The 53,758-nt window shown below is 66.4% G+C and carries 55 protein-coding genes, 2 tRNA genes and 1 pseudogene (2 of these 58 running past the window's edge); 34 read left to right on the top strand and 24 right to left on the bottom strand.

Going from position 1 to position 53,758, the window contains the following annotated elements:
• On the top strand, window positions 1-17 hold the final stretch of the coding sequence (locus tag ACWIQA_RS05875; RefSeq protein ID WP_448582136.1) for a DUF2490 domain-containing protein. Its footprint begins 676 nt before the window's first position; the window shows 17 of its 693 coding nt (coding positions 677-693); its start codon lies off the left edge, out of view; it ends in the stop codon at window positions 15-17.
• On the opposite strand, the gene ACWIQA_RS05870 is transcribed toward ACWIQA_RS05875, so the two are convergent.
• The 13 genes from ACWIQA_RS05870 to ACWIQA_RS05810 all read right to left on the bottom strand — a co-directional run.
• Window positions 1-624 carry the 5' portion of a DUF4230 domain-containing protein gene (locus ACWIQA_RS05870; RefSeq protein ID WP_448582135.1) on the bottom strand. Its footprint begins 36 nt before the window's first position, so 624 of the gene's 660 nt are visible here — the first part of the coding sequence; it begins with the start codon at window positions 622-624; its stop codon lies off the left edge, out of view. The two genes, ACWIQA_RS05875 and ACWIQA_RS05870, sit on opposite strands and share 53 nt — an antisense overlap.
• A complete protein-coding gene (locus ACWIQA_RS05865) occupies window positions 621-1,502 on the bottom strand; it encodes an MBL fold metallo-hydrolase (protein ID WP_448582134.1) in 882 nt (293 codons plus the stop codon). The genes ACWIQA_RS05870 and ACWIQA_RS05865 overlap by 4 nt, the downstream gene beginning before the upstream one ends.
• Before the next feature lie 247 nt (window positions 1,503-1,749).
• Entirely contained in the window at window positions 1,750-2,184 is a 435-nt protein-coding gene (locus tag ACWIQA_RS05860; protein WP_448582133.1) for a TIGR01244 family sulfur transferase, read from the bottom strand.
• The gene (gene thrS, locus ACWIQA_RS05855) at window positions 2,181-4,187 is read right to left on the bottom strand and encodes a threonine--tRNA ligase (protein ID WP_448582132.1); all 2,007 of its coding nucleotides are present in this window, start codon (window positions 4,185-4,187) and stop codon (window positions 2,181-2,183) included. The genes ACWIQA_RS05860 and thrS overlap by 4 nt, the downstream gene beginning before the upstream one ends.
• Before the next feature lie 210 nt (window positions 4,188-4,397).
• On the bottom strand, window positions 4,398-6,356 hold the full coding sequence (ftsH, locus tag ACWIQA_RS05850; RefSeq protein WP_448582131.1) for an ATP-dependent zinc metalloprotease FtsH: 1,959 nt from the start codon (window positions 6,354-6,356) through the stop codon (window positions 4,398-4,400).
• A 327-nt stretch (window positions 6,357-6,683) separates the two neighbouring features.
• Window positions 6,684-8,216: an acyl-CoA carboxylase subunit beta gene (locus ACWIQA_RS05845; protein ID WP_448582130.1), complete on the bottom strand. Its 1,533-nt coding sequence runs from the start codon at window positions 8,214-8,216 to the stop codon at window positions 6,684-6,686.
• Between the two features lie 47 nt (window positions 8,217-8,263).
• Window positions 8,264-8,965: an ATP12 family chaperone protein gene (locus tag ACWIQA_RS05840; protein WP_448582129.1), complete on the bottom strand. Its 702-nt coding sequence runs from the start codon at window positions 8,963-8,965 to the stop codon at window positions 8,264-8,266.
• On the bottom strand, window positions 8,965-9,159 hold the full coding sequence (locus ACWIQA_RS05835) for a hypothetical protein (RefSeq protein WP_448582128.1): 195 nt from the start codon (window positions 9,157-9,159) through the stop codon (window positions 8,965-8,967). The genes ACWIQA_RS05840 and ACWIQA_RS05835 overlap by 1 nt, the downstream gene beginning before the upstream one ends.
• Window positions 9,152-9,805, bottom strand: a complete 654-nt coding sequence (locus tag ACWIQA_RS05830; RefSeq protein WP_448582127.1) for an HAD-IA family hydrolase — start codon at window positions 9,803-9,805, stop codon at window positions 9,152-9,154. Before ACWIQA_RS05830 ends, ACWIQA_RS05835 begins: the two co-directional genes overlap by 8 nt.
• Window positions 9,805-10,758: a pseudouridine synthase gene (locus ACWIQA_RS05825; RefSeq protein WP_448582126.1), complete on the bottom strand. Its 954-nt coding sequence runs from the start codon at window positions 10,756-10,758 to the stop codon at window positions 9,805-9,807. The genes ACWIQA_RS05830 and ACWIQA_RS05825 overlap by 1 nt, the downstream gene beginning before the upstream one ends.
• Window positions 10,755-11,117 (bottom strand): CrcB family protein, encoded by a 363-nt coding sequence (locus ACWIQA_RS05820; RefSeq protein WP_448582125.1) that lies wholly within the window; start codon window positions 11,115-11,117, stop codon window positions 10,755-10,757. Before ACWIQA_RS05820 ends, ACWIQA_RS05825 begins: the two co-directional genes overlap by 4 nt.
• Window positions 11,118-11,174: 57 nt before the next feature.
• Window positions 11,175-12,020, bottom strand: a complete 846-nt coding sequence (locus ACWIQA_RS05815; protein ID WP_448582124.1) for a hypothetical protein — start codon at window positions 12,018-12,020, stop codon at window positions 11,175-11,177.
• A 122-nt stretch (window positions 12,021-12,142) separates the two neighbouring features.
• Window positions 12,143-12,436, bottom strand: coding sequence for a BolA family protein (locus ACWIQA_RS05810; protein WP_448582123.1), 294 nt, complete (start codon window positions 12,434-12,436; stop codon window positions 12,143-12,145).
• Between the two features lie 26 nt (window positions 12,437-12,462).
• Between ACWIQA_RS05810 and ACWIQA_RS05805 the strand changes: the two genes are divergently transcribed.
• Window positions 12,463-13,065 (top strand): DnaJ domain-containing protein, encoded by a 603-nt coding sequence (locus ACWIQA_RS05805; RefSeq protein WP_448582122.1) that lies wholly within the window; start codon window positions 12,463-12,465, stop codon window positions 13,063-13,065.
• Here the strand turns inward: ACWIQA_RS05805 and ACWIQA_RS05800 are convergent.
• Complete coding sequence (locus ACWIQA_RS05800) at window positions 13,052-14,257, bottom strand: dipeptidase (protein WP_448582121.1); 1,206 nt, start codon at window positions 14,255-14,257, stop codon at window positions 13,052-13,054. The two genes, ACWIQA_RS05805 and ACWIQA_RS05800, sit on opposite strands and share 14 nt — an antisense overlap.
• A gap of 103 nt (window positions 14,258-14,360) precedes the next feature.
• On the opposite strand from ACWIQA_RS05800, the gene ACWIQA_RS05795 reads away from it, so the two are divergent.
• Window positions 14,361-15,878: an acetyl-CoA acetyltransferase gene (locus ACWIQA_RS05795; protein ID WP_448582120.1), complete on the top strand. Its 1,518-nt coding sequence runs from the start codon at window positions 14,361-14,363 to the stop codon at window positions 15,876-15,878.
• A gap of 99 nt (window positions 15,879-15,977) precedes the next feature.
• On the opposite strand, the gene ACWIQA_RS05790 is transcribed toward ACWIQA_RS05795, so the two are convergent.
• Genes ACWIQA_RS05790 through lipB form a run of 4 tightly spaced genes read right to left on the bottom strand, consistent with a single transcriptional unit; the run spans window position 15,978 to window position 17,983 of the window.
• The gene (locus tag ACWIQA_RS05790; protein ID WP_448582119.1) at window positions 15,978-16,565 is read right to left on the bottom strand and encodes a hypothetical protein; all 588 of its coding nucleotides are present in this window, start codon (window positions 16,563-16,565) and stop codon (window positions 15,978-15,980) included.
• Entirely contained in the window at window positions 16,565-16,867 is a 303-nt protein-coding gene (locus ACWIQA_RS05785; RefSeq protein ID WP_448582118.1) for an SCP2 sterol-binding domain-containing protein, read from the bottom strand. The genes ACWIQA_RS05790 and ACWIQA_RS05785 overlap by 1 nt, the downstream gene beginning before the upstream one ends.
• Before the next feature lie 31 nt (window positions 16,868-16,898).
• On the bottom strand, window positions 16,899-17,228 hold the full coding sequence (locus ACWIQA_RS05780) for a hypothetical protein (protein WP_448582117.1): 330 nt from the start codon (window positions 17,226-17,228) through the stop codon (window positions 16,899-16,901).
• A 53-nt stretch (window positions 17,229-17,281) separates the two neighbouring features.
• On the bottom strand, window positions 17,282-17,983 hold the full coding sequence (lipB, locus tag ACWIQA_RS05775; RefSeq protein WP_448582116.1) for a lipoyl(octanoyl) transferase LipB: 702 nt from the start codon (window positions 17,981-17,983) through the stop codon (window positions 17,282-17,284).
• 140 nt (window positions 17,984-18,123) lie between these two features.
• Between lipB and ACWIQA_RS05770 the strand changes: the two genes are divergently transcribed.
• From ACWIQA_RS05770 to ACWIQA_RS05745, 6 genes are all read left to right on the top strand, one after another.
• Complete coding sequence (locus ACWIQA_RS05770; RefSeq protein ID WP_448582115.1) at window positions 18,124-18,996, top strand: D-alanyl-D-alanine carboxypeptidase family protein; 873 nt, start codon at window positions 18,124-18,126, stop codon at window positions 18,994-18,996.
• Between the two features lie 72 nt (window positions 18,997-19,068).
• On the top strand, window positions 19,069-20,142 hold the full coding sequence (locus tag ACWIQA_RS05765) for an ABC transporter substrate-binding protein (protein WP_448582114.1): 1,074 nt from the start codon (window positions 19,069-19,071) through the stop codon (window positions 20,140-20,142).
• Between the two features lie 26 nt (window positions 20,143-20,168).
• Window positions 20,169-21,026: an ABC transporter permease gene (locus ACWIQA_RS05760; RefSeq protein ID WP_448582113.1), complete on the top strand. Its 858-nt coding sequence runs from the start codon at window positions 20,169-20,171 to the stop codon at window positions 21,024-21,026.
• Complete coding sequence (locus ACWIQA_RS05755; RefSeq protein ID WP_448582112.1) at window positions 21,023-21,856, top strand: ABC transporter permease; 834 nt, start codon at window positions 21,023-21,025, stop codon at window positions 21,854-21,856. The genes ACWIQA_RS05760 and ACWIQA_RS05755 overlap by 4 nt, the downstream gene beginning before the upstream one ends.
• A complete protein-coding gene (locus tag ACWIQA_RS05750) occupies window positions 21,853-22,980 on the top strand; it encodes an ABC transporter ATP-binding protein (RefSeq protein ID WP_448582111.1) in 1,128 nt (375 codons plus the stop codon). Before ACWIQA_RS05755 ends, ACWIQA_RS05750 begins: the two co-directional genes overlap by 4 nt.
• Window positions 22,977-23,849 carry an alpha/beta fold hydrolase gene (locus ACWIQA_RS05745; RefSeq protein ID WP_448582110.1) on the top strand — a complete coding sequence of 291 codons (873 nt, stop codon included), beginning with the start codon at window positions 22,977-22,979 and terminating at the stop codon, window positions 23,847-23,849. The genes ACWIQA_RS05750 and ACWIQA_RS05745 overlap by 4 nt, the downstream gene beginning before the upstream one ends.
• On the opposite strand, the gene ACWIQA_RS05740 is transcribed toward ACWIQA_RS05745, so the two are convergent.
• Window positions 23,846-24,610: a hypothetical protein gene (locus ACWIQA_RS05740; protein ID WP_448582109.1), complete on the bottom strand. Its 765-nt coding sequence runs from the start codon at window positions 24,608-24,610 to the stop codon at window positions 23,846-23,848. The genes ACWIQA_RS05745 and ACWIQA_RS05740 overlap by 4 nt on opposite strands.
• A 16-nt stretch (window positions 24,611-24,626) precedes the next feature.
• Between ACWIQA_RS05740 and ACWIQA_RS05735 the strand changes: the two genes are divergently transcribed.
• The 5 genes from ACWIQA_RS05735 to ACWIQA_RS05715 all read left to right on the top strand — a co-directional run bounded on the left by ACWIQA_RS05735 (window position 24,627) and on the right by ACWIQA_RS05715 (window position 27,011).
• Window positions 24,627-25,376, top strand: a complete 750-nt coding sequence (locus tag ACWIQA_RS05735; protein WP_448582108.1) for a ComF family protein — start codon at window positions 24,627-24,629, stop codon at window positions 25,374-25,376.
• Between the two features lie 27 nt (window positions 25,377-25,403).
• On the top strand, window positions 25,404-25,667 hold the full coding sequence (gene grxC / locus ACWIQA_RS05730) for a glutaredoxin 3 (protein ID WP_448582107.1): 264 nt from the start codon (window positions 25,404-25,406) through the stop codon (window positions 25,665-25,667).
• Window positions 25,668-25,669: 2 nt separating this feature from the next.
• Window positions 25,670-26,491 carry a carbon-nitrogen hydrolase family protein gene (locus tag ACWIQA_RS05725; protein ID WP_448582145.1) on the top strand — a complete coding sequence of 274 codons (822 nt, stop codon included), beginning with the start codon at window positions 25,670-25,672 and terminating at the stop codon, window positions 26,489-26,491.
• The gene (locus tag ACWIQA_RS05720; RefSeq protein ID WP_448582106.1) at window positions 26,488-26,883 is read left to right on the top strand and encodes a DUF1178 family protein; all 396 of its coding nucleotides are present in this window, start codon (window positions 26,488-26,490) and stop codon (window positions 26,881-26,883) included. The genes ACWIQA_RS05725 and ACWIQA_RS05720 overlap by 4 nt, the downstream gene beginning before the upstream one ends.
• A 51-nt stretch (window positions 26,884-26,934) precedes the next feature.
• Window positions 26,935-27,011: transfer RNA gene (locus tag ACWIQA_RS05715), tRNA-Arg, on the top strand.
• Window positions 27,012-27,035: 24 nt separating this feature from the next.
• Here the strand turns inward: ACWIQA_RS05715 and ACWIQA_RS05710 are convergent.
• Both ACWIQA_RS05710 and ACWIQA_RS05705 read right to left on the bottom strand, forming a co-directional pair.
• The gene (locus ACWIQA_RS05710; RefSeq protein ID WP_448582105.1) at window positions 27,036-28,208 is read right to left on the bottom strand and encodes a thiolase family protein; all 1,173 of its coding nucleotides are present in this window, start codon (window positions 28,206-28,208) and stop codon (window positions 27,036-27,038) included.
• A gap of 12 nt (window positions 28,209-28,220) precedes the next feature.
• Window positions 28,221-29,654: an ABC transporter substrate-binding protein gene (locus tag ACWIQA_RS05705; RefSeq protein ID WP_448582104.1), complete on the bottom strand. Its 1,434-nt coding sequence runs from the start codon at window positions 29,652-29,654 to the stop codon at window positions 28,221-28,223.
• Window positions 29,655-29,867: 213 nt separating this feature from the next.
• Here ACWIQA_RS05705 and ACWIQA_RS05700 point away from each other — a divergent pair, with 213 nt between their 5' ends.
• The 19 genes and pseudogenes from ACWIQA_RS05700 to ftsZ all read left to right on the top strand — a co-directional run bounded on the left by ACWIQA_RS05700 (window position 29,868) and on the right by ftsZ (window position 50,547).
• A complete protein-coding gene (locus tag ACWIQA_RS05700) occupies window positions 29,868-30,902 on the top strand; it encodes a cysteine synthase A (RefSeq protein WP_448582103.1) in 1,035 nt (344 codons plus the stop codon).
• 18 nt (window positions 30,903-30,920) lie between these two features.
• Entirely contained in the window at window positions 30,921-31,208 is a 288-nt protein-coding gene (locus ACWIQA_RS05695) for a hypothetical protein (protein ID WP_448582102.1), read from the top strand.
• Between the two features lie 46 nt (window positions 31,209-31,254).
• Window positions 31,255-32,085 carry a hypothetical protein gene (locus tag ACWIQA_RS05690; protein WP_448582101.1) on the top strand — a complete coding sequence of 277 codons (831 nt, stop codon included), beginning with the start codon at window positions 31,255-31,257 and terminating at the stop codon, window positions 32,083-32,085.
• 191 nt (window positions 32,086-32,276) lie between these two features.
• Window positions 32,277-32,744, top strand: coding sequence for a division/cell wall cluster transcriptional repressor MraZ (locus ACWIQA_RS05685; protein ID WP_448582100.1), 468 nt, complete (start codon window positions 32,277-32,279; stop codon window positions 32,742-32,744).
• Window position 32,745: 1 nt separating this feature from the next.
• The gene (rsmH, locus tag ACWIQA_RS05680; protein ID WP_448582099.1) at window positions 32,746-33,687 is read left to right on the top strand and encodes a 16S rRNA (cytosine(1402)-N(4))-methyltransferase RsmH; all 942 of its coding nucleotides are present in this window, start codon (window positions 32,746-32,748) and stop codon (window positions 33,685-33,687) included.
• A 113-nt stretch (window positions 33,688-33,800) separates the two neighbouring features.
• Window positions 33,801-34,337, top strand: a complete 537-nt coding sequence (locus ACWIQA_RS05675; RefSeq protein ID WP_448582098.1) for a hypothetical protein — start codon at window positions 33,801-33,803, stop codon at window positions 34,335-34,337.
• A complete protein-coding gene (locus tag ACWIQA_RS05670; protein ID WP_448582097.1) occupies window positions 34,337-36,067 on the top strand; it encodes a peptidoglycan D,D-transpeptidase FtsI family protein in 1,731 nt (576 codons plus the stop codon). Before ACWIQA_RS05675 ends, ACWIQA_RS05670 begins: the two co-directional genes overlap by 1 nt.
• Window positions 36,064-37,506: a UDP-N-acetylmuramoyl-L-alanyl-D-glutamate--2,6-diaminopimelate ligase gene (locus tag ACWIQA_RS05665; RefSeq protein WP_448582096.1), complete on the top strand. Its 1,443-nt coding sequence runs from the start codon at window positions 36,064-36,066 to the stop codon at window positions 37,504-37,506. Before ACWIQA_RS05670 ends, ACWIQA_RS05665 begins: the two co-directional genes overlap by 4 nt.
• Window positions 37,503-38,864: a UDP-N-acetylmuramoyl-tripeptide--D-alanyl-D-alanine ligase gene (locus tag ACWIQA_RS05660; protein ID WP_448582095.1), complete on the top strand. Its 1,362-nt coding sequence runs from the start codon at window positions 37,503-37,505 to the stop codon at window positions 38,862-38,864. The genes ACWIQA_RS05665 and ACWIQA_RS05660 overlap by 4 nt, the downstream gene beginning before the upstream one ends.
• The gene (gene mraY, locus ACWIQA_RS05655; RefSeq protein ID WP_448582094.1) at window positions 38,861-39,934 is read left to right on the top strand and encodes a phospho-N-acetylmuramoyl-pentapeptide-transferase; all 1,074 of its coding nucleotides are present in this window, start codon (window positions 38,861-38,863) and stop codon (window positions 39,932-39,934) included. The genes ACWIQA_RS05660 and mraY overlap by 4 nt, the downstream gene beginning before the upstream one ends.
• Window positions 39,931-41,253, top strand: a complete 1,323-nt coding sequence (gene murD, locus ACWIQA_RS05650; RefSeq protein WP_448582093.1) for a UDP-N-acetylmuramoyl-L-alanine--D-glutamate ligase — start codon at window positions 39,931-39,933, stop codon at window positions 41,251-41,253. Before mraY ends, murD begins: the two co-directional genes overlap by 4 nt.
• Window positions 41,246-42,412, top strand: a complete 1,167-nt coding sequence (locus tag ACWIQA_RS05645) for an FtsW/RodA/SpoVE family cell cycle protein (protein ID WP_448582092.1) — start codon at window positions 41,246-41,248, stop codon at window positions 42,410-42,412. Before murD ends, ACWIQA_RS05645 begins: the two co-directional genes overlap by 8 nt.
• Window positions 42,409-43,506 (top strand): undecaprenyldiphospho-muramoylpentapeptide beta-N-acetylglucosaminyltransferase, encoded by a 1,098-nt coding sequence (gene murG, locus ACWIQA_RS05640; protein WP_448582091.1) that lies wholly within the window; start codon window positions 42,409-42,411, stop codon window positions 43,504-43,506. The genes ACWIQA_RS05645 and murG overlap by 4 nt, the downstream gene beginning before the upstream one ends.
• The gene (gene murC, locus ACWIQA_RS05635) at window positions 43,503-44,966 is read left to right on the top strand and encodes a UDP-N-acetylmuramate--L-alanine ligase (RefSeq protein WP_448582090.1); all 1,464 of its coding nucleotides are present in this window, start codon (window positions 43,503-43,505) and stop codon (window positions 44,964-44,966) included. Before murG ends, murC begins: the two co-directional genes overlap by 4 nt.
• A pseudogene (gene murB, locus ACWIQA_RS05630) lies at window positions 44,963-45,845 on the top strand (UDP-N-acetylmuramate dehydrogenase). The gene murC and the pseudogene murB overlap by 4 nt, the downstream one beginning before the upstream one ends.
• Window positions 45,836-46,792, top strand: a complete 957-nt coding sequence (locus ACWIQA_RS05625) for a D-alanine--D-alanine ligase (protein ID WP_448582089.1) — start codon at window positions 45,836-45,838, stop codon at window positions 46,790-46,792. Before murB ends, ACWIQA_RS05625 begins: the two are co-directional and overlap by 10 nt.
• Window positions 46,789-47,646: a cell division protein FtsQ/DivIB gene (locus ACWIQA_RS05620; RefSeq protein WP_448582088.1), complete on the top strand. Its 858-nt coding sequence runs from the start codon at window positions 46,789-46,791 to the stop codon at window positions 47,644-47,646. The genes ACWIQA_RS05625 and ACWIQA_RS05620 overlap by 4 nt, the downstream gene beginning before the upstream one ends.
• The gene (gene ftsA, locus ACWIQA_RS05615; protein WP_448582087.1) at window positions 47,646-48,953 is read left to right on the top strand and encodes a cell division protein FtsA; all 1,308 of its coding nucleotides are present in this window, start codon (window positions 47,646-47,648) and stop codon (window positions 48,951-48,953) included. Before ACWIQA_RS05620 ends, ftsA begins: the two co-directional genes overlap by 1 nt.
• A gap of 19 nt (window positions 48,954-48,972) precedes the next feature.
• Window positions 48,973-50,547 (top strand): cell division protein FtsZ, encoded by a 1,575-nt coding sequence (ftsZ, locus tag ACWIQA_RS05610; RefSeq protein ID WP_448582086.1) that lies wholly within the window; start codon window positions 48,973-48,975, stop codon window positions 50,545-50,547.
• A 22-nt stretch (window positions 50,548-50,569) separates the two neighbouring features.
• Here the strand turns inward: ftsZ and ACWIQA_RS05605 are convergent, their stop codons facing one another.
• The 3 genes from ACWIQA_RS05605 to queF are packed head-to-tail and all read right to left on the bottom strand — an operon-like array spanning window position 50,570 to window position 53,396.
• Window positions 50,570-51,736, bottom strand: coding sequence for a deoxyguanosinetriphosphate triphosphohydrolase (locus ACWIQA_RS05605; RefSeq protein ID WP_448582085.1), 1,167 nt, complete (start codon window positions 51,734-51,736; stop codon window positions 50,570-50,572).
• A 40-nt stretch (window positions 51,737-51,776) separates the two neighbouring features.
• Complete coding sequence (locus ACWIQA_RS05600) at window positions 51,777-52,907, bottom strand: CaiB/BaiF CoA transferase family protein (protein ID WP_448582084.1); 1,131 nt, start codon at window positions 52,905-52,907, stop codon at window positions 51,777-51,779.
• A 36-nt stretch (window positions 52,908-52,943) separates the two neighbouring features.
• Window positions 52,944-53,396, bottom strand: a complete 453-nt coding sequence (queF, locus tag ACWIQA_RS05595; protein WP_448582083.1) for a preQ(1) synthase — start codon at window positions 53,394-53,396, stop codon at window positions 52,944-52,946.
• Between the two features lie 66 nt (window positions 53,397-53,462).
• Between queF and ACWIQA_RS05590 the strand changes: the two genes are divergently transcribed.
• Window positions 53,463-53,538 (top strand) — tRNA-Thr (locus ACWIQA_RS05590).
• The last annotated feature ends 220 nt before the right edge of the window (window positions 53,539-53,758 follow it).

The raw sequence follows: 53,758 nt of genomic DNA, 5'->3' as shown, positions 1-53,758 counted from the left end.
CACCACCTCGACCTTGACACTGCCGAGCCCGGCGGCTTCGAGCGGGCGGGCGAACAGCCAGGCCACCATGTCGTCCGCCGCCTGGTCGGCAAGTCGCATCAGCTCGGGACTGCGCCCTTCCTTGCGAAGCATGGGCACCACGGCTGCAAGCGTCCGCTCCTCGACATCTTCGGCCCCATGGGTGAAGGGCACGAGGAGACCACGGGAATCGAATACCTGTCGCGCCTCGAGATCGGCCACGGGCGGCATCGGCATCACTGGCGGCCGCCGCACGGTCAAGGTCGCGGTCGCCGGGTCGAAGGTCAGGTCCGACGTGGACAGCCGCGCCAAGTCGACCGCATAATGCACCCGGCCGGGAACGATCAGGGTGCGCTCCGCTGTTGTCCCTGGCACTTCAAGCCCGACAAGCGTCGCCGTCGTGGTCGCCGTTGTCGTCACAAGCAGCTGGGCGGAGAAGACGACGAGCTTTCCCTCGCGGCGGACGCTTTCAAGCGTCGCCAGGGAAACTGCAGTTGCATCGGGAGAGGCGCCGACAGCGTGCGCCAGCCAGCGGCGCGACTGGGGAAAAGCAAGACCAGCAAGCACAAGCGCGAGCCCGACGACAAGGCCCAAAACGAATTTCATGCCTTCAACTTCCACCTCTCCTCGGCGCGCGCGACCAGGCCCCGCGCTTCAAGATCGAGGAGGTGCGCCAGCACCGAGCGCCCGGCCGCCCCCCACAGCCGCCGGTCGATGGTGGCATACATCTGCGCAACCATTGCTTCTATCGCCTGCGGTCCGGCCTCGAGAAGCGCGAGGATCTGGCCCTCGCGCTGGCGGCGGTGGCCGATCAGATGCCTGACCCAGCGCTGGGGCTCGTCAACGGGGGCACCATGGGTCGGGTAGTATCGCTGGTCGGCACGCTCCAGAAGCTTGGCGAGGCTCGCCATATAGGCCGCCATGTCGCCATCGGGTGGCGCCACAACCGTCGTTGACCAGCCCATCACATGGTCGCCGGTAAAGAGCACCCCCTCCTCCTCCAGCGCAAAGCAAAGGTGGTTCGACGTGTGGCCGGGAGTTGCAACTGCCCGCAGCGTCCAGCCCGGGCCTTCAACCGCCTCGCCGTCTTCAAGCACCCGGTCGGGCGCATAGCTCAAGTCAAAGCCAGCATCCGCCCGCGGCCCGTCGTCGGCGAGCGCCAGGGGCGCACAACCAAGGACAGGCGCACCAGACGCGGCTTTCAGCGGCACTGCGCCTGGTGAATGGTCCATGTGTGTATGGGTGATGAGGATCGCTGCGATGGTCTCGCCGCGGGTCGCCTCCAGGATCGAAGCCAAGTGCGCCGGGTCAGCCGGACCGGGGTCGACGACCGCCACCTCCCCGTGCCCCACAATGTAGGTGCCGGTGCCAGTGAAGGTGAAGGGCGAAGGGTTGCGCGCCAGCACCCGGCGCACCAGCGGCGACAGTGTTTCGACCGCGCCATAGGGCGCTTCTGCCACCAGCCGCTCGAACTCCGGGTTCACCTGGCGCTAGAGCCGGTTGCAGCGCTCGCCCGCCGCCGGCGGCGCCCGCCCGCAGCCTGTCGCAAACACATCAGCAGCATCACACCACCCGGCCGCGCAGCTGCCAGACGCCGCCGGCGGGATGCACGCAGCAACGGCGCCCAGACAAGAATGCGTACTGCCGCCTCACAGCCATCATGCTGGCAGGGGCGGGTGCCATGGCGCGCTGTGGCAGGCCTTCCGGCACGCGCGACCACCGCCTCCGCCATCAAGCGGACGGCGCAAGCCGTGCCATCAGCGGCAGGACCGGCCGGGCGTCATAGCCCGCCGCCGCTGCGGCCGCGAGGATCGTGTCAGGCTCCCGCCCCGCCGCCGCCTCGGCGAGTGCCCACAGCAGGGTGGAGCGCGTGCCCGAGCGGCAATAGCCGAGAACGGGCCGGTCGGCGCCGCTCAGCACGGCCCGCAGAGTCTCGACCTGTTCGGCGGAAAAGCCGGAATGGTCGACTGGGATTGCCGTGTAGCCAAGCCCGGCAGCACGGGCTGCGGCCTCGACTGTGGCGCCAGCAAGCTCGGGCCCCACTTCGGAATCGGGCCGGTTGTTGACGATATGGCCAAAGCCGGCAGCGGCAATTTCGGCCATGTCCGCAGGGCTGATCTGCGGCGAGGCAGCGAACCGGTCGGACAGGCGCCGGATGTCGGTCATGCCGCGCGCTTCAAGTCAGGGGGCGTCGCTTCCGCTGCCAGCGCTGCCACCACGGCATCGAGCAGCAAAGTCTCCTGCTTCTCCTCACCCAGCCGCCGCACCACAACCGTTCCCGCTTCAGCCTCGCGCCGGCCGACAACCAGCATCGCCGGCACCTTCAAGAGGCTGTGTTCCCTGACCTTCAAGTTGATCTTCTCGTTGCGCATGTCGGTCTCGACGCGCAAGCCCGCTCTCTCCAGCCGCGCGGCGACTTCCCGGGCCCATCCGTCCGCATCGGACACGATGGTTGCCACCACCACCTGCACGGGCGCAAGCCACATCGGAAAACGCCCAGCATATTCCTCGATGAGGATACCGATGAACCGCTCATAGGCGCCGAAAATCGCGCGATGCAGCATGACCGGCCGGTGCCGCTCGCCATCCTCTCCGACATAGAAGGCATCGAGTCGCTCGGGCAGCACTCGGTCAGACTGGATGGTGCCCACCTGCCAGGTCCGGCCGATCGCATCGGTCAGATGCCATTCGAGCTTGGGCGCGTAGAAGGCGCCTTCGCCTGGCAGTTCCTCGAAGCCATGGTCGGGTGTCGCGAGCCCGGCCGCCACCACGGCGTCGCGCAGCTCCCCCTCGGCCCGGTCCCAGTCGGCATCGCTGCCGAAGCGCGCTTGCGGGCGCAGCGCCAGCTTGATGGCATAGCGGAAGCCGAAATCCCGGTAGACGCGGTCGGCGAGCGCGCAGAAGGCGCGCACCTCGTCCACCACCTGGTCCTCGCGGCAGAAGATATGGGCATCATCCTGGGTAAATTGCCGCACCCGCAACAGACCATGCAGCGCGCCATGGGCTTCGTTGCGGTGGCAGCAGCCATTCTCGTAAAGCCTGAGCGGCAAGTCGCGCCAGCTCTTGATGCCCTGCCGAAAGACGAGGACATGGGCCGGGCAGTTCATCGGCTTCAAGGCCATCCAGCCGCCCTCGCCAGTGATGACCGGGCCCTCGTCTGCCGTGTTTGGCACTTCATCGGGGATCACGAACATGTTCTCGCGATACTTGCCCCAGTGACCGGACTGTTCCCACTGGCGCGCATCCATCAGCTGCGGAGTCTTGATCTCGGCATAGCCTGCGGCCCGGATGGCGCGGCGCATATAGTCCTCGAGCACCCGGTAGATGACATAGCCCTTGGGGTGCCAGAAGACCGAGCCATGGGCTTCCTCCTGGAGATGAAACAGGCCCAACTCGCGCCCAAGCTTGCGGTGGTCGCGCTTCGCTGCCTCCTCCAGCCGGTGGAGATGCGCTTCCAGCTGCTTCTTGTTGAGCCAACCGGTCCCGTAGATTCGGGAGAGTTGCGGCTTCGTTGGATCCCCTCGCCAATAGGCGCCTGACACCCGCGTCAGCTTGAAGGCCTCGGGGTCGAGCCGCCCGGTGGACGGCAGGTGCGGGCCCCGGCACATGTCCATCCAGTCGTCCCCCGACCAGTAGACCGAAATCTCCTCACCCTCGGGCAGGCTCGCCGCCCACTCGGCTTTGAAATGCTCACCTTCGGCCTGCCATTTGGCAATCAGCGCTGCCCGGTCCCACACTTCACGCCGCAAGGGCTTGTCGGCCGCGATGATTGCCCGCATCGCCGCCTCGATCGCCGGCAAGTCCGCTTCCGTGAACGGCCCCCGGCCAGGTGCAGGCGCGAAATCATAGTAGAAGCCATCCTCGGTCACTGGCCCGAAGGTGATCTGCGTGCCCGGGTAGAGCGTCTGCACCGCTTCGGCAAGCACATGGGCATAGTCATGCCGCACGAGCGCGAGCGCGGCCGCTTCATCCTTCGCAGTCACCAGCTCAAGTGCGACATCGCGCTCGATGGGGCGCTCGAGATCGATGAGGGCGCCATCAATACGTGCCGCCAATGCCGCCTTCGCAAGGCCCGGACCAATCGCCCGGGCGACATCGCCCGCAGTCGCACCGCGCGGCATCTCACGCGCGGAACCATCAGGAAGCAAGATGCGGACATGCGCCGACACGAAAGGGATCTCCAAGCCCGAGCGCCCTAGCGGCCCTTGCCTGCCCCCTGCAACCCTGCCCGAGCAGCTCCATACGCCCGGCAAGAAAGGATGAAACGCAAGCCACCTCAGGCCATCTTAGGCTGCAACACGCGGATCAGAGCCTCATCTTGCCACACATGAGCCCCCAAGCCAGCGGCACGGCCCGCGGCACAGGGCGAGCAGCATCACCTAGGCAGCCGGGCGGGGTTCGGGGTCGCCGCCAAGACCGGCTGATGGGCGCTTGCCCGCACGCGGGATCCCGGCGACGCCACCGCTTACCACCACCGGCTTCGCCTTGGCAGGATCAAACCTCTCGACGGGCTCGCCAGCCACCACCTTCTTGATCTCCTCACCCGTCAGCGTCTCCCACTCGAGGAGCGCATTGGCAAGCGCATGCAACTCGTCGATATTCTCGGTCAAAATTTTGCGCGCCCGCTCATAGCCTTCGGTTACCAGCCGCTTGATTTCGGAGTCGATGAGCTCGGCGGTCTTTTCCGAGACATTCTGTTGGCGAGTGACCGAGTGGCCGAGGAAGACTTCCTCCTGGTTCTCGGTGTACTTCAGCGGCCCAAGCTTGTCCGACATGCCCCATTGCGTGACCATTGCGCGGGCGAGATCGGTTGCCATCTGGATGTCACCAGCTGCCCCGCTCGTCACCTTGTCTTCGCCAAAGATAAGCTCCTCGGCCACCCGCCCCCCCATGGCAACCGAAAGATTGGCATACATCTTGTCCCGCGCGAAGGAGTAGCTGTCGCGCTCGGGCAGCCGCATCACCATACCAAGCGCCCGGCCGCGGGGAATGATGGTCGCCTTGTGGATCGGGTCAGACGCCGGCTCGTGCAGCGAGACGATGGCATGGCCCGCCTCATGATAGGCAGTCAGCTTCTTCTCCTCCTCCGTCATCACCATCGACTTGCGCTCGACGCCCATCATCACCTTGTCCTTGGCGTCCTCGAACTCGGCCATGGCCACCAGCCGCTTGCCCCGCCGTGCTGCAAGAAGCGCGGCTTCATTGACAAGATTGGCAAGGTCTGCGCCCGAGAAGCCCGGCGTGCCCCGGGCGATCACGCGAGCATTCACATCCGGCGCGAGCGGCACCTTGCGCATATGCACCTGGAGGATTTTCTCCCGGCCCTCGATATCGGGGCGGCCGACGACGATCTGGCGGTCAAACCGCCCGGGGCGCAGCAGCGCCGGATCAAGCACGTCCGGGCGGTTGGTCGCTGCCACGATGATGATCCCCTCATTGGCCTCAAACCCGTCCATCTCGACGAGCAGCTGGTTGAGCGTCTGTTCGCGCTCGTCATTGCCGCCGCCAAGCCCTGCGCCGCGGTGCCTGCCGACAGCGTCGATCTCGTCAATAAAGATGATGCAGGGCGCGTTCTTCTTGGCCTGCTCGAACATGTCGCGCACCCGGCTCGCACCCACGCCTACGAACATCTCAACGAAGTCCGAGCCCGATATGGTGAAGAAGGGAACATTCGCTTCGCCCGCGATGGCACGCGCCAAGAGCGTCTTTCCCGTGCCCGGCGGCCCGACAAGAAGCGCCCCCTTCGGAATCTTGCCGCCAAGGCGATGAAACTTCGAGGGATCCTTCAGAAAATCGACAATCTCCTGCAGCTCCTCGCGCGCCTCATCAATGCCTGCCACATCATCGAAGGTCACCCGGCCATGCTTCTCGGTCAGGAGGCGCGCGCGCGACTTGCCAAAGCCCATGGCGCCGCGGCCCTGGCCGTTCTGCATCTGCCGCATGAAGAAGATCCAGATGCCGATCATCAGCAGGAAGGGAAGTGCGCCCACCACGATCTGCTGGAGGAGGCTCGGCCGCTCCTCCGGCACGGAGTCGAACCGAACATTCTTCTGCCGCAGCCGCTCGATGAGCTGCATGTCACCCGGATTATGGGTGCGGAAACTGGTCTCGTTGGTAAGCGAGCCAGTGATCTGGCGGCCGGAGATGGCGACTTCGCGCACCTGGCCCTCATCAATCTTCTTCAGAAACTCGGAATAGGCGATTTCCTGACCGCCCCGGTCGGAGCGCGAAGGTCCCTGGACCACCTGCACAACGAGCACGAGGGCAAACAGGATCCCCGCCCACATGAGCAGGTTCTTCATCATCGGCGAGGGGGGCTTGCGATTGCTGTCAGACATGAAAACCGCCTTTCGCGAGCAAATGTAGGGGCCGCACGCCGGAGCCGCAATCGGACTCTTCCGTTCACGGTCATCGCTGCGGCCGATTGCCCGCAGCCGGCGTTGCATGCCCTGTCCTGATGCCCAGTCCTGATGCCCTGTCCTGCGGCCGCGGGCAAAGCCCGCGAGTCCGCCCGGACCATCCCCAGAACGAAGGGGTTGCGCGGCAAGGCCGCGCCGTCGGTCCGGTTCGCGTTCGCGGGCCAAGTCCGCGAAGCGGTCGCGCCCGGCCGGCCGGGCCTTCGGCGTCTCGGCGACCAGCTTGCGCTGGCGCCGTGCGCCTTCGGCCTACAGCGGAATATTGTCGTGCTTTTTCCAAGGGTTCTCGAGGCTCTTGGTGCGGAGCTTGCGCAAGCCAATGGCAATTCGCCGGCGGGTCGTCCGGGGCATGATGACTTCGTCAATGAAGCCCTTGCTGGCCGCCACGAAGGGGTTGGCAAAGCGTGCCTCATATTCGGCTGTGCGCCGGGCAATCGCCTCCGGGTCGCCCGCTTCGCCCCGGAAGATGATCTCGACCGCTCCCTTCGCCCCCATGACGGCGATTTCCGCGGTCGGCCAGGCATAGTTGAGGTCGCCGCGCAGATGCTTGGAGGCCATCACGTCATAGGCCCCGCCATAGGCTTTTCTGGTAATCACGGTAATCTTCGGCACGGTCGCTTCCGCATAGGCGAAGAGCAGCTTTGCCCCATTCTTGATGATGCCGTTATGCTCTTGCGCCACGCCAGGGAGAAAGCCGGGCACATCGACAAAGGTAATGATAGGGATATTGAAGGCATCGCAGAAGCGGACGAACCGTCCGGCCTTCTTGGAAGCGGCGATGTCGAGGCAGCCGGCCAGAACCATTGGCTGGTTGGCGACGAACCCAACCGTGTGCCCCTCGATCCGGCCGAAGCCCACCAGGATGTTCCCGGCATGGTTCGGCTGGAGCTCGAAGAACTCCCCGTCATCTGCGACCTTCCGGATGAGTTCATGCATGTCGTAGGGCTTTGTCGCCGAAGACGGCACGAGAGTGTCGAGCGAAGGCTCCTCACGGTCATGGGGGTCGGCGGAGGGCCTTGCCGGCGGCGCCTGCCGGTTGTTGAGCGGCAGATAGTCGAAGAAGTCACGCGTGCGGATGAGAGCGTCGACGTCATCTTCCATGGCAAGGTCAGCGACGCCCGATTTCGTCGAATGGGTGATGGCACCTCCGAGCTCCTCCTGGGTCACCACTTCGTTCGTCACCGTCTTGACCACATCGGGCCCGGTCACGAACATGTAGGAACTGTCCTTCACCATGAAGATGAAGTCGGTCATCGCTGGTGAATAGACCGCCCCGCCCGCGCAAGGGCCCATGATGAGCGAGATCTGCGGGATGACGCCCGAGGCGAGGACATTGCGCTGGAACACCTCGGCATAGCCGGCAAGGCTTGCCACACCTTCTTGGATGCGGGCCCCGCCACTGTCATTGAGGCCGATGACAGGCGCCCCCACCTTCATCGCCATGTCCATGATCTTGCAGATCTTCTGCGCATGCCGCTCAGACAGCGAGCCACCGAAGACGGTGAAATCTTGGGAGAAGACGAACACCAGCCGGCCGTTGATCGTGCCCGAGCCAGTCACCACGCCGTCGCCGGGGATGACCGTCTCGGCCATGCCGAAGTCGGTGCAATTATGCTCGACATACATGTCGAGCTCCTCAAAGCTCCCCTCATCGAGTAGGATCTCGAGCCGCTCCCGGGCCGTCAGCCGGCCCTTGGCGTGCTGCGCTTCGATCCGCTTCTCGCCTCCGCCCAGCCGCGCTGCTTCCCGCCGCCGCTCCAGCTCTTCCAGCACCTTCAGCATGCCACTCTCCCGGGTTTGCGCCTGCGAAGCCGCGCCCGGCCCCGCCGTCAACCCCTCCTGTCACTTGCGAGCGCCAGGAACTTGGCTGCGGCACGGAACGCCATCGCCCGGTTGTCTCGCGCTGCCGTCGCTTCGGCATCCTCACCCCACCGCTCGGCCTGCCATGCGAAATCGATCTCAGCAGCCGCGAACGCTCTTTCCGCATCGATGAGGCCGGCCGCCAGTGCCAGTCCCAGCACCACTGAGCCTGACAGCGTCACAACCGGCGACAGCGCCGCCAGCTGGAATGGCGAGAAGGCCGCCAGAAGCACCTCGAGCCGAGCAAGCGTCTCTGCCGGTTGCGCCACCGGCAGCACTCCGGTCGTCCGCCGGAAGACGAGGTCATGCGCTCGCTCCACCGCCTTCAAGGCCGGCTCCCAGGCCGCCACCTGCCGCCCCACCAGCTCCGCTGGCGCCTCGGCACGGTAGCAGGTGAGATCGCTCGCCCCGTAGGCGGCCAATCCCGCCGCAAACTGCGCTGGATCCGGAGCCACCACGTCAATCGCGGCATTGGCAAGCCCAGTCAGGAGCATGGTGCGCGGGTCAACGGTTGCTGCCACTTCCGCCCACTCCGCCGCGATCGCCTCGGCGAGCGCTGCCGTTGGCACCGCAAGAAGGGCGCGCTTTGGCGTCCGGACTGGCCGGCCATCCAGAAGCACGCCATGGCCGCCTTCGACCGGCGCCGCCACGGCCTTGTGCCAGAAGCGCATCACCGGAAAAGCCGGGGTGCGAAGGTCACGAGCCCTGCCCCTGCTAGCATCAGGGCCAGACCGGCAAAGGGGCTCGCGCTGTCAAGCGGCGTCGTCCCAACGACCCAGAGCCCGAGAACTGCGATGCCGACGCCCGCAAGCCGTGCCAGCGTGAGTTGCCACAGCCGCACTTCGGCCGGATCGCGCTCAGCCATCGAGCAGGAAAGAAAGCTCAGCTGCATCGCGGGCAACGGCGAGCGCGCCAGCCGCCTTCAGCTCGGCGGCCTCATGATAGCCCCAACCCACGCCGAACGCCCGGACTCCGGCTGCCACCCCCATCCCCATATCGAACACCGTGTCGCCGATCATGGTCGCCTGCTCAGCGCTGACCCCGGCGTCGGCAAGGCAGGCTCGAAGCATCGCCGGATTGGGCTTGGACGGATGCCGGTCGGCCGTGTGGAGTGTCACAAACCGGTCGGCGATACCATGGTGGCCAAGGCACAGCGCAAGCCCCCGGTCGCTCTTGCCGGTGGCTACGCCCAAAAGCCAACCCCGGCCCCGAAGGGAGTCGAGCAGCTCCTTCACGCCCTCGAACATCGGCTCCGGGTCGAGACGATGGTCGGCGCGCAGCCGCTGGAAGGCAAGCTTGTAGTCGGCGGCCAAGCGCAGGTGAAGATCAGCATCCGCTTCAGGCAGCAGCGCCTGCATTGCGTCCACCAGCGAAAGCCCAACCACCCGCCGCACTGCCGGAGGATCGGGGTCGGGCAGGCCGAAGGCAGCAAAGGTCGCATGCATCGCCCGGACGATATTGGCGGACGAATCGACAAGCGTTCCGTCGCAGTCGAAGACGGCAAGCCGCATCAGGAGCCCCCGTCAGGCGCCAGCCCGAGAAGCGCGAGGCTGGCCAAAAAATGTTCGGGCGGCTCGGCGGTCACGTCAAGCTTGCCCCCGCCGGGCAAATCGATCACGAGGCGCCGGGCGTGGAGATGGAGCTTGCGCGAGACGCCTCCAGTCAAAAACGCGCCTGCCCCGCCATATTTCCCGTCGCCCACGATGGGGTGGCCGATCGCTGCCGCATGCACCCGGAGCTGATGGGTGCGCCCCGTCAGCGGCCGCATTTCGCACAAGGAGACACGGTTCCCGGCCCGGTCCATCACTCGCACTCGCGAGACGGCACTTCGTCCATGCCGGTCCGGCTGCATCTTCTCCCCACCCGTCCCCGGCTGCTTGCCGATGGCGATGTCGATCCGCATGTCCTTGAGCTCGGGCACGCCGATGAGCAGCGCCCAGTAGAGCTTCCTGGTGTCCCGCGTTGCGAAGCAGCGGCCGAAAAAGGCGGCAGCGCGCGCCGAGCGCGCCAGGAGCAGCACGCCTGACGTGTCCTTGTCGAGCCGGTGGACCAGCCTCGGCCGCTCGCGCGCACCAAAGCGCAGCGCATCGAGCAGTCCGTCCACATGGACCGCCGTCCGTGTGCCGCCCTGCACGGCAAGCCCCGGCGGCTTGGCCAGCACCAGCGCATGTTCGCACCTGTGGATGACGAGACTCTGCGCAAACGCCGCCTCCTCGTCCGAAAGCGGCCGCACCGCGCGCTCGCGTGGCGCCGGCCGCACCTCGGGCGCGTTCTCGGGGAGCGTCACCACCTGCCCGGCCTGCACCCGGTCCCCCGGCTTCGCCCTGGTCCCGTCCAGCCGGAGCCGCCCGGTCCGGGCCCAGCGCGCGACCGCCGTGAAGGGCACGCCCGGCAGATTGCGCGATACCCAGCGGTCGAGCCGGATGCCATCGTCACCCTCGGCAACCGTGAAGGCCCGGCTCATGCAAGCCCCCGCATCAGCCAAAGCCCGAGCCCGAGCCCGGCGACCGCCAGCATGACCGAAGCCACCGCGTAGCCAAGGGCCACACCCCAGGCGCCCTTTTCGAGCAGGAGCCAGAGCTCGAGGCTGAAGGCCGAAAATGTCGTGAACCCGCCGAGCACGCCCACGCCGAGGAACAATCGCGCCCCCTCGCTCCCGCCGCGCGCCGCCAGCCAGCCGGCGAGCAACCCCATGAGAAGCCCGCCGAGAAGGTTCACGGCGAACGTGGCCGATGGCCATAGGCCGCCGCCCACCAGCCGCCCCACACCAAAGCGGGCGCACGCGCCAAGCGCGCCTCCAGCAGCAACGAGTAGCCACGGCATCACATTGGCATATAAGCTGAGTGGGACGCCGCTCGCACCCCCCGAAACATGCGCACCTCAGGCCACGCCGAAGGTCCAGCCCTCGGTTCTCGCAACCGCTTCGGTCAACCCGGGGGGCGCCCACCAGCGCGGGTCCCCGGCCATCGCCCGCAGCGCCGCGGCGGAAACAAGCACGTCCGTCTCGTGGTCGGAAAACCAGCCCTCCGGTGCGCCGCTCCCGAACGCGGCAAGCGCTGCGGACAGCCCGGCCGGATCGCGCAGCTTCAGACCCCGACCGCCGGCATGTCGCAGCATCGCCCGGGTATAGATTTCCACCACCGTCCGCTCGCCTGCCGGATCAAACGGCCACACGGCAAACCCTCCCCGCAGCCGATGCAACAGCCGCATGCCCGAGAAGCTGGCGCGCGCCACTTGCGCCGCGCCGACACAGTCGAACACGGACGAGGCCTTGCCGCCGCCGCCGGCATTGAACGCCGCCTCGCACACCCGCCAGCGCAGATAGTCGCGCTTGGCGCCATCCTGCGCGCCCATCCAGAAATGGGGCCGCGCCACGCCCTCGACAAAGCCGTGCGCGCCAAGGTCGGGGTCGTCCTGGCAGTGCGAGTCGACAAAGGCCCAAAAGGCCGGGCCGCAGTCCGGTGCGCTAAGCCCAGGCAGGTAGGCACCCCGGTCGAGATAGGGCGGAGCGAAGGAGAAATCGAACCCGGCAAGAACCCGCCCGGGCAGGTCAGAGAGCCACGCACCCACTTCGCCCCGCGCCCAGCCGCCAGCCCGCGGCGGCTCAACTCGCATCGGTGCCCCACCATCCGCTTCGGCCACCGCCACTGCCACGCCCAGGTGCCGTGAGCCCCTCGCGCCCGACCAGTCGACAGCAACAAAACGGTCGAAGGCGGGCGGGCTCATTCCCCTTCCCGACCGAACAGCCCCTGAAGACCCCAGCTCAAGCGCTGCGCCACCGGGCAGGACAAGCTCAACCATGGGCGAAAGCCGACCCGCGCAGAGCTCCCATTCCCCGGGCAGAAGACTCAGCCATCCTCGCCAGGGGCGATGCACCGCAGCGCCAGCGCATGGACCCGCCCGGATAGCAGATCGGCCAGGGCCTCGTTCACCATCCGCTGCCGCGCCACCCGGCTCTTGCCGGCAAAGGCAGAGCTTTCCACCAGCACGCGGAAGTGGCTCTCCCCTGAGCCGTCATCCCCGGCGTGGCCGGCGTGGAGCGCGCTCTCATTCACCACCTCCAGCCGCACTGGCGCCAACGCCTCTGTGAGACGCCGCTTGATCTCGTCCGCCACTGCCCGGCTCCTTCCTGGCCCGGTCATTTCGCCCGCTCCCGCATCGCTGCTAGATGCCCTATAGACCGCCCATGGTGGTGTCCAAAAGATCCGCGCCAGATCGAGACGGCCAGGACCCTGAATGCCGGCCCTGCGCCCACCCCGGTTGCCCCGAGCCCGGCAACTATCGTGCTCCCCTCTATCGCCCGGGCAGCGCCTTCGCCCCTGCTGCCGGGCCGCCGCCAGTCCAGTATTTCTGCCTTGCCCATGTCCGCGCATTCAATGCGTCCTGGAACTGGTTCGAAGGCATGACCGCCGAGGAGATCTGGCAGGCCCAGTCGCCCTATCCGCGCTGGGAGCGCGAAGTCGAGGCCCTCGCGCGCCACGCCGACCCGCGCCGGGCAGCCGCCGGGATCGATGATCCGCTTGGCGTGCTGCGTTGGAAGGCTGCCGCAGCCACGCCTTCCCGGCTTCGGCCTGAAGACCGCCGGGCGCTCGCCGTGCTCGACCTTCCCGAGACGGCGACGCTTGCTGACGTCAAGCGCCGTTACCGCGCCCTCGTGCGGCGCTACCACCCGGATGCGAACGCCGGCGACCGCCGCCACGAAGGCCGGCTGATCGCTGTCCGGGAAGCACACGCCCACCTTCTCAAGTGCCGCTGGTTCAATTCCGGCTGAGCCGCGCTGCCACCTTCTCGTTCGCGCGCAAGACCCGCAGGAAGTTTCCGCCCGCAAGTTTGCGCAGGTTCGCCTCACTCCATCCGCGCCGGGCAAGCTCGGCGAAGAGCGCAGGATAGGTTGCAACCGTCTCAAGACCCTGAGGCAAGTCGGGCACGCCGTCATAGTCGCCGCCCAGCCCGACATGGTCATGGCCGGCAACCCTCGCCACATGCTCGATATGGTCGGCAACCATAGCGAGAGTCGAGACCGGTCGCGGGTTCGCCTTGTCCCAGGCGGTCATTCGCGCTCGCCCATCCGCACTGCTTCCCGCCACCAGGGCGTTGGCCTGCCACCGGTTCTGCCAGTCCGCACGCGCCTGGTCGATGAAGGCGGGAACAAAGGTCACCATCACGAGGCCGCCATTGGCCGGCAGTCTCCTTAGCACATCGTCAGGCACGTTGCGCGGATGATTGGTGACACCCTTGGCGGATGAATGCGAGAAGATGACCGGCGCTTTCGTCACGTCGAGCACCTGGTGCATGACCGCTGGCGAGACATGCGAGAGATCGACCAGCACGCCCAGCCGGTTCATCTCGGCGATCATCGCGCGCCCACCGGCTGCCATGCCACTGTACCGGGGTTCGGCAGTCGCGCTGTCGAAGAGGGCTGAGGGTTGCGAATGGGTGAGCGTCATGGCCCGCACGCCGGCAGCATGAGCGCGCCGCAACACGGCAATGTCGTCGTTCACCTGGTGCGCGCCCTCGAAGGCAAGCATGGAACCGATCCGTCCCCGACGGATCGCCCGCTCCATTCCCTCGGCAGTTGTCACCAGCTCAAACACCTCAGGATGGCGCGCAATCCATGTCTTCATGAGGTCGATCTGTTCGAAACTGGTGCGGACGGCATCTTCGCCCTTCAGCCGCATCGGCACATAGAGCGACCAAAGCTGGCCCCCCACCTTCCCCTGGCGCAGGAGCGGGATCGACGTGTGTCCCGGCTGCGGCGCGCGCCTTGTCGGATCCGCAGAGAGATCAGCGGCACGCGCCTTCTCAAGCCCATAGTGGGTCCGCATCGCCCAGGGCCAGTCATTGTGGCCGTCGATGACTGGCATCGCCTTCAGCACGCGTGCCGCCACTGCCTCTGGCGAGAGCTTCGGCTGGGCATTGGCGGGGAGAGCAAGAAGGGCAAAAAGGGCAAGAGCAGCGCGCATCCGCCTCTCCTCGCCGCGTGCCGGCGGTTGCGTCAAGCGCTGGGCGGGCGCTTGCGAAATTCGGGGCTTGCCCCGCGCGTGCCAGGCGCCCACCGCCGCGTGTATGAGACCTGATCCGCGAACCCCCGTCCTCGTCGGCCTTGCCCAGTGGGTGGACCGCGACAGCGCGCCTGGCGAAGGGCTTTCCCCCCAGGAGATGCTCGCAACCGCCGCCCGCGCCGCGATTGCCGATTGCGGCGGCAACCAGGCCGCCATCGTCGCTGCAATCGACGCCATTGTGACCGTCCGCTTGTTCCAGGACTCGGGCTTCGGCGCGCCGTTTGGCAAGCAGAACAACCTGTCCCATTGCATCGCCCGGCGCATTGGTGCCACCCCCCGCCGAACGGTCTACGGCCCGGTCGGCGGCAATACGCCGCAAATGCTCGCCACCCGCTTCATGGCCGAGATCGCCCGCGGCGAGCACGAGGTGGTGCTCCTTGCCGGCTGCGAACCCATCCGGACCCAGAGCCGCGCCCAGAAGGCTGGGCTCACCCTCGACTGGGCCGAGGAAAGTCCGCAAGATGCCGAGACCCTTGGGTCAGAGATCCGCTTTGTCTCCCCGCACGAGTTCGCCCACGGCATCGGGCTTCCCGTCAACGTCTACCCGCTGTTCGAGAACGCGCTTGGCGCCCATTACGGCCGCGACCCGCTTGCACACCGCCAAGCCATCGGCAGGCTCATGGCCCGCTTCACGGAAGTGGCTGCCACCAACCCCTATGCCCAACTGCCCTTGGCGCGCACCGCCGACGAACTCATCACCCCGACGGACGAGAACCGCTACATCGGCTATCCCTATACCAAGTATCTGAACAGCAACATGTTCGTTGACCAAGCGGCAGCCCTGCTGCTGATGTCGACCGCCGCTGCCGACCGGCTGGGCGTGCCGGCTTGCAAGCGCGTCTACCTGCATGGCGCTGCCGACACGGTCGACAAGATCCTTGTCACCAGTCGCCTCAACTACTGGTCATCTCCTGCCATCCGCGCTGGTGCCGCCCATGCCCTTGCCATGGCCGGAACCGACATGGCCGGCATTGCCCACATGGATCTCTATTCCTGCTTCCCGAGTGCAGTCGAGATTGCCGCTGATATGCTCGGGATCGCCCATGATGACCCCCGCGGCCTGACACTGACCGGCGGTCTCCCCTATTTCGGCGGCCCAGGCAACAACTATTCCATGCACGGGATTGCCGAGGTGGCGGCCCGCTGCCGGGCAGCGCCAGGCACCCGTGGCCTCGTCTTTGCAAACGGCGGCTATCTTACCAAGCACAGCTTCGGCATCTGGAGCACCGCGCCGCGACCCTTTCCCGAGGCCGACCCGGCCGCCCCGCAGGCTGACCTCGATGCTGAGCCTTCCCCTGCGTTTACAGAACAGCCGGAAGGTCCCGCCACCATCGAGACGATGACGGTCATCCACGACCGCGGCGAGCCAGCCTTCGCAATCATCATTGGCCGTCTTGATGCAAGCGGCAGGCGCTTCCTTGCCCAGATCAGAGAGGGTGCTACGACCCTCATCGATGTCCCCGCCATCGGCCGCCCCATCCATGTCACACCCGGAGACCCAGTCAACATCGCCCAGCTTTGACCCCCGCCCCAGCGCCTGGCGCCTTCGGCACGAGCGACCGCCGCAGCGAACACGTCGGAGCGCCTTAGGCCGCTCTTGCTTGCCAGCCGGGAAGACGGCCTAGCAGCGCAGGAGGGGCGGGTTGCCGCGGACGCTGCAACCGGACGAAAGATCAGGCACCTTCACAAGACTGAGACTGGTCTGCGCCAGCGGCTCATCCCGGTAGCTGGCGGTGAGAGCCTGGCGGAGCGCAGGAAGCTCGGCTCTGACAAAGCCGCCGAGCTTGCCCTTGGGCACGCCAAGCGCCGCCCGAACAATCATCGCTGCCCGGTCGCAGAAGGCATATTGCGCCTCGAAGGTCGAATAGCCCTGATAGAGCTTGGTATTGTAGCGGTCGTTGGCGCGTGGGCCGTTGCGGGCGCCTGCAGTGCGGGCGAAATAGCCGGCAAGCGTTTTGACTGCGCTGGCAAGCTCATCTGCATGCTGGCGCAGAAAGGCATTGTAGTTCTCAACCATGCGATAGGATTTCGAGAAGCTGCACTGCAATGCCGCGACATTGAGCCCAGCCCGCATCGACCAGATCGCATGCGCCTCCGCCTCCCGCGCCGTCATGCCTGCAAGCGTTCCGAGCTCGGCGGGGGTTGCCCAGGCGGTCGCCGGGGCGGCGAGCAGCAGCCAGCCCGCAACCCCGGCCAATATTTTTCGCATCAGGCCAGGATCTTTCCCAGCTGCATGGCGATCGACATGTCCCCCTCGACCTTCAGCTTGCCCATCATGAAGGCCATCTGGGCGTTCTGCTTGCCAGCTGCGATTTCCGCGAAATCGGCCATCGAGACCTTGATCCGGCAGTCGGCGGCAGAGCCATCGTTCGAGACGCACGGTGTGTCACCGGTGCCATCGATGAGGACGGCCCCATCTTCGCCGAAGTCGAACACGACGCGCTTGCCGGCGATAGCGCCATTCTTCTCAACGCGCTCCTTCATTCCTGCAGTGATATCGGTCAGGCTCATCTTGGTCTCCCTAGGTCAGACAACGCGAAGCTCACTTGCCGGCCGGCGCTGGTGTCCCTGGCGCCGGCACACCAGACTGGACCGCTTCAACCGGCGCTTCAGGCATGGGGGATGCAAGCGGATCAGCCATTGCCGGCACGTCTGGCCCATCGGCCAGGCGCCCGCCCGGATCATCTGCCACCACCTCGGCAACGGTGGTGTCCGAAATCGCGTTCTCGAGTTGCGCGAGCTCGCCTGCAGGCATCGCCGCCTCCGCCTTGACCTCCGCGGAGTCGCCCGCGCTGCCGGCTGCATCCGAAGCCTTGTCCGCTCCGCCACAGGCGGCGAGCAGCAGCGTCAGCGCTGGCAGCATCACCCGCATCGTCTCTCCCTCACCTGCTGCCCGGCACGCTCGCGCCGCGCTCCTTGCGACGCCTAGCGGCCTTTGGCGGTCGCCTCAAGCGCTATCGGCAGGGCAGCAAGAAAGCGATCGGCCTCGGCAAGAAGGGCAGCATCGAGCGCCTCCATGTCGGCTCCGGGGACATGATCGACAAGGCGTGTCACCCGGCTGTCAGCAAGCCCGCATGGCACGATCGCCCGATAGGCCGAGAGGTCAGCCGCCACATTGAGCGCCATCCCATGAAAGCTGACCCAGTGCCGGACTCTAAGGCCAATAGCTCCGATCTTCGCTTCGTCCGCGCCTTCGCCAACCCAGATCCCGGTGCCAGTCTTGCTGCGCCGCGCTGCCACCCCGAGCCTTGCGAGGGCGGCAATCCCCCAGTCCTCAAGCGCGGCCACCAGCCGCCGCACATCCCGCCCCCGCCGTCTGAGGTCGAGCAGCACATAGATAACGCGCTGGCCCGGCCCGTGCCAGGTGTATTTCCCGCCGCGGCCAGCCACCACCACGGGGAAGCGATCCGGCTCGACAAGCTCTTGCGGGCGCGCTGACGTGCCTGCGGTCACCACGGGTGGATGTTCAAGAAACCAGATCCGCTCCGCGGCCGCGCCAGCAGCGATGGCGGCCACCTCGCGCTCCATCCGCAAGAGCGCATCTCGATAGGGTGTAAGGCCTTGCGTCAGTTCAAATGCAACGCCATCGACCAGCCGGTGACCTGGCATCACCTCCACTTCCGACATCTTCGCCCTTCCCTTCCGCGCAAGGCCAGGTTAGCCTGGCACAGATGAGACACATGGGTCGAGTTTCGGGCTGGGCATGGCGCGCAGCGACAGCACTGGCGCTTGCCTCTGCGCTGCCAAATCTCTCGCCGGCGCCGGCCGTGGCCACCAGCCTTTTTGCCCAGTCCCGCTATGCTGCGATCCTGCTCGATGCAAGCACGGGCGAGGTGCTCTATGCCCGCCAACCCGATGCCGAGCGGTTTCCCGCCTCCATCACCAAGGTGATGACGCTCTACCTCGTCTTCGAGCGTCTGGCAGCTGGCCAGATCCGTCTCGACGACCCTGTCACAATCAGCATCAAGGCCGCTGCACAGCGCCCATCGAAGCTCGGTCTGAAGCCAGGCCAGACGCTGTCGGTCGATGAAGCCATCCGTGCCCTTGCCACCAAGTCTGCCAACGATGTCGCAGTCGCGCTTGCCGAACATATCAGCGGCTCGGAGCAGGAGTTCGCACGCCTCATGACCCACCGGGCCCAGGCGCTTGGCATGACAAGAAGCCGGTTTGTGAACCCGTCTGGCCTGCCGGACAGCCGCCAAGTGACGACCGCGCGTGATCTTGCGACGCTGAGCCTCGCACTCATCCGGGATTTCCCGCAATACTATGGCTATTTCCAGCAGCAGCAGTTCGTGTTCCAGGGCCGCACCCTGCCCAACCACAACCACCTGCTTCGCAGCATGCCGGGAGTCGATGGGATCAAGACTGGCTTTACCAATGCGGCTGGCTTTACGCTTGCAGCCTCTGCCGTGCGCCACAACCGCCGCCTGGTTGCCGTCGTGCTCGGCAGCCCGACTCGCCTGAGCCGCGATGCCAATGTCGAGGCGCTGCTCGCCTCGGGCTTCCAGGTGCTCGCTGCCCGCAACGCCGGCCAGCGCGTCCAGGTTGCTGACCTGCTGGCGGAACCGACCGACCTCAATGACAGCCTCTTGTCGAGCCTCGTTGAACAGGGAAGCGCGGATCCGGCCAGGCGCCGCTGACGCAAGGGGGCTTCATCCCCGCCTCGCAACCGGTTAGTCCTTGTGCCCTGATGGTGACAAATGGGGGGAAGGATGGCAGGGCCGCGTGATGCAACTTCAGTCTCCCGCCGCAAGCTCCTTGCCGGGATGGGTGTGGCAGCAGTCGGCTTCTCCTTTTCCGGCTGTGGCCGCGGCGACGAGCGCCGCCTCAATTTCTACAACTGGCAAGACTATGTGGGCGAGACGACGCTTGCGGATTTCCGCGCCAAAACCGGCGTGCTGGTCAACCAGTCTTTCTTTGCAAGCAATGACGAGCTGTTCGCCAAGCTGAAGGCCGGAAACCCAGGCTACGACGTCATCGTGCCGTCAAACGAGTTCGTCACCCGCATGCGCGAGGCGGACATGCTCGAGCCCATCGACATGGGAAAGGTCCCGAACTTCGCCAACATCGACCCTGCCTTCCGCGAGGCCGCCTGGGATCCTGCGCCCCGCCATTCTGTGCCCTACACGTGGCTGGTGCTCGGGATCGGCTATCGCAAGTCCCGAGTCCAGGGCACGCCCGACAGCTGGAAATGGCTGTTCGACAGCGATCTCTACAATGACCGGATCGCCCTCATCACCGATGCTGCCGACCTCATTCGCCTCGGTGCCAAATATATGGGGAGATCGCTCGTCGGAGTGGATGCACAAACCGCCCAGGCTGTCGCCGACATGCTGGCCCGACAGAAGCCCAATATCCGTCGCTTCCACGAGGATGACGGGCAAGACCTTCTACTTGCCGGCGAAGTCGATCTCGTCCTTGAATACAATGGCGACATCGCCCAGCGGATGCGGGAAGACTCCGACCTTGCCTTCGTCGTGCCACGCGAGGGCTCCCTCATCAATGCCGACACGCTTGCCATCCCGCGGGGTGCCAGGGATCTGGAACTTGCCCACGAGTTTATCAACTTCCTGCTCGACGCCGAAGTCGGGAAGGGGATTGCGGCGTCCATTCTCTACCCCACGCCCAACGCTGCAGCCAAGGCCCTCATGCCTGCTGAATATGCAAGCAACCCTGTCATCTTTCCGTCCGGCCCAGGTTTTGAGGCGAGCGAATGGGGCCGCTTCGAGGGCGCCGAGACGCAGCGCCTTTTTGAGGAGCTCATCACTCGCATGCGCGCGGCCTGAAACGCGCACCGGGCAGAGAGGGGCAGATGGACAATAAGCTCGACTGGCGCCAGGCGCCCGGACCTTTCCTTGCCATCCTCGCTCCGCCGCTTGGCTGGTTCTTGCTTTTCCTCGCCCTGCCCCTTGCCGTCGTCCTTGCCTACAGCTTTGGAACCAATGTCGGGGTTGCCGATATTGCGCTCTCCGGCACCTTCGCCAATTACGCGCGGACGTTCGAGCCCGTCTATCTCGGGATCTTCGCAAAATCCTTCGCCATCGCAGGGCTTGCAACCCTTGTCTGCTTCCTGCTCGGCTTCCCAGTCGCAATCGCTATTGCCCTTGCCCCCCGGCGCAAGCGCACTCTCCTCCTTGTTGCCATCATGCTCCCGTTCTGGACCAATCTCCTCATCCGCACCTATGCTCTCATGACCGTGTTGCGCGATGAGGGGGTGGTCAACTGGGCGCTCAGTGCCTTCGGCCTCGGCCCGCTTGCGCTTCTTTATAGCAATGCGGCCGTCATCCTCGGCCTCGTTTACATCCACCTTCCCTTCATGGTGCTCCCCATCTGTGCAAGCCTCGACCGTCTCGACCGCTCGCTCATTGAAGCAAGCCTTGATTTGGGGGCGTCGCACTTTGCCACTATCATCCGGATTATCCTGCCGCTGGCTGCACCCGGCATCATGGCTGGGCTCCTCCTCACCTTCATCCCTGCGCTTGGCAGCTATCTTGCACCCGATCTCCTGGGCGGGCCTGACAGCCAGATGATCGCCAATGTCATCGAGCGCCAGTTCAAGCGCGCCAACGACTGGCCGTTCGGCGCTGCGCTCACCTTCCTCCTTGTTGACCTCACCCTGTTCGCACTTGCCGTGCAAGCGCTGTTGCGCCGGCGGGAGCAGCCGGCGTGAGCCTGCCAGACCTCCTCGACTATTCCCGCCGCTGGCCGTTCCGGCTCATCCTCGCGGCTGTCGGTCTCTTTCTCTACCTCCCCCTCCTCGTCCTCATTGTCATGAGCTTCAATGACAGCCGCCAGACGACCGTGTGGCGCGGCTTCACGCTCAGATGGTATGAGAAGCTCACCGGCAATGTCGAGCTCGTCGCAGCTCTCGGCAACTCGCTTGCCATCGCTGGCCTCTCGACCATCCTCGGGCTCCTGCTTGGAACGCTCGCTGCCCTCGCGCTGTGGCGGTTTCGCTTTCCAGGACTTGGCCTCATCAGCGGTGCCTTCACGATTCCCATCGTTGTTCCCGAAATCGCGCTCGGGGTTGCTATGCTCATCTTTTTCTCTCGCATCCTTCCCTGGCCTCAGGACCTCCCCTGGCCGCTCAACCTCGGCCCGATCGTCATCGCCCATGTCGCCTTCATCTTCCCCTTTGTCGCGGTCGTCGTGCGTGCCCGGCTGACGAGCTTCAACCGCGAGGCCGAGGAAGCTGCACGCGATCTCGGAGCCGGCGCATGGCGGGCCCTCTTCGATGTCGTTATCCCGCACCTCAAACCCAGCCTGGTCGCAGGCGCGCTCCTCGCCTTCACCCTCAGCCTCGACGATTTCGTCATTACTTTCTTCACTGCCGGACCCGACACCGTCACCTTCCCGGTCAAGGTCTATTCCATGGTCCGGTTCGGAATCACGCCCGAGATCAATGCGGCTTCGACCATCCTTCTGCTGCTCACGGTCGCCTTGACCGTGCTTGCCCTGCGCGTCCAGGCGATCGCTGGCGAAAGGATCGTGCCGTCATGACCAATGCCCCGCCCATCATCGAGTTCCGCCGTGTGACCAAAAGATTCGGTCCTGTCGTCGCCGTCGATGATGTCTCGCTCACCATTGCCGAGGGCGAGTTCTTTGCCCTGTTGGGCCCTTCGGGCTGTGGCAAGACCACGCTGCTCCGGATGCTGGCCGGCTTCGAAACCCCGACTCGAGGCCAGATCCTCATTGACGGGCAGGACTTTACCCGCATCCCGCCCAACCGCCGGCCGGTCAACATGGTCTTCCAGTCTTATGCCGTCTTCCCGCACATGAGCGTGGCGGAGAACATCGCCTATGGTCTCAAGATGGATGGGGTGCCCTTGGCCGAAAGGCGGGCGCGAGTGGCAGACGCCCTTGCCCTGGTCCAGCTCGAGGGCTTTGGCGACCGCCGGCCAGACCAGCTCTCTGGTGGCCAGCGCCAGCGCGTTGCGCTTGCCCGCGCCCTCGTCAAACGCCCGCGCGTCGTCCTGCTTGACGAGCCGCTTTCCGCGCTCGATGCCAAGCTGAGGGAAGAGCTCCGCTTCGAGCTCTCCCGTCTTCAGGATCGGGTCGGGATCACCTTCGTGATGGTCACCCACGACCAGGATGAAGCGCTCGCGCTCGCCACGCGCTGTGCCGTCATGCACAAGGGCAGTCTCATTCAAGTCGCAACGCCTGCTGACCTTTACGAATTCCCGAGCTCGCGCCTGGTTGCCGACTTCATCGGCTCCGTGAACTTGTTCGAGGGCCGGATCCGGGAGGATGCAAGCGACCATGCCATAATCGACCTGCCCGAGGCGGGCATTGTCGCCTGGCTCGACCATGGCACTGGCGCGTCTGAGACCGTGCCAATCTGGCTTGCCATCCGGCCGGAGAAGATGGAGCTGCACAAGCGCGACAACGGTAATGGGCCTCCAGTCATGGAAGGCACGCCCGAAGGCCATAATGTCGTTGCCGGCACCATTACCGACATCGCCTATCTCGGCTCGGAATCCGTCTACGAAGTCAAGCTTGAGACCGGCAAGATGGTCCGAGTCATCCGTCCCAACCTCACTCGCTGGGATCAGGAGGACTTCACCTGGGACGAGCCGGTCTGGCTTGGCTGGCACGCCGAGGCGGCTGCAGTTCTTCTGCAGTGACCTGCTCGGTCTTCGTCGAGGTGCCTGGCGGCGCGATCCACGCCCGCCATTGGCCCGGGGCCGACGGCCAGCCGGCGCTGGTCTTTGTCCATGCCACTGGCATGTGCGGTGCAGTCTATCTCGACCTCCTTGCCCCATTTGCCGAAGCTGCCGACCGGCCAGCCATCTGGCTTCCGGACATGCGCGGGCATGGCCGGACTCGGCTTCCCGCGACACCGGGCGAGATTCCAGTCGATTGGAGCCTCTACCGCGCTGATCTCGCAGCATTCCTCGCTGCCATCTCCCCTGGCCGGCCAGTGCTGCTCGCCGGGCACAGCTTTGGGGCAACCGTTGCATGCGAACTCGCCGCCCAGCGGCCCGACCTCGTCTCGGCCCTCCTCCTGCTCGACCCGGCTTTCATCCCTTTCGCACACGCCAGGGCCTATGCTGCGGCCCGCGCCGCCGGGGAGAACCCGCCCAATGCCATGGCCGAGGGCGCCGAGCGCCGCCGCTCTGGCTTTACGTCGCGCGCCGAGGCCCGCGCGCGTCTCCACCATCGCGGCGTTTTCGCACACTGGCCCGATGCCGCGCTTGACGCCTATCTCGAGGATGGTCTTGCCGACGACGGCCGCCTCACCTGCCCCCCGGCGTGGGAAGCAACCAGCTTCCGCGGTGTCTCGACCACGCTTGAGGCAAGCCTTGCTGATCTCACAACGCCCTTCACACTCCTTGCAGCAAGCGACGGGTCGACCGTGACCGACGCGGATTTCTTGACCTTCGCGCGCCACCCCCGGTGCCGCGTTGCCGCACGGGTAACGGGCGGCCACTTCTTCCCCGTCACCCACCCCGGGACCGTGCGCCCCCATCTCGCCGGCCTCCTCACCGGCTAGGGCTTGCGCGCCGACAGGAACAGCAGCTCGAGCGTGACCGTCACCTTCCCGTCCGCCTCGGCACCCTGGGCGAATGCCGCCTCCGCCGCCGCCCAGCGCCCGCGCGTCATCGGCACGCGGCTCCGCCTTGCAAGCCAGCCGGTCTCGCCCATCGCCCGGGCATCCCTCGCCAAGGTCGCAAGATCGGGGTAGCGGGCGCGCACTTCCACGACTTCCGCAACCGGTTCAACAAACCCGGCGCGCTGCAGCAGCGCTGCGCTCTGTGCTGGGTCCACCGTCGGCCCAACACGTGCAGCGATGGCACCTGCTGCCATATCGGCCTCAAGAAAGGCAGCACGCACTTGCGGCAGCGCCATGCCCGCAGGGAAGACGGCAAGCCAGCGACCGCCGGAAACAAGCGCCCGGCGGGCGAGCACCAGCGCGCCGGGCAAATCGTTCACGCCATGCAGCAGCATCACCGAGCGGATCCGTGCAAGTGCGGAGTCCCCGAACGGCAGCGAATCCTCCTCGCACAGAAGCTGCAGGCCCACGCCCGGCAGCCGCTGCGGGGCAACATCGGCTGCGATGTGGCCCGCAGGGGTGAACGGCCCGGCACCCAGGGTCAGCACCAGCCCCTCAGGGCCTGGCGGCAGCAGCGCCTCACGCGCTGCCAGCTCCTCGCAGGCGTGGCGCAGCAGAAAATCAGCGCGCGTGAGCGGCAGGCGCGCCCGCGCCCGCTGCCGCAACACGGGGTCAAAGGGCCTCGCGCTGGTGTCACCCATGCGCTAGCCTTGCCACATGGCGGCAACTGTCCAAGCCCTCGCCCTGTCTGCTGTTGCCGGCTTGCTCGACCTTCTGATGCCGCCGGCCTGCGCTGCCTGCAAGGCACCAGTGGTGACAGCTCATGGCCTTTGCCCTGCCTGCTTTGCGGCGCTCCCGCGCTTGCCGCATCCGCTGTGCAGCCGCTGCGGCACGCCGATGCCGCCGCATGCCCTTGTCGAGGACGTCTGCATCTCTTGCTGCAACCAGCCGCCGGCCTTTGACAGTGCGCGCGCGCCTCTTGCCTATGCAGGCCCAGCGCGAGCGCTGGTGCTGCGGTTCAAGACTGGGCGCGAGGAGCTTGCCTCGCTCATGGCGCGGATGATGCTCGCTGACAGCGCACTCCCTGAAGGCGCAGTCCTCGTTGCCGTCCCGCTCCACCGCTGGCGCTTGCTCCAGCGCGGCTATAACCAGTCCGCCCTTCTCGCCCAATCGCTCGCCCGCATGTCCGGCCACATTCATACCCCCGAGCTTCTGGTGCGGATCCGGGCGACGCCCTCGTCCCGGGGTCTCACCCGCGCCCAGCGCCTGGCGAAGGTCGCTGGCGCATTCGCCGTGCCAGAAGCGCAACGGCCGCGCGTGGCTGGCGCTGTCTGCGTGCTCATCGATGATGTGCTGACAACCGGTGCGACAGCGGCGGCCTGCGCTGCCGCCCTTAAGAGGGCCGGCGCAGCCGAAGTCCATGTGCGCACCTTCGCCAGAGTTGCGCGCGAGGCCACGCAACCTTAAGTCGAAAAGACCGTCCAGGAAGGCATCATGGCCAAGGTCGAGATCTACACCAAGTTTCTGTGTCCCTACTGCAGTCGTGCCAAAGCCGTGCTGCGCCGCCACGGCGTCGAGCCAGTCGAGTTTGACATCACTTTGGGTGGACCAAAGCGCCAGGAAATGCTTGCCCGCAGCAACGGCCGCAGCACCGTGCCACAGATCTTCATCAACGGCCATCACATCGGTGGCTGCGATGATCTCGTCGCACTCGATCGCGCCGGGGGCCTCGCGCCGCTGCTCGCTGGTTCGACATGACCCTGAGCATTGGCCTTATCCAGACGACAACAGGTCTCGATGCTGGCAAGAGCGCGAGGGAACTGAGCGCGGCGATCACGCGTCTTGCAAAGCGCGGTGCCTCTCTTGTCTTTACGCCCGAGATGTGCGGCATCCTCGATCGCAACCCCACCCGGCTTTCCGCAGCCGCTCGACAGGAGGCAGACGACCCTGTTCTCGCTGCTCTCTGCACGACGGCCTCGGCGCAGCAAGTCGCCGTCCACATCGGCTCCCTTGCCATCCGGGTGCCGGGCTCGCCCCTCCTTGCCAACCGCAGCTTCGTCATTGGCCCGGATGGGCGGATTCTTGCCCGCTATGACAAGCTCCACTTGTTCGACGTCGACCTGCCTGACGGCAGCTGCTACCGCGAGTCAGCAAGCTTTGCCGCCGGCACCAGCACAGCGGTTGTCGATGTCGCCGGGATCCGCCTCGGCCTTGCCATCTGCTATGATCTCCGCTTTCCGGCCTTGTTCCACGCCCTTGCTGGCGCTGGCGCCGAAGTCCTTGCCGTGCCAGCGGCCTTCACAAGGCCAACGGGGAGAGCGCACTGGCATGTGCTGCTGCGGGCCCGGGCGATTGAAACAGGCAGCTTCGTGGTGGCTGCAGCACAAACCGGCACCCACGCAGACGGCCGCGAAACCTACGGCCACAGCCTCGTGGTTGACCCCTGGGGCGAAATCCTGCTCGACATGGGAGACGCGCCGGGCGAGGCCATCGTCACCCTTGACCGCGGCCGTATTGCTGACGTCCGGTCGCGGATCCCGGCACTCGCCCACGCCCGCCCCATCCCGGCGCCAGCCGCATGATCGTCTATGATCTTGCCTGCAGCGCCGGCCATGTCTTCGAGGGCTGGTTTGCAAACGCGGCCGACTATGACCGCCAGAAGGAAGCCGGCCTTCTCACATGCCCGGTGTGTGACAGCCGCGAGGTGACCAAGCAGCCTCAAGCCCCCGCTGTTCCCCGCAAAGGCAACCGCCATCCGCTCGCCGCACTCCGTGCTGAAATCGAGTCGCAATGCGACGACGTCGGCCCGCGCTTCCCCGAAGAGGCGCGCGCCCGGCACGCTGCAGCCCAGCGCGGGGAGACCGTGCGCGGCGCCTATGGCGAGGCGAGCCTGGCTGAAGTCCGGGCTCTTGTCGACGAGGGCATTCCCGTCGCCCCGCTCCCCTTCCGCCCGCGCCGGCTCGCCGACGCCTGACGCTCCTTCCTCTTGCTCCCCGGCTTGCCACAAGCGATAGGCCTAGTGTGCGGTCCCGTAGCTCAGCCGGATAGAGCAGCGGTTTCCTAAACCGGAGGTCACAGGTTCGAGTCCTGTCGGGACCGCCAAGCCCCCCGGCATGGCTGGCCGGGTCAGTCCACTCGCAGCGTAACAGCCGTTGCCTCGCCGCCGCCAATGCAGATGGCAGCAAGGCCGGTGCCGCCGCCGCGCGCCTTTAGCGCATGGATTAGAGTCACCAGGATCCGCGCCCCCGAGGCGCCGATCGGATGGCCGAGCGCGCAGGCACCCCCGTTCACATTCACTCGGGCATGGTCAAGCCCGAGGTCGCGCATCGCAATCATGGCGACCACAGCGAATGCCTCATTGACTTCGACGAGATTGATGTCGCGCGCAGAAAGCCCGGCTTTGGCGAGCGCCTTCTGAGCCGCGGGGGCGGGTGCGGTTGTGAACCAGGCCGGCTCCTGGGCATGGCTTGCATGGCTCAAGATTGTCGCCAGCGGCGCAAGCCCGCGTGCCTTGGCCGTTTCTCGTCGCATCAGGACGAGTGCGGCAGCGCCATCGGAAATCGAGCTGGCGTTGGCTGCGGTAATCGTGCCGCCGGGCGCGAACGCTGGCCTGAGCTGCGGGATCTTCTCCGGCTTGGCCTTGCCGGGCTGTTCATCAACAGCGATCGGCCCGCTCTTCGTCTCGACGGCCACGATCTCGTCTGCGAAGGCGCCAGAGCTGATCGCCGCCCGGGCCCGCTCGAGGCTCGCAATGGCAAAATCGTCTTGGGCAGCGCGGGTGAACTGATAGTGGGCGGCGGCTTGCTCGGCGAAGCTTCCCATCAGGCGGCCAGGCTCATAGGCATCTTCAAGGCCGTCAAGAAACATGGAGTCGACAACCTGGCCGTGGCCCATGCGCAGGCCGCTGCGCGCTCTGGGCAAGAGATAGGGCGCGTTCGTCATCGACTCCATGCCGCCTGCGACCACCACATCCGAGCTTCCTGCCTTGAGCGCGTCATGGGCGTGGATGACCGCCTGCATGCCCGAGCCACACATCTTATTGAGGGTGACGCACGGCACGGCATCGGCAAGGCCGGCGCCGCGCGCGGCCTGCCGCGCCGGGGCCTGGCCCTGGCCGGCCGGGAGGACACAGCCCATCACCACTTCGTCGACGGCATCCGCATCAAGGCTTGCGTCAGAAACGGCAGCACGAATTGCCGCCGCCCCCAGCACGGGCGCCGGGAGGTCACGAAAATCACCCTGGAAGCCACCCATCGGCGTTCGCCGAGCTGCCACGATGACCACATCTTTATCCTGCATGTCCGTCCTTCCTCAGTCGTCCCGCCGCAACGCAGCAAGCGGGTGCACACCGCCCGGATTGGGCTCGAAGCCTTTGACCCTTGGCGCAACCAGAGCCCAGCGCAGCGGCTGGATAAGCGGAATGGCTGCCACATCTTCCTGCCACAGCCGCTCGGCGAGCGCGATCCGCGCCATCCGCTCAGCAAGCGTTGGCGCGTCCCAGCCTGACTGCAGCAAGCGGTCAGCCTCTGGCAGACACAGTCCGAATGGGTTGGCGCCGCAGCGCAGGGGCAGCAGGAACGGCACCGGGGAGTCGATGCGGCTTTCGGCACTGGTGAGTGCGACATCGAAATCGCCAGCAGCCAGGGCGCGGGCGTGGCCGCCTGCCGACCGCCGCTCCACCACCACCTCTGCCCCGATCGCCGACCAACCGGCAACCAGGGAGGCTGCAATGCGTTCCTCCTCAACAGAGTCGCCAATGGCAAGCCGGATTCGCAGCCGCTCCTCGGCGCCGAGGTCGGCCTCGGTGAGCCGGCTGCGGGCATCGGCGAGAAGGGCTGCTGGCGGAAGGTCAGCCCAGTCGGGCCGCGGCGCCCCTGGGTAACTGGAGAGGCCAGGCGGTGTCAGGCCAAGAATGGGGACGGCTGCATCCGATCCATAGATCGCCCGGCTGAGCTGGGCCCGGTCGATGGCCCGCTCAAGCGCTTGGCGCACGCTCAGCTGGTGCAAGGGCGCGCGCGTGCGGTTGATGGCAAGATAGAGGATGGCGCGTGCGCGCATGAGGACAAGGGCCTCACGTGGAGCGCTGACACGGGCTTCTGAAACACCAGCGTGGAAGCCGCCGAGGACAAGGTCGGTCTCACCGCGGGCGAAGCGACGAACCGCGTCAGCCGGTCTTTCGACTCGGAGTTCGATGCTGCCAGTTCCGACAGCTGCTGCATCAAAATAGGCGGGATTGGCCTTGAGCGTGCGGACAGCTGATGCGGATGCTTCGGCAAGCACGAAAGGTCCAGCCGGCCAGTTGGCCGAATCGCGGCCCCGTTTTGCTGGCCGGATGGCAAGTTCGGGCCTGGCAAGAAGCTCGAGAATTTCCGGCTGCGGAGTGGAAAGATTGAGCTCGACCACATCTTCAAGTGGCGCCGATGTTCCCGAAACACCCGCAAGAAGCGCGCGCGTTGCCGAATTGGCTGAACCCTTGGCCGCAGCCAGCGCGCGAACGACATCTGCTGCCGTCAACTTCCGCTCGGCACTGATGGCCATAGGCCCCAGGCGGAATATGATGAAGCTGCCATCGTCGCTCACCCGCCAGCTGCGCGCAAGTGCGGGCACGATCCGCCCGGCCGCGTCAGAACGCGTGAGGCCTGCGCTTGTTGCCTCGGCCACCAATTCATCGGCCATCGCAGTTGAGAGGACGTCGACGATCAGGCCTGGCCGGCCGCGGTCCGCGCGGTTGCATGCTGCAGTCACGAGTGCTGCCACCGCCAGCAAGGGCAACAAGGGCAGATAGCTGTGCCACGAACAGCGCCGGGGCAAAGCGGCTCCGGAACGCCTGCGGCGGGCAAGAGTCCTTGGTGTGAGCAGCATGGGGAGCGGCATCGGCATCTTCGGTTTGCGCCATCCCTGCCTTCGTCGAGGAAAAGCGCGCTGGCAAGCGGCCCGGCACCTGCTATCCCGACCAGCATGACCCGGATTGGACAGGAACTCGGCGAGCTCGTCGGCAACACGCCTCTGGTGCGATTGAAGGGGCCGTCGGCCCGCACTGGCTGCACCATTCTCGGGAAATGCGAGTTCATGAACCCTGGCGGCTCGGTCAAGGATCGCGCCGCCCTCTTCATCATCCGCGATGCCGAGGCGCGTGGCACGCTCAAGCCCGGCGGAACCATTGTCGAAGGTACGGCCGGCAACACCGGCATCGGCCTCGCCGTTATCGGTGCAGCTCGCGGCTACCGGACTCTGATCGTCATGCCCGAGACCCAGAGCCAGGAAAAAAAGGATGCCTTGCGGGCGCTCGGAGCCCAGCTGGTCCTTGTCCCTGCTACCAGCTACGCCAATCCCGGCCACTATGTGCACACGTCCCGCCGGCTTGCTGAGGAAACCCCGGGGGCGATCTGGGCCAACCAATTTGACAATGTCGCCAACCGGCTTGCCCACATCAAGACGACAGCAACCGAGATCTGGGAAGCAACGGGCGGCAAGCTCCACGGCTTCACGTGCGCAGCCGGCACTGGAGGAACGATTGCCGGCACCGGTCTTGGTCTGAAGGCGCTCGACCCAACCATCCGCATCGCTCTCACCGATCCCGATGGAGCCGCCCTCTACAGCTGGTTTACGCGCGGCGAACTCGTCGCGGAAGGAAATAGCGTGGCGGAAGGGATCGGCCAGAGCCGCGTCACAGCCAATCTCGAAGGCGCCCCGGTCGACGTGGCCTACCGGGTCTCTGATCGCGAAGCCTTGCCAATTCTCCATGAACTGATGGCCGAAGATGGCCTCCATCTCGGCCTCTCCTCGGCCATCAACGTGGCCGGCGCAGAACGGCTCGCGCGCGATCTTGGTCCGGGACATACGGTCGTCACCATCTTGTGCGACAGTGGGAGCCGCTACCTCTCGACGCTCTGGAACCCGGAATGGCTGAAGGCGAAGGGCCTGCCGCTGCCGCCCTGGGTTGCGCGCGAGGACGTCGACTGCCACCCGCCGGCTCGACAGGCGCCTGGTTAACTGCTAGAGTGCTCATCTATGCATCGCATTCGCGCGGGCGTAACCGGCCTCGGCCTGGTCTTTCTTGTCACTCTCATCGGTTCGATCGCGCTTGCACCGCGAAGCCAGGAGGCTGTGCGCGATGAGCCGGGCGAGCCTCTTGCTGCGCTAGGCGTGGCCCCTTCCCCGGGCGATCGCGCAAGCGGGCCGCATTCCCAGCCCGTTCCCGACTTGGCGCTGCCGCCAGCAGAATCAGACCCGCGGGTCGAGCGGCCCGTTGCAGGCCCTCCTGGCGCATCCGGCCAGGCGGACGAGGTCATCATCTGAACCGAGCGCGCCGTCCGCTGCAACAGCCCTGTTCTTCTTGATGGTCTTGCGCTGGCTGCTCGTCTTTTTCCTGCTGCTCGCAGGTGCCGTGGTTGCAGGCCTGCTGCTGAAGCCCGCAGAAAAGGCGCCGCCGATTGTGCGCGTGGAAATGGCAATCGGGCGGGAACAGCTCATCCTCGAACGCCGGCGCGATACCGGAGCTTGGGTCATCGCATCAGCCAATGACGCCCCTGGGGACGCGGAACGGATCGACCAGCTGGTCAAGTCCGTCCTTGCCCTGAAGGAAGGGGCGGCAGCCGCAGCACGCCCGGCTGACGAACCCATGCAAATTCGCCTGACATCCGCTGCTGGCCGGGTCGTGCGCCATATCGCGCTTTGGCCTCAGGTGGCGCGCACCCTTCCCGACGGCAGGCCTTTTTTGACCGACTTTGCGCCGCCGGAGCTCAGCCCATCGGCCTGGTCGACACTTGCGCCCCCGCCCCTCAACCTGGCGGATCTTCAATCAGCCGAGGCAATCGGACCCGGCGGCCCAACCCCGCTGCCGCCGGCCAAACGGGCGGCTCTGCGTGCTGACCTCGAGGGACTTGGCGCGCGCGGATGGGTCCTCGCCCGCACCTTGGACTGGACGGCAGCCACCTATGTCCAGGCGCGGCGGGCGGACGGTGCTGTCATCGAGATCCAGCATCTGACCCTTGCCGACGGCCGGCGCTTCGTGCGGCTGACGTCTGATCGCGACCCAGCGCTGCGGAGCGTGCGCTTCTTCGCCTTCCGTCTGCCAGACTCCCCAGCCGGAACGAAGGTTGCCCGCGGCGCAGTCCCCGCATTTGTCCACAGGCCGGAAGCCGAGGCTGGCCCGGTCCGAGCCGCCGGCACTTGAGGGAATCAGAAGGTTCAACAGGCACTTGGGAGAAAAGCAGGCATTTTGACCATAATTCTCCATTGATTATCCATGAAAACCCATGGTATCCCTTTTCCCCAGGGGCCGGTGCCCCGTGTTTCCCTCGGTTCCGGATCCCCGCTCCGGGCAGGGGGTAACTCGGGCAACGCCGCCCCGGAGCGGGGACAGGAATGCGGGGCCGTTTCTTCTCAGGCACCTATCTCAATCACGTCGATGCCAAGCATCGGCTCTCGGTGCCTTCGTCCTTTCGCGAGATCATCGAGGCCCGGTCCGGCAGCAAAACCGTTGTGCTCGCCCCGGCCGAGCATGCGCCTTGCCTTATCGGCTATGACCTCACCCATCTCGAGACTCTCCATGCCGAGCTCGAGCAGCGCTTCGCGGGGGACTTCGGCCCGGGGCGGAGCAACCTTGCCCGCACACTCTTCGCCAGTGCCGAGACGCTCAGTTATGATGAGAACGGGCGCATCATCTTGCCCTCCATCCTGATCGAGATCGGTGAGCTTGCCGGCCCCGCGCTGTTCCTTGGTGCCGGCGCCTATTTCGAGCTCTGGGCTCCGGCCCGGCTGTTGGCGTCCGAGGGGATCGATCCACGGCTGCAGCGCACAGTGCGTGCGCTGCTCCAGGCAAAAGGGATCTGAGGTGCCGGAGCCCAGCCACCAAAGTGTCCTCCTGCAAGAAGTTCTTGCCGCGCTCGCCCTTGCCCCAGGCGACCATGCCGTCGATGCAACCTTTGGCGCTGGCGGCTATTCCCGTGCCTTCCTCGAGGCTGGCGCAACTGTCACCGCCTTTGACCGCGACCCGCGCGTTCGTGCCTTCGCCCACGCCCTCGCCTCCGCGCATCCTGGCCGCTTCACGCTCATCGAAGCGCCCTTCTCGCGCATGGCAGTGGAGCTCGGGCCGGAGTCGGCGGACGCCGTCGCGTTCGACCTCGGCGTGTCCTCGATGCAGCTCGACGACCCCGCCTATGGCATGTCATTCCGCCACGACGCGCCGATCGACATGCGCATGGGTCCGAACGGACCGTCTGCAGCCGACCTCGTCAATGGCGCCAGCGAAGCCGAGCTTGCCGAGATTATCTTCCGACTGGGCGAGGAGCCAGCATCCCGCCGCATCGCTCGCGCCCTCGTCGCTGCCCGCCCGGTTGCGACAACCGGGCAGCTCGCACGCGTGATCCGGGCTGCGCTCGGCAATCCAAAGGGTCAGCGCCGGGATCCCGCGACACGGACCTTTCAGGCGCTCAGAATGCACGTCAACGACGAGCTTGGCGAGCTCGCCCGCGGCCTGGTTGCAGCCGAGCGCGTGCTGCGCGCTGGTGGGCGCCTGGCCGTCGTCAGCTTCCACAGCCTCGAGGACCGGATCGTCAAACGGTTCCTCGCCGAACGGTCAGCAACGAGGGCCGGCGGTTCCCGCCATCTGCCCGAGCAGCACCCCAGCCGGCCTTCCCCCAGCTTCGAGCGTCCCATGCGGCCGGAGCGAGCCAGTGCGCAGGAGATTGCTGCCAACCCGCGCGCCCGCTCCGCCACCTTGCGGGCTGCGCGGCGCAGCGCTGCCCCCGCCTGGCCGGAAGGGCTTGCCGCATGACTCGCACCCGCCGCTTGCGGCCGGCAGGCCCGGGGTCGCGGCCAGCCATCAGCCGGAGTCATGCACGGCCGCACGGGCTTAAAATTGGCAGGCGCAATGCCGGGCGCCAGCGGATGTCAGGCGCGATCCTTGGCGTGATGGTGACGCTCCTTGTTTCGATTGGAAGCTATGTCGTCTCTGCCCGGGTGTCAGCCGAACGGCGAGAGATGGAATGGCTGGCGCAAGGCAATAGAGCCCTTTTGCACCAGATCCGCACGCTCGACCAGGAACTGAGGGTGCGGATGCGTCTGCCCCAGCTGCAGAGCTGGAATGACTCGACCTTGCGGATGCAGCCCGCCACTGCCCGCCAGCTTCTCGGCGGCACCGCCGAGCTCGCCCTTTACGCACTTGAAAAGCCAGCACCAACCGGGCCTGTGCTCGTCGCTGCCGAGCAAGAGCCGCCGCTCCGGCTTCCCGCCCTGCCGATGCCTTCGCCGCAGCCCGGCGAGGAATCGCTTGAAGCCAGCGCGCCCACCGCTGCAGCTGCCGGTCTCATACTGGCGTCGCTCAGTGCGGTCCTCGATGCCGAGCGCGAAGCCACCGCAGAAGACGCCGGCCTTCTTCCGGGCGAGGCGCTGGCTGCCCACGCTCCACAACCGGTTGCGCCCTGATGCCTGCCCCCAGCCCGGCCGCGAGCAGCGCCGCCAGCGCCACGCACGCAGCCCCGACAGCGTTGCGACTTGCCGGCAGCCGCCAGGCCGCGCTCGGGATCGCCCGGCAGCGCCTCGTCATCGGCCTGTTCGCCGTGGCCGCCTTCACACTGCTGCTCGGGCTGCGGCTGATAGAGCTTGCCCTCATTGCACCCCCCGCACCGGGCGCGCGGGCAGCAGCGCCGGCAGCGCCGCGTGCGGACATCGTCGATCGCAATGGCGTGGTGCTCGCCACCACCTACCGAGCAATGGCGCTTGCAGTGAGGCCCCATGATGTCATCGGCGACAGGCACGCGCTTGCGGACTCGATCCACGCCATTTTGCCAAACCGCGAAAAGGACTCCATCCTCGCCGCACTCAACCACCCGGGCCGCTTCACCTTCATTGCTCGGCGCATCATGCCAGAGCAGGCCGAGGCTCTGCGCGCGCTGGGGGAACCCGGCCTCATCCTTGAGCGCGAGCCCGAGCGGCTCTATCCCCATGGTGCGCTAGCCGCCCACCTCATCGGCTTCACAGGGATTGACGGCGAAGGCGCGATGGGAATCGAACGGGCGTTCGAAGCGCGCCTCGCGGATCCGCGCCGCACCGACGAGCCGCTGGTGCTTTCGATCGACGCCCGGGTCCAACAAGTTCTGGAGTCGGAACTCCAGCACCAGAAGAGCCGGCAAAATGCCGAGGGTGCCGCCGGCGTGGTGCTCGACGCGCAGACCGGCGAAGTCCTGGCAATGGCATCGCTTCCCGCCTTTGACGCCAATGCGCCAGGCGGCCTTGCTGGCCTGCCGAGCCATATGAACCGGATCACGCTCGGAGTCTATGAGCTCGGCAGCACCTTCAAGCCCATGACAGTTGCCATGGGGCTCGAGGCCGGGACCATCCGCTCGCTCGCCGAAACCTACCCAACGAGCAGCCTCAGCATCGGCCGCCACCGTATTCGTGACCTTCACCCCAAGGGCCGGCCACTCACTGTGCCTGAAGTGCTCATCTACTCCTCAAACGTCGGCACGGCGAAGATGGCCGAAGCACTCGGCCAAGCGCGGCAGAAAGCGTTCCTGGCCAAGCTCGGCTTCCTTGAACCCGTGCCTGTCGAAATCCTCGAGAAGGGCCGCACCCTCTACCCAGACGACTCGAGCTGGGGCCTGTCTTCGGTTCTCACCATCGGCTTTGGCCACGGCCTGGCGGTCACGCCGCTGCACCTTGCCAGTGCCTATGCAACCCTCGTCAACGGCGGTATTCGCTATCCTCCGACATTTCTCAGGCGCCCGGCCGGCAGACCGGTTGCGGGTGAGCGGGTCTTCAAAGAAGAGGTATCAGCGGCTTTGCGTGCCATGCTGCGCGCAGCCGTCACCGAGGGGACCGGCCGGCGGGCGGACGCGCCCGGCTATCGCGTCGGTGGCAAGACAGGCACGGCCGAGAAGCCGCGCCCGGGAGGCGGCTATTTCCGGGACCGCAACATCACCACCTTCGCTGGCGCATTCCCGATGGACGCGCCCCGCTATATCGTCGTTGTCATGCTCGATGATCCGCGCGGAGACAGCGAGGAAGGTGGTGGGCGGACCGCCGGGGCGACCATCGCGCCGGCCTTTCGCCAAGTGGTGCTCCGCATCGCGCCCGTACTCGGGGTGGTGCCCGACTCCAGCCTGGAGCCTGCCATGCACATGCTCGCCGGCCTCTATGCGGAGCGGCCAAAATGAGCCTGGCTGGAACCCCGCTCGAAGCCCTCGCTGGCCAGATCACAGGCTTTGCAATCGACCACCGCAAGATTGCACCCGGCTGCGTATTCGGCGCCTTCCGCGGCCAGACCTTCGATGCCGAAACCGTCATTCCGGCCGCGATCGCCGCAGGTGCAATCGCAGTCGTCGCCCGGCCTGAGGCGCGGGTTGAGGGCGCGCTCCATGTTGCCGCCGAAAATCCCCGCGCAACCTTCGCCAGGCTCGCCGGCGCATGGTTTGCCCCCTATCCGCCGACAATTGCCGCCGTCACCGGCACCAACGGCAAGACGTCGACCGTCGAGATCGTCCGCCAGCTCTGGCACCTCCTCGGCGAGCGCGCCGCAAGCATCGGGACGCTCGGTGTCACCACGGCAGATGAGCGCGTAAAGGCCGGCCAGTCGGCTCTGACCACACCTGACGTCGTCACCTTCCTCGCAACTGCTGCAGGTCTTGCCCGGGAAGGCATCACCCATCTCGCCTTTGAGGCCTCATCCCACGGGCTCGACCAGCACCGCAGCGAAGGCTTGCCGATCAGCGCAACAGCCTTCACCAACCTGTCGCGCGATCACCTCGACTATCATGGCAGCATGGAAGCCTATCTGGCAGCCAAGCTCCGGCTGTTTACTGAGCTGGCCGCCCCCGGCACGCCTGCGGTCATCTTCCGCGACGAGGCAGCAGAAGGCGCGCAATGGACACGGCAGGTCATCGCCAAAGCCACGGCGCGCGGTCTTGCTCTCGCCACTGTCGGGCCCGATGGCGATGCCCTGCGGCTCCTCCAGCGGGTTCCAACCCGCCTCGGCCAGCGGCTCCTCATCGACCATGCCGGCACCCGCCATGAGGTCTTGCTGCCGCTCATTGGCGGCTACCAAGCCGCCAATGCCCTTGTTGCTGCTGGCATCGTCATCGCGCTTGGGCATCCGGCGGGTAAGGTTCTCGCGGCCCTGGCACGCATCACACCCATCCGCGGCCGGCTCGAGCGTGCCGTCGTCACGGCAACCGGCGCACCGGTCTATGTGGACTATGCCCACACCCCCGATGCGCTCGAGGCCGCCATTTCCGCCCTCCGCCCGCACACGGCCAACCGGCTCATCCTGGTCTTCGGCTGTGGCGGTGACCGCGACCGGGGCAAGCGCCCCCTGATGGGCCGAATTGCTGCCACTGCGGCCGACATCGCGATCGTAACCGATGACAATCCGCGCAGCGAGCCCCCGGCCGCCATTCGTGCCCAGATCCTCGCCGGCGCGCCATCAGCGCTTGAAGTCGAAGGCCGTCGCGCTGCCATCGCCCGCGCCATTGCCGCAGCACAAGACGGCGACGTTGTGCTGATCGCGGGCAAGGGCCACGAGCAGGGCCAGATTATCGGCAGCGAAGTGCACCCGTTCGACGATGCAACCGTCGCGCGCGAGGAGGCTGGAGCATGAGCCCACTTTGGACGGGCGCTCAGATCGCAGCTGCCACCGGTGGCACGCTCGCCGGCGCATTCGATGCCACCGGCGTTACCTTCGACAGCCGGGAAATTCTCGCCGGCGACCTCTTTGTCGCGTTGCGCGGCACCAACACAGACGGCCACCGCTTCGTCGCTGAAGCTCGGGCCCGGGGGGCAGCGGGTGTGCTTGCCGAGCGGCCAGTCGAAGGACCGCATGTTGAAGTCGCAGACAGCCTGGCCGCGCTCGTGGCGCTCGGCGCTGCCGCGCGCGCCCGCACTCGCGCGACCATCCTCGGTGTCACAGGCTCGGTCGGAAAGACGGGAGTTAAGGAAGCGCTGCGGCGGGCCTTCCAGCGAATGGCCCGCGATGCCACCCACTGGTCAGAGAAGAGCTACAACAACCACACGGGAGTCCCGCTTTCGCTCGCCCGGATGCCTGCTGCCACCCGCTTCGGGGTGTTCGAGATGGGCATGAACCATGCCGGCGAGATCCGGGCGCTGACCGCGCAGGTTCGGCCGCATATCGCTCTCATCACTTGGGTTGCCCCAGTCCATATTGAGAATTTTGCCGACGAGACCGGAATTGCGGAAGCCAAGGCCGAGATCTTCGAAGGCCTCGAGCCCGGCGGCACTGCCATCATCCCCGCCGACAACCGCCACGCTGCCCTGCTGCGCACGCGAGCGGCAAATCGGGCAGCACGAATCCTTTTCTTTGGCGAAGCGCCGGATGCGGATGTCCGTCCCCTTGATATCCAGTTGGGAGCAGAGGGCACCGATCTCGTCGCAGAGGTGATGGGACAGCAGATCGCCTGCCGCATCGGCATGCCCGGACGCCACTGGGTCTCGAACGCACTCGCCGTGCTTGCCTGCGTGGCTGCCGCCGGTGGCGACCTGGCCGAGGCGGGGCTCGCCCTTGCAAGCCTTACCGGCCTCGACGGCCGCGGCGCACGTGTCGCGCTCCATCTGCCTGGCGGCGAGGCCACCCTCCTCGATGAAAGCTACAATGCCAACCCAACGTCGATGGCAGCAGCCCTTGCCGTGCTTGCCGGGCTACCAGCAACGCGCCGGCTTGCGATCCTCGGCGCCATGAAGGAGCTCGGCGTGCACGCGCCTGCCATGCATGCCGGGCTTGCAGCACCAATCGCTGCCGCCGGTATCGCCGAGCTGGCGCTCGTCGGCTCCGAGATGGAGGCGCTCCGAGTGGATGGCGCCACCTATTTGGCCGACTGGGAACAGGCCCTCGCCTGGGCCCGGGCCACGCTCCGCCCAGGGGATGCGATTCTGGTCAAGGGGTCGAACAGCGTCGGCCTCGGCCGGGTGGTCGAAGCGCTGGTCCAAGGGGGCAGTCCATGATCTATCACCTGTTCGAGTGGCTCGGCTTCCCCGGCCCTGCCAACCTTGTGCGCTACCTCACCTTCCGCGCTGGCGCTGCGACCATGACAGCGCTCGTCCTCGCCCTTCTCATCGGCCGGCCAATGATCGACTGGCTGCGCGCTCGCCAGGGCAAGGGTCAACCCATCCGCGAGGACGGACCTGAAAGCCACCTCCTCACCAAGAAGGGCACCCCCACCATGGGCGGCCTTCTCATCCTCGTCTGCATGACTGCCTCCACACTCCTGTGGATGGAATGGGACTTGCCCTTCGTGTGGGCGATCCTGTTCATCACACTCGGCTTCGGCACCATCGGGTTCATTGACGACTATGCCAAGGTCACACGAAGCTCGTCTGCCGGCGTGTCGGGGCGCGTGCGGCTCTTGCTCGAGTTCCTGATCGCTGGTGCCGCCGTCTGGTTCATCTCGCGCCAGACCGGAACCATGCTCTACTTTCCCTTCCTCAAGGACGCAGGCATCGAGCTCGGCCCGCTCTACATTGCCTTCGGTGCCCTCGTCATCGTCGGCGCCGCCAATGCCGTCAACCTAACCGATGGCCTTGATGGCCTTGCCATCATGCCAGTGATCATCGCCGCCGCTACCTTCGGGGTCATCGCCTATCTCGTCGGCAACTTCGTTTTCGCCGAATATCTTGGCGTCCATTTCGTCCGCGGCGCAGGCGAGCTCATCGTCATCGTCGGAGCAATTGTCGGTGCCGGCCTCGGCTTCCTCTGGTTCAACGCGCCCCCAGCTGCCGTCTTCATGGGCGATACTGGCAGCCTTGCCATCGGCGGCGCCATCGGCGGTCTTGCTGTTGTCACCAATCACGAGCTTGTCCTGCTCGTCGTCGGTGGCCTCTTCGTCCTCGAGGCCGTCTCCGTGATCGTCCAGGTCGCAAGCTTCCGGATGACCGGCAAGCGGGTGTTCCTGATGGCTCCCATCCACCATCATTTCGAGAAGAAGGGGTGGTCGGAGCCCACCATCGTCATCCGCTTCTGGATTGTCGCCATCGTCCTCGCCCTTGCCGGCCTTGCCACGCTGAAGCTCAGATGACCGAAAGACTCCACGCACCCGCGCTCGCCGGCCAGCGCTATGCCGTGTTCGGCCTTGCCCGGAGCGGCCTTGCAACCCTCGGCTTCCTGGCCCGGTCCGGCGCGTACGCGATCGCCTGGGACGACCGCACCGACGCCCGCAAAGCAGCCCACGCAAGCTTCCCGGGCCTCAGCTTCGCAGACCCGATGCAGATGCCACTCGAAGGCCTTTCTGGCATCGTCATGGCACCCGGCGTTCCGCTCAACCGCCACCCGCTTGCCGCACGCGCACGGTCGGCGGGCATTCCGATCCTTGGCGACATGGAATTGTTCGAGGCCGCGCGTGCCACACTTCCCCCTCATCGGCTTGTTGGGATTACCGGCACCAACGGCAAGTCAACGACGACCGCCCTTCTCCACCATCTGTTGGCAACAAGCGGACGCCCTGCCTGTCTTGCCGGCAATATCGGCGCCCCCATCCTCGATGCTGCCCCGCTTCCCGAAGGCGGCATCTATGTGATCGAAATGTCGAGCTTCCAGATCGACTTGTCGCACACAGTCGCAGCCGACATCGCAATCCTGACCAATATCACGCCTGATCATCTCGACCGCTACGAATCCATGGAAGCCTATGCCGCTGCCAAGGCCCGGCTGTTTGCAATGCAGAAAGAGGGCGCGCTCGCAATTGTTGCAACAGACGATTCCTACACGCGCGCAATCGCCGCCAGCTTGCCTCGGCGACTGCAGCTGGTGCGAGTCTCGGCAGCCGACATCGCTCCAGCAGACCAGGCGCGGTGGCCTGCACTCGCTGGCCCCCACAATGCCCAGAACGCCGCCTGCGCCATCGCAGCCGCCCGGGCGCTTGGTCTTGATGCAGCGGCAATCGAAGCCGGCCTTGCAAGCTACCGCGGCCTGCCGCACCGGCTTGAGATTGTTGCAACTGTCGCCGGAGTCCGGTTCGTCAACGACAGCAAGGCGACCAACCCGGAAAGCGTTGCCCCCGCACTCCAGGCCTTCCCCCATGTCCACTGGATCGCTGGCGGCCAGGCCAAGACCGACAGCCTCGACTCCTGCCTGCCCCATCTCGGCAATGTCCGCGCCGCCTGGCTCATCGGCGAGGCGGCACCGCGCTTTGCCGAGATCCTAAGGCCCCATGTTCCTGTTCATCTTGCAGGAACGGTTGCAAACGCCGTCCGGCTGGCAGCGGCCGCCGCCGTCCCGGGCGAGACGGTGCTGCTTTCCCCCGCCTGCGCCAGCTTCGACCAGTTCGCGGACTTCGAAGCCCGCGGCGAGGCCTTCCGCGCTGCTGTTGCTGCCCTCGAAGGAGGCGCAGATGCGTGACCTCCTGCGCTTCGGCCGCGCGGACCGGTCCTTCCTTGCCCGCTGGTTCTGGACCGTGGACCGGCCGCTCCTCTTCCTCCTGCTCGCCCTGATGGGATTCGGCCTGATCGCCGTGGCTGCGGCATCGCCGGCCGCTGCCGTGCGCCTGTCGGATGCCGGCACCAAACTCCCTGCGCTCCATTTCCTCGAGCGCCAGATGATCTGGATGCCAATGGGCCTCCTCTTGATGCTAGGTGTCTCGATGCTCGAGAAGGCCACTGCCCGCCGCGTTGCTCTCATGGGCTTCCTCCTCGCCCTCCTCGCCCTTCTCGCCGTTCCCTTCGCTGGCGTTGAGAAGAACGGCGCCATGCGCTGGCTCCAGCTGCCGGGCTTCCAGCTCCAGCCCGTCGAATTCCTGAAGCCCCTGTTTGCCATCGCCACCGCCTGGCTGCTCGCAGCCCGCTTCGATGACCGGTCGCTCCCAGTCATCCAGCTCTCAGCCGCCATGCTCGGCATCCTCGTCGTGCTGCTCGCACTCCAGCCCGATTTCGGCCAAGCTGCCCTCCTCGTTGGAGTCTGGCTCGCCCAGGCTGCGCTTGCCGGCCTCCCGCTCGCCCTCATGATCGGCGCCGTCGCCCTCGGCCTTGTCGGCCTCGCCCTCGCCTATGCCACCAACCCCCATGTCGCCCGCCGGATTGACGGCTTCCTCCACGGCGAAGGCGATACCTACCAGGTCGACCGCGCACTCGATTGCTTTCGCGCCGGCGGCCTGTTCGGAACGGGTCCAGGCGACGGCACCGCCAAGTTCCGGCTGCCCGAAGCCCAGACCGACTATGTCTTCGCCGTCATCGGCGAGGAGTTCGGGGCGATCGCCTGCTTCGCGCTCGCGCTACTTTATCTTGTGATAATGATCCGGGTTGTTCTACAATTGGTTGAGGAAGACGATCCGTTCACGCTCATCGCAGGAACCGGTCTCGTGGTCCAGTTCACCGGCCAGGCGTTCATCAACATGAGTGTCAATCTCGCGCTCGCACCTGCCAAGGGCATGACCCTTCCCTTTGTCTCCTATGGCGGGTCCTCCTATCTTGCCTGCGCGCTCGGCATGGGGCTGCTCCTGGCGCTGACGAGGCGCAACCGCCATGTCCACACTTCGCCCTATCTGAAGGTGCAGCCGGCATGACGGGGGCGATCCTGCTTGCTGCCGGGGGCACGGGTGGCCACATGGTGCCAGCGCATGCGCTTGCCTGCGAGCTGCGCCGCAGGGGGTGTCTGGTCGCGCTTCTGACCGACCAGCGTGGCACCCGTTTTCCTGGCCTTTTCGAGGGTGTTCCGGTGCATGTCATCCCGGCCGCGCAAAGCGGGGGCCTGAACCCCTTGCGCTGGGTGCGCGCGCTTGCGACCATTCTTGCCGGTCGTCGGGAAGCTCGGGCGCTCATCCGGCAATCGGCTGCGGCCGCCGTGGTCGGCTTCGGAGGCTATCCGGCGCTCCCTGCGCTTCTCGCCGGCCAGGCCGAGCGCCGGGCAACCCTGCTGCATGAGCAAAATGCCGTGCTCGGCCGCGTGAACCGCCTGCTTGCCAAGAGGGTCTGCGCACTTGCGCTCTCGTTCGACGCAACTGCTCGCGTTCCCGCCAGTGCGCGCGCTGTCGTCACTGGCAACCCGGTTCGGGCCGCCGTGGTGGACGCGCGCGACCTTCCGTTTCGCGCTCCGGCGCCAGACGAGCGCTTTCGCCTGCTCGTCGTCGGTGGCAGCCAGGGAGCGCGCATTCTCTCGCAGGTGGTGCCACCTGCGCTTGCGGCGCTTGCGGCTCCGGATCGTGCCCGCCTCGATGTGGTCCACCAGGCCCGGCCAGAGGATCTCTCAGCGGCCGACCAGGTCTATCGGGCAGCTGGAATCGCCGCTGAGTGCCTGCCCTACATGGCCGATCTGCCGGCGCGGATGGCAGCAAGCCATCTCGTCATTGCCAGGGCCGGCGCCTCGACGCTTGCCGAGCTGACCACCATGGGCCGGCCGGCCATCCTCGTCCCTTTCGCAGCTGCAACAGACGATCATCAAAGCGCCAACGCCCACGCCTTTGCCAAAGCCGGGGCCGGGCGCGTGCTCCGCGAAGACCAGTTCACACCGGCCGTGCTCACGGGTGCTGTCGAGGGGTTCCTGCATTCCCCAGAGAGCCTGGCTGCCGCTGCAAGGGCAGCGCGCGGGCTCGGCCGGCCCGATGCGGCAAGCCGGCTCGCCGACCTCGTCCTTGCCGAAGTCGAAGGGTGGGCGACATGAAGGCCAAGGCTGCAGCCGCTGGCACTGGTGCGCGCTTCACGCGCGAAGTGGGTCCGATCCACTTCGTCGGGATCGGCGGGATCGGCATGTCGGGCATTGCCGAAGTCATGGCCAACCTCGGCTTCCGGGTGCAGGGCTCGGATGTCGCCGAGAATGCCGTCGTTGAACGTCTGCGCACCCGCGGCGTGCCCATTGCCATCGGCCATTCCGCAGCCAACCTGGGAGATGCCGAAGTCGTCGTCGTCTCGACCGCAATCAAGGCAGGCAATCCGGAAGTCGAGGAAGCCCGCGCGCGGCGAATCCCGGTCGTGCGCCGTGCGGAAATGCTGGCGGAGCTCATGCGCCTTAAATCGACCGTCTGCATCGCCGGAACCCATGGGAAGACGACGACCACCTCGATGGTTGCAGCCCTGCTCGATGCTGGCGGCCTTGATCCCACCGTCATCAACGGCGGGATTATCAACAGCTACGGCTCCAACGCCCGGCTGGGTGCTGGCGAGTGGATGGTCGTTGAAGCCGACGAGAGCGACGGCAGCTTCCTGCGGCTGCCGCCCACGCTTGCGATCGTCACCAACATCGATCCCGAGCATCTCGACCACTATGGCAGTTTTGACGCCGCGCGGGCGGCCTTCCGGGCCTTCGTCGACAAGGTGCCTTTCTACGGCGCTGCCATCCTCTGCCTCGATCATCCGGAAGTGCAGGCCATGCTGCCCGATGTCGCTGGCCGCCGGATTGTGACCTACGGCTTTGCGGGCCAAGCCGATGTGCGCGGCGACCATGTCCAGCCCGTGCCTGGTGGCAACCTGTTCGATGTCATCATCCGCCGCCACGGCGCCGAGCCCCGGATCATCTCCGGAATCGAGCTTCCGATGCCCGGGCGCCACAATGTCCAGAATGCGCTTGCGGCAATTGCCGCAGCCGATGTGCTCAGCCTTGCGGACAGCCAAATCCGCGAAGGCTTCCGCCGCTTCTCCGGCGTGAAGCGGCGCTTCACCAAGGTCGGGGAAGTGGCAACGGCAGGTGCCCCGATCACCATCATCGATGACTATGGCCACCACCCGGTCGAAGTGCGCGCTGTCCTTGCCGCCGCGCGCGAAAGCGCCCCGGCGCGGGTCGTCGCGGTCGTCCAGCCGCACCGGTTCAGCCGGCTGCGCGACCTCTTCGATGACTGGCGCACCGCTTTCAACGACGCCGACACGGTGGTCCTGGCACCTGTCTATCCAGCCGGCGAGCCGCCCATCGAAGGCATTTCCCACGTCGCGCTGGCCGAGGCGCTGCGGGCATCGGGTCATCGCGAAGTGGTGACGATTGCCGGCGAAGGAGAGCTTGCTGATGCCCTTGCGCCACGGCTTGGTCCAGGCGACATGGTCATCTGCCTTGGCGCTGGGGACATCACCCGCTGGGCAGCCCGGCTGGAAGCGAGGCTTGCCAGCCGAATCCGCGCCGGGAGGGGGGCATGATCGCCGAGGCACCCCTCCTTTCCCGTGTGCGTGGCGAGACCATCGCCAATGCCCCCTTTGCCGACTTTATCTGGTTTCGCTGCGGCGGCCGCGCCGATCTCCTGTTCCGCCCGGCGGATGAAGCCGATCTTGCCGCGGCACTCGCCAGCCTGCCTGCAGATGTTCCGGTGTTCACAGTTGGAGTCGGCTCCAATCTCATCGTGCGTGACGGCGGCGTGCGTGGCCTGACAATCCGGCTCCCCAAGGCCTTCGCCAGCCTGTCCATCGAAGGCAGCCGGATCCGCGCTGGGGCGGCAGCGATGGGAATCTCGGTTGCAAGCGCTGCCCGCGAAGCAAGCCTCGCCGGGCTCGAGTTCCTGCGCGGCATCCCGGGCACCGTCGGGGGCGCCGTTGCCATGAACGCCGGCGCCTATGGCCGCGAAGTCGCAGATATCTTGGTCGAGGCGCGGCTGGTGCTGCGGGACGGCCAAGTTGAGACCTGGCCGCGCGAACGGCTCGGCTTTGGCTACCGGGAGAGCGCGCTCCCGCAAGGCGCTGTCGTCGTCGAAGCCCTGTTCCAGGGCATGCCTGGCGACCGGAAGGCGATTACCGCCGAGATGGACCGAATCGCCGCTTCGCTCCCGCACGGGCGGCTCCACCTTCCGCAATCCGCCGGGCCTCAAGGCATGGCAGCTGATCGACCAGGCCGGCTGCCGCGGCCGTCGTCGCGGTGGCGCGATGGTCTCGGAAAAACACACCAACTTCCTCCTCAACACCGGCAACGCCACTGCCGAGGATATCGAGGGGCTGGGCGAGGAGGTGCGCGCGGCAGTCAAGGCGGCAACCGGCGTCGATCTCCGCTGGGAAATCATCCGGGTCGGAGAGCCGGCATGCGGGTGACGGTGCTCCTCGGCGGCTGGTCCTCGGAACGGGCAGTGAGCCTTGTCTCCGGCAGCGGAGTTGCAGCGGCTGCCCGCACGCTGGGCCACGAGGTGACCGAGCTCGACATGGGCGAGACACCCGAAGCCGGCGCCACGCTCGCCGGGCGTCTGCTCGCAACCCGCCCCGACGTCGTCTTCAACGCCCTCCACGGCACCCCGGGCGAGGATGGCACTGTGCAGGGCCTCATGGACGTGCTCGGTCTTGCGTACACGCACAGCGGAGTCACGGCTTCGGCAATTGCAATCGACAAGGCGCTAACCAAGGCGCTGCTGGTGCCGCAGGGAATCCGCATGCCGGCAGGCCGGATTGTCACGCGAGCTGAGCTGTTTGCCGCTGATCCGCTTCCCCGGCCCTATGTGCTGAAGCCGGTCAACGAAGGCTCGTCAGTCGGGGTTGCGATCGTCATGGCAGAAAGCGGCTGCGGCACGCCGATCCATCCCTCAGCGCCCGGGCCCTGGCAGCATTATGACCGGCTCCTTGCCGAACCCTTCGTTGCTGGGTGCGAGCTTACGGTTGCCGTGCTCGAAGACCCGAAAACTGGCGAGGCCACGCCACTTGCCGTCACAGAGTTGAAGCCAGCCTCCGGCTTCTACGACTATGATGCCAAATATACGGAAGGGCGCACGACCCATGTCTGCCCGGCCCGCATCCCAGCCGATGTCGAGGCCGAGGCGCTCGAGATGGCCACGCGCGCCCATCGCCTGCTGGGGTGCCGCGGGGTGTCCCGTGCCGACTTCCGGTTCAACCCGGAGTGCGGGCGGGAAGGACTCTACCTGCTCGAAGTCAACACCCAGCCCGGCATGACCCCCTTGAGCCTTGTGCCCGAGCAGGCCGCGCACTGTGGCATCTCCTACGCAGAGCTTGTCGAGCGGCTGATCCGGATTGCCGCAGGAGCGCGGACATGAACCGGCCGCTCTTCGACCGCAGCAGCGCAAGACGGGCCCGGCCTGATCCGGTCCGGGTCGCAATCGCGCCACGCCGCCTGTGGCACCTGCTTTTCGTCGCGTTCGGCGGGCTCGTTGCTGCTGCCATTACGGTCTGGCTGTTCGTGCTCGGCGTGCCCCAGCGGGCGCTTTATGCGGCTGCCGTTGCCAGCGCCGATCTTGGCTTGGGCGTGCGCCAAGTCGAGATCGAGGGGGATCAGCGCCAGGATCGGCTCTCGATCTACCGCGAGCTTCTCTCCGGCGGCACAGACTCGATGTTCCTGCTTGATCTCGAAGACATGCGGGCGCGGCTTGCCGCCCTCCCCTGGGTTCTTGAGGCAGATGTGCGCCGGGTTTGGCCTGACACCTTGAGGGTGATCCTTGTCGAGCGCACACCGGCTGCACTGTGGCAAGAATCCGGCCGCTACCGGCTGCTCGATGCTTCGGGCACACTCCTGCCGATGCTGCCGCGCGAGGAGCTTGCCGGCCTGCCGCTCCTCGTTGGCCGAGATGCCGATCGGGCGGCGGCCACATTCCTGCGCCTGATGGCACGCCACCCGGAGCTCGCCAGTCAGCTCGCCGGCGCAGTCCGGGTGGGCGGCCGCCGCTGGGACCTCTGGTTGCAGTCCGGCGAGCAGATCGCCCTTCCCGAAGACGCCCGCGCTGCCGCGGCGCTTGCCCGCTTTGCCGCGGCCAATGCCGCGCAGCCGTTGCTTGGCCGGGGGTTTGCCCGGTTCGACCTGCGGATCGAGGACCAGATGGTGGTCCGGCTCACACCTGAAGCCCGGCTCGCTGCCGAAGCCCGCCGGAGGGAAACAGCAGAGGCCACCACCTGATGGCAGTCGCAGCACTCTCTCCCGGTCAGCTCCTGCGCCCGCGGGCAGACCACGTGATCGCAGCTCTCGATGTCGGCACGTCCAAAGTTGCTGCGCTCATTGCCGAGGTCGATGCTGACGGCCAAGTCAAGGTCAAGGGTGCGGGCGTGCGCGCGTGCGCTGGTATGCGTCGCGGCCTTGTTGCCGACATGGGGCGGACCGAAGACGCCGTGCGCGCCGCAATGCAGCAGGCCGAACGCGCAGCAGGAGTCGAGATCGAACGCGTTCTGGTCGCGATCAGCGCCGGCGGGCTTGCGAGCAGCGTGACTTCCGTCGAGATCGACATTTCCGGCCACCGGATTACCGCAGCCGACATGGAGCGGCTTCTTGCCGAAGGCCGCGACCGCATCTTCGAGGCCATTCGCGACAGCGGTCGCTCCATGCTCCATGCCGAACCAGCGCTGTTCACGGTCGATGGGCTTGAGGGCGTGACCGACCCGGTTGGCTTCCATGCCAACCAGCTCGGAGTCGACATCCATGTGATAACGGCAGCAACGCCGCCCTGCCGCAACCTCGACCTCGCAGTCCGGAACGCCCATCTCGATGTCGAGGCGATGCTTGCCTCCGGGGTGGCGGCCTCTGCTGCCGTCCTGACCGAAGAGGAGCGGGAACTCGGGGTCGCCCTCGTCGAGATCGGCGCTGGCGTCACCACCATCGCGATCCATGGCGGTGGCGTGCTGGCTGGCCTGTCCTCCGTTCAGATGGCCGGTGCCGACATCACTGCCGACATCGCGTCCGCCTTTGCCACCCGCCGAGCCGCCGCCGAGCGCCTCAAGACCCTCTATGGCGCTGCCCAGGCCGTCCCGCGCGACAATCATGACATGGTTGAGATCGCCCCGCTCGACCCAGAGGACGGCTGTGATCCCCGGCGGGTCCCGCGCGCCGAGCTCATCGCCGTCATCCGCGACCGCCTCGATCTCCTCTTCGGCGAGGTCGCCGAAGCACTCGATCACATGGGCTTCCGCGGCCCGGCCGGCCGGCAAGTCGTGCTGACGGGCGGCAGCGCCGACTTGCGGGGCATTGCCGATTTCGCCGCCGGCGCGCTCGGCCGCACAGTCAGGATCGGTCGGCCACGCGGCCTTTCCGGCCTTCCGGATTCCCACATGTCGGTCGCCCATGCGACCTTGGCCGGCCTCGTGATCCTCGGATCCCGCCCCGGCCTTGATCTCGCGCGGATCCCGCTTGGGCCGACGCCGCGCGGCTTCGCTCCTGCCGAGCCCCAAACCTGGCTCGGCAGGCTTGTTTCCGTCCTCAAGCGCCAGACCTGAAACCCGAGGGAGTTGCCCCATGCCGTTCGATTTCCAGAAATCCGGTTTCACCGAGATGAAGCCCCGGATCACCGTCTTCGGAGTCGGCGGTGCCGGCTGCAACGCCGTTGCCAACATGATCGCCGATGGTCTGAAGGGGGTCGACTTCGTCGTCGCCAACACCGATGCCCAGACGCTCGCACAATCACCAGCCGAACGGCGGATCCAGCTCGGGCCGCGGATTACGCAGGGTCTCGGCGCTGGTGCCAGGCCCGAACTCGGCGCCGCCGCCGCCGAGGAAGTGCTGGGGGAGATCGAGTCCGTCCTTGAAGATGCCCACATGTGCTTCATTGCCGCCGGCATGGGCGGTGGAACCGGCACCGGTGCTGCCCCCGTCGTGGCCCGAGCCGCCCGCGAGCGCGGCGTGCTCACCGTGGGCGTCGTCACCAAGCCCTTCGCCTTCGAAGGCGCGCGCCGGATGCGGGTTGCCGAGGCCGGAATTGTCGAGCTGCAAAAGCATGTCGACACCCTCATCGTCATCCCCAACCAGAACCTGTTCCTGATCGCCTCGCCCCAGACAGGCTTCCGCCAGGCGTTCCAGATGGCAGACCAGGTGCTGAACCAGGGCGTACGCGCAATCACCGACCTCATGCTGTTGCCTGGCCTCATCAATCTCGATTTCGCTGACGTGCGCACCGTCATGAGCGAAATGGGCAAGGCGATGATGGGAACCGGCGAAGCTTCGGGCGAACGCCGTGCCATCGAGGCCGCAGAGAAGGCGATTTCGAACCCACTGCTCGATGAAGTCAGCCTGCGCGGCGCCAAGGCGGTGCTCATCAACATCACCGGCAGCGACGATCTCGGCCTTATGGAAGTCGAGGAAGCTGCCCAGCACATCCGCGACATGGTCGATCCCGACGCCAACATCATCCTCGGCTCCGGCTTCGATGCGAGCCTCGAGGGCCGGATGCGGGTTTCGGTGGTTGCGACCGGGATTGAGGGGAACCAAGGGGTCATCCCCGGAATTGCCGAGGCCTTCGCTCGGCCCGCCGCACCTGGCATGTTCGCACGCAGCATCAACGGGCTCGCTGCCCGGCCGGGCGCAGGCGAGATCCCACAGCCGACCCTGTCGCCCGCCCCCGCAGCTGCGTCACCGCAGCCCCCCCAAGGGCTGCAACCCGCACCACAAGCAAGCAAAGGTGAGGGCGCGATGCCAGCGCCCACGGCCACCGCTGCGCCGCTCGGCCCCGAGCCGCAAGAAGCGCCGGAGCCCGAAGTTGCGGCTGCAATCACGCCAGCCGAGGCAGAAGTTGCAAGCGGGTCTCAGGAGATCGATGAAGATGAGATCCTCGACCTTCCCGAGCCCGTTGCCGTGGCTGCCGGCCCGCGCGTTGTCGAGCTTCCGCTTCCCGAGCCGGACGTTCGCGGAGCCAATCCTCTGCTCGAGGAAGCCGTGGCCGGCGAGGAAGTCCGCAAGGAGACCCTGTTCGAGCGGCTGATGACTCGCTCGCGCAGGCCAAAGCCGGAGCCGATCGCAACCTTGGCACCTGAACCCGAAGCCGAGACCGACGATGGCGTCAGCATCCCCGCCTTCTTGAAGGTGCAGCGCAACTAGACCCCAGTCGAGTTGCCAGCCCTTAGAACAGGCTTTCCTCCACTGGCATCGGGCTCGCACCCGTCAGCTCGCGGTGCGACCGGATGGCGTAGCGGTCCGTCATGCCAGCGATGAAATCGCCAATGACCCGCCCTGCGAGCGGTGGCGGGACTTCGGCGAGACGTGCCTGCCATCGTGCCGGAAGTTCCTTGGGCGACTGGGCCAGCGCTGCATAGAGCTCGCGCACGATGCGGGCAGCAGGGGCGCGCAACCGCCGGACCGAAGGCGCTTCATACATGCGCGCCTGCAAGAAGGCCCTGAGCGGTCGCAGCTCGGCTTCGAGGTCGGGGCCGAACGCAGCCGTCGCGGTCATGGCGCGGCGGATGTCGTCCGGAAACTCAGGCGACAGCGCCTTCAGCCGGCCTCTGGTCTCAGCGAGCAGGCTGTCCACCATGGCGCCAATGAGCTCGCGCACCAGCTGCGGCACCAAAAGCGACCGGCGTGTTTCGCTCGGCCAGGAGGCAAGCACCTGCCGCCAGAGCGTGCCAACCAGCGGCACGGCGGCGGCTGCCTCCTCGACATCGACGAGACCAGCGCGCAGGGCATCATCGAGATCGTGGGCATTGTAGGCGATGTCATCAGCAAGCGCTGCGAGTTGGGCTTCAAGCCCAGGCCAGCTCTCGAGCTCGAGCGGAAAGCTTGCATCCGCTTCCTGGAGTGCCCAGCCCGGCGCCGTCACCGGACCATTGTGCTTGGCAAGGCCTTCCAGCACTTCCCAGGAGAGGTTGAGCCCCTGGAAGGCAGGTGTTCGAGTCTCGATTGCCGTCAGGATCCGGATGGCATGGCCATTGTGGTCGAAGCCGCCGATGGCAGCCATGGCATCATGCAGCGCGTCTTCGCCGGAATGGCCGAAAGGCGGGTGGCCGACGTCATGGGCCAGTGCCACTACTTCTGCCAGGTCCTCATTCACGGCAAGCACGCGTGCAAGCGTGCGGGCAATCTGCGCCACTTCGAGGCTGTGGGTGAGGCGGACCCGAAAATGATCGCCTTCGGGCGCCACAAATACTTGCGTCTTGTCCCGCAGCCTCCGGAAAGCGGTGGAGTGGATGAGCCGGTCGCGGTCGCGGGCAAAGGCGTCGCGCAACCTGGACGGCGGCTCAGGATAGAGCCGCCCGCGCGACCGGGCTGGGTGGCACGCATAGGGCACCATTGCCTCGCTCTGGCACAAAGCATCGCAAGACGCGACGGTGCTAACGCCCCAGCACTCCAGACGCGCGCAGCGCGGCAATTCGGTCTGGCGCATAGCCGAGTGCCTCAAGCAGGGCGTGGGAATCCGCGCCGGGAGCGGGCTGCGGCGTTGGCATGGCTGTTGCCGTTGCCGAATAGCGCGGCGCCGGCATTGGCTGCACCATGCCCCCGATCTCGGCGAAGCTGCCGCGGGCGACATTATGGGGGTGGGACGGCGCTTCCGCCATCGAAAGGACAGGCGCGAAACACACGTCCGTCCCTTCCATCAGCCGGCACCAGTGGTCGCGCGGCTGGCTACGAAACAGGTCCGCAAGCCTGGCCTTGAGCGCCGGCCACTTCGCCTGGTCCATTTGGGCGTCGAACTCGGGGTCAGCTTCCAGCCCGGTCAGCCGCCGCAGCTCGGCATAGAATTGCGGCTCAATCGATCCGATCGCAATAAAGCCGCCATCGGCACATTCATAGCTGTCATAGAAATGGGCGCCCGTGTCGAGCAGATTGACTCCCCGCGCATCCTTCCAGAGGCCAAGGCCGCGGAAGCCCCAGATCATGCCCATCAGCAGCGCAGCCCCTTCGGTCATGGCGCAGTCGACCACCTGGCCTTCGCCGGTTTGCCGGGCATGGAGGATGGCAGCGACCATGGCAAAGGCGAGCAGCATACCACCGCCGCCGAAATCGCCGACCATGTTGATGGGAGGCGTCGGCTTCTCGCCTGCCCGCCCATAGGCATGAAGGGCGCCGGCAAGCGCGATGTAATTGATGTCGTGCCCTGCCGCATGGGCATAGGGTCCAGTCTGGCCCCAGCCGGTCATGCGCCCGTAGACGAGCTTTGGATTGTCGCCCAACAGCACGTCGGGGCCAAGGCCGAGGCGTTCCATCACGCCTGGCCGAAGACCCTCGATGAGGCCGTCGGCACTCCGCGCAAGGTCGCGCACAATGGCAACGCCATCCGGCAGCTTGAGGTCGACTACGATCGACTTGCGGCTGCGGCCCAGCACTGGCTCGGGCGCCTGGCGCCCTGGCCGGTCGACGCGGATCACTTCCGCGCCATGGTCGGCAAGCATCATGCCGCAGAAGGGCCCGGGCCCGATTCCGGCCATTTCGATGATCCGCACGCCTGCAAGCGGTCCCGCCATTGCTTTCCCCTTTTGTTTGCGCTGACCAAGGCGCGCTCAGCCCCGCCCGCGATAGGGAGGAACCCCTTGGTCGGGAAGCCAGATCCCTTGGGGTGGCGCACCGGTCTGCCAGAAAACATCGATGGGGATCCCGCCGCGCGGATACCAGTAGCCGCCGATCCGAAGCCAGCGCGGTGCCATCTCGTCGACGAGCCGCCGGCCAATGCCAACCGTCACGGCTTCGTGAAAGCCGGCATGGTTGCGGAAGGCACCGAGGAACAGCTTCAGCGCCTTCGATTCGACGATCCTTTCGGCGGGCACATAATCGATCACCAGATGCGCGAAATCGGGCTGGCCGGTCACCGGGCAGAGCGAGGTGAATTCCGGGCAGGTCAAGCGCACCAGATAGGTTGCGTCGGGATAGGGATTGGGCGGGTAATCCAGCACCGCTTCATCCGGAGACGCGGGAAGGACCGAGGCCTTGCCCAGATGCAGGGGATCGTTCGTCATGGCCCGGCCCGGGTAGCGGCACGGCGCCTTGAAACCAAGGGGGCGAGCTGATAACCCCGAGGCGAAGCCGCTTTAGCTCAGCCGGTAGAGCACATCATTCGTAATGATGGGGTCGTCAGTTCGAGTCTGACAAGCGGCACCAGCGCCCCGGGGCCCCATGGGGAGGGCGCCCGCCTTGATTGCGGGCTCTTGATTACGGGCTATTGCGTGCTCCGGCTCGCTGACTGGCGCGCCTCAGGCAATGGCCCCGCCAGCCCAGCCGCCTGGCAGACCCCCCGCATTGCTCCGGCTAAATCAAGCAAAACATCCCCCAAACATAGCCATTTGCGGAGCTGATATTCATCTTGGATGCATGACAATAG

Source organism: Thermaurantiacus sp. (genome assembly GCF_053487655.1).
Note: the sequence above shows the minus strand (reverse complement) of the source record. Positions and strands in the feature narration are given on the sequence as shown.

What these genes read in the sequence shown, in the direction of transcription:
- ACWIQA_RS05860 (WP_448582133.1), bottom strand. Translation starts at nt 2,184, where the DNA reads ATGACCGACATCCGGCGCCTGTCCGACCGGTTCGCTGCCTCGCCGCAG.
- ftsH (WP_448582131.1), bottom strand. Translation starts at nt 6,356, where the DNA reads ATGTCTGACAGCAATCGCAAGCCCCCCTCGCCGATGATGAAGAACCTG.
- ACWIQA_RS05845 (WP_448582130.1), bottom strand. Translation starts at nt 8,216, where the DNA reads ATGCTGAAGGTGCTGGAAGAGCTGGAGCGGCGGCGGGAAGCAGCGCGG.
- ACWIQA_RS05840 (WP_448582129.1), bottom strand. Translation starts at nt 8,965, where the DNA reads ATGCGCTTCTGGCACAAGGCCGTGGCGGCGCCGGTCGAAGGCGGCCAT.
- ACWIQA_RS05835 (WP_448582128.1), bottom strand. Translation starts at nt 9,159, where the DNA reads ATGGCTGAGCGCGATCCGGCCGAAGTGCGGCTGTGGCAACTCACGCTG.
- ACWIQA_RS05830 (WP_448582127.1), bottom strand. Translation starts at nt 9,805, where the DNA reads ATGCGGCTTGCCGTCTTCGACTGCGACGGAACGCTTGTCGATTCGTCC.
- ACWIQA_RS05825 (WP_448582126.1), bottom strand. Translation starts at nt 10,758, where the DNA reads ATGAGCCGGGCCTTCACGGTTGCCGAGGGTGACGATGGCATCCGGCTC.
- ACWIQA_RS05820 (WP_448582125.1), bottom strand. Translation starts at nt 11,117, where the DNA reads ATGCCGTGGCTACTCGTTGCTGCTGGAGGCGCGCTTGGCGCGTGCGCC.
- ACWIQA_RS05815 (WP_448582124.1), bottom strand. Translation starts at nt 12,020, where the DNA reads ATGAGCCCGCCCGCCTTCGACCGTTTTGTTGCTGTCGACTGGTCGGGC.
- ACWIQA_RS05810 (WP_448582123.1), bottom strand. Translation starts at nt 12,436, where the DNA reads ATGACCGGGCCAGGAAGGAGCCGGGCAGTGGCGGACGAGATCAAGCGG.
- ACWIQA_RS05805 (WP_448582122.1), top strand. Translation starts at nt 12,463, where the DNA reads ATGCCCTATAGACCGCCCATGGTGGTGTCCAAAAGATCCGCGCCAGAT.
- ACWIQA_RS05800 (WP_448582121.1), bottom strand. Translation starts at nt 14,257, where the DNA reads ATGCGCGCTGCTCTTGCCCTTTTTGCCCTTCTTGCTCTCCCCGCCAAT.
- ACWIQA_RS05795 (WP_448582120.1), top strand. Translation starts at nt 14,361, where the DNA reads ATGAGACCTGATCCGCGAACCCCCGTCCTCGTCGGCCTTGCCCAGTGG.
- ACWIQA_RS05790 (WP_448582119.1), bottom strand. Translation starts at nt 16,565, where the DNA reads ATGCGAAAAATATTGGCCGGGGTTGCGGGCTGGCTGCTGCTCGCCGCC.
- ACWIQA_RS05785 (WP_448582118.1), bottom strand. Translation starts at nt 16,867, where the DNA reads ATGAGCCTGACCGATATCACTGCAGGAATGAAGGAGCGCGTTGAGAAG.
- ACWIQA_RS05780 (WP_448582117.1), bottom strand. Translation starts at nt 17,228, where the DNA reads ATGCGGGTGATGCTGCCAGCGCTGACGCTGCTGCTCGCCGCCTGTGGC.
- lipB (WP_448582116.1), bottom strand. Translation starts at nt 17,983, where the DNA reads ATGTCGGAAGTGGAGGTGATGCCAGGTCACCGGCTGGTCGATGGCGTT.
- ACWIQA_RS05765 (WP_448582114.1), top strand. Translation starts at nt 19,069, where the DNA reads ATGGCAGGGCCGCGTGATGCAACTTCAGTCTCCCGCCGCAAGCTCCTT.
- ACWIQA_RS05760 (WP_448582113.1), top strand. Translation starts at nt 20,169, where the DNA reads ATGGACAATAAGCTCGACTGGCGCCAGGCGCCCGGACCTTTCCTTGCC.
- ACWIQA_RS05750 (WP_448582111.1), top strand. Translation starts at nt 21,853, where the DNA reads ATGACCAATGCCCCGCCCATCATCGAGTTCCGCCGTGTGACCAAAAGA.
- ACWIQA_RS05740 (WP_448582109.1), bottom strand. Translation starts at nt 24,610, where the DNA reads ATGGGTGACACCAGCGCGAGGCCCTTTGACCCCGTGTTGCGGCAGCGG.
- ACWIQA_RS05735 (WP_448582108.1), top strand. Translation starts at nt 24,627, where the DNA reads ATGGCGGCAACTGTCCAAGCCCTCGCCCTGTCTGCTGTTGCCGGCTTG.
- grxC (WP_448582107.1), top strand. Translation starts at nt 25,404, where the DNA reads ATGGCCAAGGTCGAGATCTACACCAAGTTTCTGTGTCCCTACTGCAGT.
- ACWIQA_RS05720 (WP_448582106.1), top strand. Translation starts at nt 26,488, where the DNA reads ATGATCGTCTATGATCTTGCCTGCAGCGCCGGCCATGTCTTCGAGGGC.
- ACWIQA_RS05710 (WP_448582105.1), bottom strand. Translation starts at nt 28,208, where the DNA reads ATGCAGGATAAAGATGTGGTCATCGTGGCAGCTCGGCGAACGCCGATG.
- ACWIQA_RS05700 (WP_448582103.1), top strand. Translation starts at nt 29,868, where the DNA reads ATGACCCGGATTGGACAGGAACTCGGCGAGCTCGTCGGCAACACGCCT.
- ACWIQA_RS05695 (WP_448582102.1), top strand. Translation starts at nt 30,921, where the DNA reads ATGCATCGCATTCGCGCGGGCGTAACCGGCCTCGGCCTGGTCTTTCTT.
- ACWIQA_RS05685 (WP_448582100.1), top strand. Translation starts at nt 32,277, where the DNA reads ATGCGGGGCCGTTTCTTCTCAGGCACCTATCTCAATCACGTCGATGCC.
- ACWIQA_RS05675 (WP_448582098.1), top strand. Translation starts at nt 33,801, where the DNA reads ATGTCAGGCGCGATCCTTGGCGTGATGGTGACGCTCCTTGTTTCGATT.
- ACWIQA_RS05670 (WP_448582097.1), top strand. Translation starts at nt 34,337, where the DNA reads ATGCCTGCCCCCAGCCCGGCCGCGAGCAGCGCCGCCAGCGCCACGCAC.
- ACWIQA_RS05665 (WP_448582096.1), top strand. Translation starts at nt 36,064, where the DNA reads ATGAGCCTGGCTGGAACCCCGCTCGAAGCCCTCGCTGGCCAGATCACA.
- ACWIQA_RS05660 (WP_448582095.1), top strand. Translation starts at nt 37,503, where the DNA reads ATGAGCCCACTTTGGACGGGCGCTCAGATCGCAGCTGCCACCGGTGGC.
- mraY (WP_448582094.1), top strand. Translation starts at nt 38,861, where the DNA reads ATGATCTATCACCTGTTCGAGTGGCTCGGCTTCCCCGGCCCTGCCAAC.
- murD (WP_448582093.1), top strand. Translation starts at nt 39,931, where the DNA reads ATGACCGAAAGACTCCACGCACCCGCGCTCGCCGGCCAGCGCTATGCC.
- ACWIQA_RS05645 (WP_448582092.1), top strand. Translation starts at nt 41,246, where the DNA reads ATGCGTGACCTCCTGCGCTTCGGCCGCGCGGACCGGTCCTTCCTTGCC.
- murG (WP_448582091.1), top strand. Translation starts at nt 42,409, where the DNA reads ATGACGGGGGCGATCCTGCTTGCTGCCGGGGGCACGGGTGGCCACATG.
- murC (WP_448582090.1), top strand. Translation starts at nt 43,503, where the DNA reads ATGAAGGCCAAGGCTGCAGCCGCTGGCACTGGTGCGCGCTTCACGCGC.
- ACWIQA_RS05625 (WP_448582089.1), top strand. Translation starts at nt 45,836, where the DNA reads ATGCGGGTGACGGTGCTCCTCGGCGGCTGGTCCTCGGAACGGGCAGTG.
- ACWIQA_RS05620 (WP_448582088.1), top strand. Translation starts at nt 46,789, where the DNA reads ATGAACCGGCCGCTCTTCGACCGCAGCAGCGCAAGACGGGCCCGGCCT.
- ftsA (WP_448582087.1), top strand. Translation starts at nt 47,646, where the DNA reads ATGGCAGTCGCAGCACTCTCTCCCGGTCAGCTCCTGCGCCCGCGGGCA.
- ftsZ (WP_448582086.1), top strand. Translation starts at nt 48,973, where the DNA reads ATGCCGTTCGATTTCCAGAAATCCGGTTTCACCGAGATGAAGCCCCGG.
- ACWIQA_RS05605 (WP_448582085.1), bottom strand. Translation starts at nt 51,736, where the DNA reads ATGGTGCCCTATGCGTGCCACCCAGCCCGGTCGCGCGGGCGGCTCTAT.
- ACWIQA_RS05600 (WP_448582084.1), bottom strand. Translation starts at nt 52,907, where the DNA reads ATGGCGGGACCGCTTGCAGGCGTGCGGATCATCGAAATGGCCGGAATC.
- queF (WP_448582083.1), bottom strand. Translation starts at nt 53,396, where the DNA reads ATGACGAACGATCCCCTGCATCTGGGCAAGGCCTCGGTCCTTCCCGCG.